The 42826-nt window shown below is 47.6% G+C and carries 33 protein-coding genes; 18 read left to right on the forward strand and 15 right to left on the reverse strand.

Annotated elements, in window-relative coordinates; all coding sequences use genetic code 11:
* Nucleotides 1–783 (forward strand): IS1595-like element ISAxf1 family transposase (locus tag AXFE_RS13020; protein ID WP_052606397.1); only part of this gene is annotated, 783 nt, incomplete at its 5' end.
* A gap of 288 nt (nucleotides 784–1071) precedes the next feature.
* Here the strand turns inward: AXFE_RS13020 and AXFE_RS13025 are convergent.
* Nucleotides 1072–2664 carry an FAD-binding oxidoreductase gene (locus tag AXFE_RS13025; RefSeq protein ID WP_052606398.1) on the reverse strand — a complete coding sequence of 531 codons (1593 nt, stop codon included), beginning with the start codon at nucleotides 2662–2664 and terminating at the stop codon, nucleotides 1072–1074.
* Nucleotides 2665–3509: 845 nt separating this feature from the next.
* On the opposite strand from AXFE_RS13025, the gene AXFE_RS13030 reads away from it, so the two are divergent.
* The 4 genes from AXFE_RS13030 to AXFE_RS13045 all read left to right on the forward strand — a co-directional run bounded on the left by AXFE_RS13030 (nucleotide 3510) and on the right by AXFE_RS13045 (nucleotide 12155).
* Entirely contained in the window at nucleotides 3510–7247 is a 3738-nt protein-coding gene (locus AXFE_RS13030; RefSeq protein ID WP_082058742.1) for a bacteriohemerythrin, read from the forward strand.
* Nucleotides 7248–7569: 322 nt separating this feature from the next.
* Nucleotides 7570–8541: an alpha/beta hydrolase gene (locus AXFE_RS13035; RefSeq protein ID WP_052606400.1), complete on the forward strand. Its 972-nt coding sequence runs from the start codon at nucleotides 7570–7572 to the stop codon at nucleotides 8539–8541.
* 92 nt (nucleotides 8542–8633) lie between these two features.
* Nucleotides 8634–10565 (forward strand): alkyl/aryl-sulfatase, encoded by a 1932-nt coding sequence (locus tag AXFE_RS13040; RefSeq protein ID WP_052606401.1) that lies wholly within the window; start codon nucleotides 8634–8636, stop codon nucleotides 10563–10565.
* 360 nt (nucleotides 10566–10925) lie between these two features.
* Nucleotides 10926–12155 carry an MFS transporter gene (locus AXFE_RS13045; protein ID WP_052606402.1) on the forward strand — a complete coding sequence of 410 codons (1230 nt, stop codon included), beginning with the start codon at nucleotides 10926–10928 and terminating at the stop codon, nucleotides 12153–12155.
* A 151-nt stretch (nucleotides 12156–12306) separates the two neighbouring features.
* Here AXFE_RS13045 and AXFE_RS13050 read toward each other — a convergent pair whose 3' ends face one another.
* The 3 genes from AXFE_RS13050 to AXFE_RS13060 all read right to left on the reverse strand — a co-directional run bounded on the left by AXFE_RS13050 (nucleotide 12307) and on the right by AXFE_RS13060 (nucleotide 15572).
* Entirely contained in the window at nucleotides 12307–13719 is a 1413-nt protein-coding gene (locus AXFE_RS13050; protein WP_052606403.1) for a bifunctional 2-methylcitrate dehydratase/aconitate hydratase, read from the reverse strand.
* Nucleotides 13712–14623 (reverse strand): isocitrate lyase/PEP mutase family protein, encoded by a 912-nt coding sequence (locus AXFE_RS13055; RefSeq protein ID WP_052606404.1) that lies wholly within the window; start codon nucleotides 14621–14623, stop codon nucleotides 13712–13714. Before AXFE_RS13055 ends, AXFE_RS13050 begins: the two co-directional genes overlap by 8 nt.
* A gap of 700 nt (nucleotides 14624–15323) precedes the next feature.
* Nucleotides 15324–15572, reverse strand: coding sequence for a hypothetical protein (locus tag AXFE_RS13060; protein WP_052606405.1), 249 nt, complete (start codon nucleotides 15570–15572; stop codon nucleotides 15324–15326).
* On the opposite strand from AXFE_RS13060, the gene AXFE_RS13065 reads away from it, so the two are divergent.
* Entirely contained in the window at nucleotides 15556–16941 is a 1386-nt protein-coding gene (locus AXFE_RS13065; protein WP_052606406.1) for an MFS transporter, read from the forward strand. The genes AXFE_RS13060 and AXFE_RS13065 overlap by 17 nt on opposite strands.
* Before the next feature lie 1362 nt (nucleotides 16942–18303).
* Here AXFE_RS13065 and AXFE_RS13070 read toward each other — a convergent pair.
* From AXFE_RS13070 to AXFE_RS13080, 3 genes are all read right to left on the reverse strand, one after another.
* Nucleotides 18304–20013, reverse strand: coding sequence for a methyl-accepting chemotaxis protein (locus AXFE_RS13070; protein ID WP_052606407.1), 1710 nt, complete (start codon nucleotides 20011–20013; stop codon nucleotides 18304–18306).
* A 791-nt stretch (nucleotides 20014–20804) separates the two neighbouring features.
* Nucleotides 20805–21992 (reverse strand): M20 metallopeptidase family protein, encoded by a 1188-nt coding sequence (locus AXFE_RS13075; protein ID WP_052606408.1) that lies wholly within the window; start codon nucleotides 21990–21992, stop codon nucleotides 20805–20807.
* Between the two features lie 276 nt (nucleotides 21993–22268).
* A complete protein-coding gene (locus AXFE_RS13080; RefSeq protein ID WP_052606409.1) occupies nucleotides 22269–22967 on the reverse strand; it encodes a GNAT family N-acetyltransferase in 699 nt (232 codons plus the stop codon).
* Between the two features lie 951 nt (nucleotides 22968–23918).
* Between AXFE_RS13080 and ffh the strand changes: the two genes are divergently transcribed.
* From ffh to AXFE_RS13120, 8 genes are all read left to right on the forward strand, one after another.
* A complete protein-coding gene (ffh, locus tag AXFE_RS13085; protein WP_052606410.1) occupies nucleotides 23919–25265 on the forward strand; it encodes a signal recognition particle protein in 1347 nt (448 codons plus the stop codon).
* A gap of 127 nt (nucleotides 25266–25392) precedes the next feature.
* The gene (gene rpsP / locus AXFE_RS13090) at nucleotides 25393–25695 is read left to right on the forward strand and encodes a 30S ribosomal protein S16 (protein ID WP_052606411.1); all 303 of its coding nucleotides are present in this window, start codon (nucleotides 25393–25395) and stop codon (nucleotides 25693–25695) included.
* The gene (locus tag AXFE_RS13095; RefSeq protein WP_052606412.1) at nucleotides 25695–26021 is read left to right on the forward strand and encodes a KH domain-containing protein; all 327 of its coding nucleotides are present in this window, start codon (nucleotides 25695–25697) and stop codon (nucleotides 26019–26021) included. The genes rpsP and AXFE_RS13095 overlap by 1 nt, the downstream gene beginning before the upstream one ends.
* A 252-nt stretch (nucleotides 26022–26273) precedes the next feature.
* Entirely contained in the window at nucleotides 26274–26789 is a 516-nt protein-coding gene (gene rimM, locus AXFE_RS13100) for a ribosome maturation factor RimM (RefSeq protein ID WP_052606413.1), read from the forward strand.
* A gap of 110 nt (nucleotides 26790–26899) precedes the next feature.
* Nucleotides 26900–27574: a tRNA (guanosine(37)-N1)-methyltransferase TrmD gene (trmD, locus tag AXFE_RS13105; protein WP_052606429.1), complete on the forward strand. Its 675-nt coding sequence runs from the start codon at nucleotides 26900–26902 to the stop codon at nucleotides 27572–27574.
* Between the two features lie 110 nt (nucleotides 27575–27684).
* Entirely contained in the window at nucleotides 27685–28029 is a 345-nt protein-coding gene (rplS, locus tag AXFE_RS13110; RefSeq protein WP_052606414.1) for a 50S ribosomal protein L19, read from the forward strand.
* A 175-nt stretch (nucleotides 28030–28204) separates the two neighbouring features.
* Complete coding sequence (locus AXFE_RS13115) at nucleotides 28205–28504, forward strand: DUF2469 family protein (protein WP_052606415.1); 300 nt, start codon at nucleotides 28205–28207, stop codon at nucleotides 28502–28504.
* Between the two features lie 72 nt (nucleotides 28505–28576).
* Nucleotides 28577–29704, forward strand: coding sequence for a trans-sulfuration enzyme family protein (locus tag AXFE_RS13120; protein WP_052606416.1), 1128 nt, complete (start codon nucleotides 28577–28579; stop codon nucleotides 29702–29704).
* A gap of 1115 nt (nucleotides 29705–30819) precedes the next feature.
* On the opposite strand, the gene AXFE_RS13125 is transcribed toward AXFE_RS13120, so the two are convergent.
* A complete protein-coding gene (locus AXFE_RS13125) occupies nucleotides 30820–31518 on the reverse strand; it encodes an AIM24 family protein (RefSeq protein ID WP_052606417.1) in 699 nt (232 codons plus the stop codon).
* 289 nt (nucleotides 31519–31807) lie between these two features.
* Between AXFE_RS13125 and AXFE_RS13135 the strand changes: the two genes are divergently transcribed.
* On the forward strand, nucleotides 31808–32581 hold the full coding sequence (locus AXFE_RS13135; RefSeq protein ID WP_052606419.1) for an enoyl-CoA hydratase/isomerase family protein: 774 nt from the start codon (nucleotides 31808–31810) through the stop codon (nucleotides 32579–32581).
* A 138-nt stretch (nucleotides 32582–32719) separates the two neighbouring features.
* Here AXFE_RS13135 and AXFE_RS13140 read toward each other — a convergent pair whose 3' ends face one another.
* From AXFE_RS13140 to AXFE_RS13160, 5 genes are all read right to left on the reverse strand, one after another.
* Complete coding sequence (locus AXFE_RS13140; protein ID WP_052606420.1) at nucleotides 32720–33889, reverse strand: acyl-CoA dehydrogenase family protein; 1170 nt, start codon at nucleotides 33887–33889, stop codon at nucleotides 32720–32722.
* A 162-nt stretch (nucleotides 33890–34051) separates the two neighbouring features.
* Nucleotides 34052–35362 carry a hypothetical protein gene (locus tag AXFE_RS13145; RefSeq protein ID WP_160291860.1) on the reverse strand — a complete coding sequence of 437 codons (1311 nt, stop codon included), beginning with the start codon at nucleotides 35360–35362 and terminating at the stop codon, nucleotides 34052–34054.
* A 68-nt stretch (nucleotides 35363–35430) separates the two neighbouring features.
* A complete protein-coding gene (locus tag AXFE_RS13150; RefSeq protein ID WP_052606422.1) occupies nucleotides 35431–36246 on the reverse strand; it encodes a hypothetical protein in 816 nt (271 codons plus the stop codon).
* Between the two features lie 513 nt (nucleotides 36247–36759).
* Nucleotides 36760–38451, reverse strand: a complete 1692-nt coding sequence (locus AXFE_RS13155; protein WP_052606423.1) for an FAD-dependent oxidoreductase — start codon at nucleotides 38449–38451, stop codon at nucleotides 36760–36762.
* 126 nt (nucleotides 38452–38577) lie between these two features.
* A complete protein-coding gene (locus AXFE_RS13160; RefSeq protein WP_052606424.1) occupies nucleotides 38578–40167 on the reverse strand; it encodes a 4Fe-4S binding protein in 1590 nt (529 codons plus the stop codon).
* An 85-nt stretch (nucleotides 40168–40252) separates the two neighbouring features.
* On the opposite strand from AXFE_RS13160, the gene AXFE_RS13165 reads away from it, so the two are divergent.
* The 3 genes from AXFE_RS13165 to AXFE_RS13175 all read left to right on the forward strand — a co-directional run bounded on the left by AXFE_RS13165 (nucleotide 40253) and on the right by AXFE_RS13175 (nucleotide 41999).
* Nucleotides 40253–40771 (forward strand): RrF2 family transcriptional regulator, encoded by a 519-nt coding sequence (locus AXFE_RS13165; protein ID WP_052606425.1) that lies wholly within the window; start codon nucleotides 40253–40255, stop codon nucleotides 40769–40771.
* Nucleotides 40772–41098: 327 nt separating this feature from the next.
* Entirely contained in the window at nucleotides 41099–41584 is a 486-nt protein-coding gene (locus tag AXFE_RS13170; RefSeq protein WP_052606426.1) for an inorganic diphosphatase, read from the forward strand.
* Nucleotides 41585–41666: 82 nt separating this feature from the next.
* Entirely contained in the window at nucleotides 41667–41999 is a 333-nt protein-coding gene (locus tag AXFE_RS13175; RefSeq protein ID WP_320408783.1) for a NifU family protein, read from the forward strand.
* Between the two features lie 114 nt (nucleotides 42000–42113).
* Here the strand turns inward: AXFE_RS13175 and AXFE_RS13180 are convergent, their stop codons facing one another.
* Nucleotides 42114–42359, reverse strand: a complete 246-nt coding sequence (locus tag AXFE_RS13180) for a hypothetical protein (RefSeq protein ID WP_152626086.1) — start codon at nucleotides 42357–42359, stop codon at nucleotides 42114–42116.
* A partial coding sequence (locus tag AXFE_RS13185) for a zinc ribbon domain-containing protein (RefSeq protein WP_152626087.1) occupies nucleotides 42360–42826 on the reverse strand: 467 nt, incomplete at its 5' end.

Below are 42826 nucleotides of genomic sequence, written 5' to 3' on the forward strand. Positions count from 1 at the left end.
GCTCCACTTTTTCAATGTAAATCTTGTCACCGTCAAACTAGCGTTACCTCCGGAACCATCTTCCATCGAAGCCATATCTCTTTATCCAAGTGGTTCTCCGCTATCTATCTATTGTCCAACGACAAGCGTGGTCTTTCGGCTACTACCATTGCTAAATTCGTTCAAGTATCTTATTCGACTGGCTGGTTGATGCTAAATAAGCTACGAAAAGCAATGGCTGACCGAAATGGTTTATATAAACTTGGAGGAAACGTCCAGGTAGATGAGTTCTTTTTAGGTGGTGAGAGCCATGGCGAAGGCAGAAGAGGAAAGGGAACAAAACAAACCAATGTCCTAATTGGAGTGTCGATTAGCAATGGTGCTCCTACTCATTGCTTCATGGAAGTAATCAAAGATACCACTGCTAAATCATTCAAAGATGTTTTTATGAGACGTTTAGATTCCGATACCAAGCTGATAAGTGATGGTAACCCAAGTTACGGGGTATGTGCTCGAGACCTTGGACTAGCGCATTCGATCACTCTATCCAAAGACGAACAAGCACATGTAACATTCAAATGGCTCAACATCCTGATAGGGAACTGCAAGAAATTTATCGACGGAACATACCACGGACGTGAGGAACATAAGCAACTTTACCTCGAGGAATTCGCATACCGATTCAACCGAAGGCACTTTGAAATGTCCTTGGTAGAGCGACTTCTCAATACATGTGTGTTTGCGTCTCCACATCCGCTACTCCGCGAATCTGATTCCAAAATGGCTCTTGCTTACGAAACTTGATAAGTATGTTTGAGATCGCCATCACCTGAACATCTGGTTACCTAACACACTGAATATTACTTGAAGGAACTGCTCTAGAAGACAAGGGATTAGGTCACTATACCCAAAATGAGATTTCAGAATCTCAAAAATGACCAAACAGGCTCAACCACAAAGCGAATAGGTCATATTTGGCACTCTGAAACCAGATTTAAGCCATAGACCCTCCGTCAAACCTAAATCAGTTCCAAAAAACCGACTTGGATTCACACCGAGGGGCTCAAGCTGGTCCATTTCTGTGGATTCAGGCTAAATAGCGAGGCTATGATCAGGGATAAGCACTCCTGGGTTCATGATTCCTTTTGGATCGAGCCTATCTTTCATCGCCCGTAAACTCTGTTCGAATAAGGTCGGTATTTGTCTTAGATAGTATGATTGATGGTCGCGACCAACGCTGTGGTGGTGAGTGATAGTACCGCAACTTGCAAGGATTGCTTCACTGGCTACCGACTTTATCTCTTCCCATTGTGCTATTTCGCTATTCGTCTTTGCTGGGGCTATGACGGTGAAGTATGGAGCTGGCCCATCTGGATAGACGTGGGTGATGCGCATGCTAACGTAGCCTCCGCCACAGATTGCATCCAATGCTTTTTTAACTTCGATGGTAACTTTGGAGCGAAGGTTGTCGAAGTTGCTCCATGTGCATGCGGTCTCAAAGGTCTCAACCATAATGCCGAGTGAGATTAGATGATCCCTGAGGTAAGGTGCCTTTAGGAATGATTGCTTCCATAGATTCGCAGAGGTTGATGAGGCAGAGGTTGGCTTTTGGAATTTGCCGGTGTGAGATGCCAGAATCTCTGTCGCTTGGCTCATTAAGCCTTGTGTCGGTAGGTCTTTTGACTCGAATCCAACTAAGACAATTGTATCTCCAGAGGAGTCTCCGATTGAAATTGCAGCTTCGATTGGGTCGAGCAGTCGAAGATTCGACGGATTTAAACCGCTCTGTGAAAGTTGTTTCAGCGCTGATATTGCGTCTTCGAAGCGCGAGAATGATGCTGACTCTACCGATTTAAATTGGGGACGATCTTGAAGGCGCATCCATGCCTGGGTTATTATCCCAAAGGCGCCTTCAGAGCCCAGTATGAGCCTTTCGGGTTGTGGTCCCGCGCCACTAGCAGGGAATCTTAGAGTGGAGAGTCGGCCGGCTGGTGTGATGAGGTCGATGGCCTCTACGAAGTCATCTATGTGGGTGTAAAGAGTTGCATAGTGGCCACCCGCCCGTGTGGCAATCCATCCACCTAAAGTTGAAAACTCAAATGACTGGGGAAAGTGCCGTAATGTTAGCCCGTTTGGACGCAACTCGTCTTCTAACTTTGGACCAAAGATGCCGGCTTGAATCTTTGCCGATCTGGATTCTAAGTCGATCTCAAGTACTTTGTTCATCGATGACATGTCAATAACCAAGGTGCGTTTGAACCTTCCCTCGGTGCTGGGTTCGACGCCTCCTGTGACGGAGCTACCTCCTCCAAAGGGTATTACGGCTACCTCACAGCTTTCAGCCCAATCGAGGAGTTGTACAATCTCGTTTTCGTTTCGTGGGTATGAAACTATATCGGGCGGATTTTCGTACTGGCCGCGGAAGCCTCGTATAAGATCTTTGTAGCTCTTTCCGTATGAATGAGTAATACGACTTAGAGGGTCGTTTCGCGAAGGTATCGTAATTGAACTGGCCAATTCAACCCGGGGCTTGCGAAGATGGATCTCTCCAATCTCGGTTGGATCTTGGCGATTCATCGAGTCCGCGCCAAAGGAAGCAATGAGCATCTGGGTGACTTGGTTTCGGGCTGCCTTGGAGAGACCCTCGTCACTGTTTCCCCATCCCCACCAAGATCTATTGCTCATTTTATGATTCTAATCCACCGTGGATATTGAAAGTGAGTCAAACCTAACACCATATAAAATTGCATTACCAAGCCAGAGTCGGTTGGTCAGAGATATCTTTGAATGGGTGTATCTCTTTCGGAAATACTCATAAAAATTAATTGAATACTAAAAATATAGAATCCCACTCGCGCCACATTAGATTCGATAATAAGAAATCCACTTCATGATTAGTCTTGGGAAATTCCTTGCTTGTATTGAGGAACATTGTGTTGATTTGCCCCGTGCTGTCGCCTTGGTGGTTGTAGGAGATTTATGGTTGAGGCGCTTTGGGGGAATTGATAGGATTTTTCTCGCGCTAAAACCTCCTAGTTGTAGATCTTTGAGCCAAGCACGAGTCAGCCGTTAGGGATTTGGTCCTAAACCTGAGAAATTTTCTTCTTCGTGATAGGGCGGTTTCTCACCGTTTGTCGTGGGATTTGAAACCTTGTTTGGGCAGAATTATGGTTCTTCATCAAGGTCAACTTGGGTGACTTGAAAATTGGTACGCCTTGATCACTGGGGAGCTGGGGAGCTGGGGAGCTGGGGAGCTGGGGAGCTGGGGAGCTGGGCCCATCTTTTTGACATCGTCGGTTTCGCAATACTTAATAGTTTCTTTTGAAGACTTGAGATGATTTATGTGCAAGAATTAGCCTTACTAAGCATGAGATAGGTTTAGGCATGGGTGCTTCGTTGACGATAGTTACTTAGGAGAAGGCAGTGGCATTGTTGGTTAAGTTCTTTGCAGTAGAGTGGTGCGGCGTTGAATTGGATTTAAATGAAGTTAGCGGAGATGCCCATAACCCCAATTAGCAGGGAGGGGTGCGTTGAGTTTGGATAGTAGGAGCCGGTCAAATGATGACTCAAACTCCGATGGAATAAATGTTCGGGATGGATACATATCTGGTCAGCTTCTTTGGAGCAAACAGCTGTTATGCGGGCTAGATATAGTTGATGATCAGCATATGCGGTTGGTGGCTATCTTCAATGAGCTTGCAGCATGCCTTGAGAGATCTTCCTATTACGCGGAGCTAAAAGAGATTTTGGTGCGGCTTGTTGAATACACTCGGTACCACTTTGGCGCTGAGGAAGAACTTATGGTCCGGTTTCGTTTGCCAGATGAAGACTGCAGGTCTCATATGCAGGCCCATCGTAATTTTGTTCAATTTCTTGAGCGGGCCCAAGACTTCGCGCAAATTAATCCCCGTGAGGTGATTCTGAATCTCACCTCGTTTTTAGCGCAATGGCTCCTGCATCATATTATGGAGGTGGATTCCCGTATGACACGCCAGATTCGCGATTGCCAAGAAGGCAATGGCGAGGGAGACCTCTCAACGGATCGGGAAAATTCCGCCAAGGACCTTCTCGTAGACTCTGTAAGTGCGCTAAACGACACTTTGGGGTGGCGTACCTTCGAGGTGATGGAGTTAAACCTCAAACTCGAAGAAGAGATTCAAAAGAGCAAGAGACTGGTTTTGCTAACGCGCCTTTTAGCCGAGGTGAATTCTGCCGTGGTAAGGGCCAACGACGAGGCGGAATTACTAGGTCAGGTGTGTAGTTTGGTGGTTGATATTCTTGGCATGAAGTCAGCTCTTATCGTTGCTGAAGCCAATGAAAATGGTGTCGAGGTCGTCGCTAGGGCCGGATCTTCAGGAACGGGGCAATATCTGAGATTTCTTGACCTCGCTTCGTCCACGTTCATCGAAAGAGGCAGTTCTCTAGATGACCAATTGACCGTTGGGGATGGACAACTCAATAGAACCTCCAATTGGGAGATCGAGGTCGACCCAAAGCATTCAAATGGCCAAAAGCCATTCGAACAAGATGTCTTTAGTGTGCCTATAAGCCGTGATGGGCAACAGTGGGGGTCGCTATTGATTCTGGATTCTCCTAGCACCTTCAGACAGGATCAATTTAGTGAGTTATTGAATGAAGTTGCTAAGAGCCTCTCTAATGGCCTTGAGCGAGTTGATAGGGTGAATAGGGAACATCGGATGCATCGTCAAATTGAGCATCTAGCACTGCATGATCCACTGACCGGGTTGGCTAATCGCCTGCGGTTGGAAGTATTTCTTGAAGATGCACTCGAAAAGGCTGAAATAGTTGAATCAACGGTCGGTGTTGGCATGCTTGACCTCGATGATTTCAAGCTCGTAAATGATTGCTGGGGCCATCATGCCGGAGATGTCGTTTTAAGGGAGTTTGCCCGTCGAATTCAGATGAGGTTGCGCGATGATGATTTGGTTGCACGACTCGGTGGTGACGAGTTTGTAGTCGTTTTTCGAGGTATTGATCGTACGCGACTCAAGGAGAATTTGGACGCTATTATGGCGCGTCTTCATGAGGCCGTAGAAGCTCCATTTGAGGTATCGCCTGGGTGCTTTGTCAATCTTGCCATGAGCCTTGGGGTTGCGCTCTACCCATTTGAGGCTCGAGATGGCGATATGCTTATGCGCAAAGCCGATCTGTCTCTCTATCGTTCCAAAGAGGCAAAAGGTTCGCGGCACTCGTGGTGGCGAATGGCTGGGGGGACAGATGATGAAAACGACGATGACCCCACTTACGGCAGTGAAATCGTTGGACTCTTAGAAAGAGCTCACAGATATATTGAGGTAGCAGCTACTGAATTTGTGGAAGAGTTTTATGGTGGTTTGCTTCAAGAGAGTGATGCGAATTCGATATTTTCTACATTAACCGTCGAGGAGATGCATGCTCTAAAGAAGATCCAAGCTAGCCATCTTCAATTTTTGCTTTCACCTAAGACGACGCGTTTGGATATTGAAGAGTCAGCCAAAAGGATTGGAGGGGTCCATGCATTGATTGGAAGCGATAGCTCTACCTTGATGAGGTCAGTTTCGATGTACCGTAGCCTACTTAATGGACATTTAGGAGTCGCTCCATTTGATTCACGTGATCGGTATCGTCTGTTATTAGCCTCTGAGATGCGACTTCACGAAGATGCACAGGTGCAATTGCGTTCGATGGAAGAGACGATCGGTTCGTACCGCCTATTCCTCAGTAGGGAAATTTCCAATGACTACACTGAATGGAATATTATTCGTGATTCTGAACTCGAAAGGCTAAGCGGTCTTCCGGGAATAGTTGGCGTAGCGCTTTGGAAATTGGACTCCGAAGGGGAGTTTCGCCTTGAGGTGCTAGCCTCTGCCCAAAATCACGATGAATCCAAAGGCGATAGCGGATCCCTTCACGCTAATCTATTTAGGTTTATGGGCGAAAGAGAGTTACTGTCTCGATCGTGGCATACCGAGACGATTGTCACGACTTCGAACGCTCAAGCTCTGGTTCCATTAGGAGAGGGTACGAAAAAGGCTCGGGGTGGGGCGATTAGGTGTGTTACATTTGTTCCGATATTTGATGAAAATAAACGGATAGTCTCTCTTGTGGAGATCTATGGAGCTTTTCCAAATCAGTTTGCTTCCAAGGCACTATCTCCATTCGTCCAGGGCATCCAGGTTCGAATCGGCGAGTTACATCGAAAATGTAATTTAAACGCTTTACGAGTCGTTGGGAATGAGATTGGATTCAAATACCGTCAGACGCTATTTTCCGGTGGCCTGCAGATGTATATGCAGCCAATTGTGAATCTTGCTACTGGCGAAGTCGAGAAGTTCGAGGCTCTCGCCAGGTTGAAGACCGACGACGGGACGATTATCGATCCCGATGGTTTTTTAGGGCTACTAGGTGGAGTGGAACTGGATCGTCTCTTTCGTCAAGGTTTGGACCAGACCCTCGATCGCCTCAAGGAATGGGACAGCTTGGGTATGAAGTTTGACATTTCGGTCAATCTTCCCCCTTCGGTTCTATCGGACGAGGAATGTCCAAACTGGGTTCAAGGTGCTCTAGAGCATAGGGGGGTGGATGCTGGTCGTTTATATCTAGAGCTTCTTGAGACTCAAGAGATCTCTGAGGATTCACAAAATAAATCGATTGCGCGCCTGGTCGAGATGGGCGTGAAGTTGGCAATCGACGACTTGGGGTCTGGTTATGGAAGTTTGCTTCGTCTTTCCACATTGCCATTTGCAACTATCAAGGTGGATCGCGAGGTCCTAAATCAGCTATACAAGTCGCCACTACAGACACTTAGCCTGATGGAGATGTTGATCAATCTGGGGCGAGATTTCGGGCGTGACGTAGTTATGGAAGGGTTGGAAGATCTTGGTATGGTTGAGGCTGCCAAATTCCTTGGTGCTCCTTATGGACAAGGGTATTACTTTGCGCGACCGATGGCCGGTGACATGGTAGGCAATTGGTTTAAAGACTATTCTCGCAGGTCTCCATCAAAGAACGCAATCCAGACTGACTTGGGAGCGTTGGCATATTTTGTAAGTAAGGCTCATAAGGCGAGTCAATTCGACAAAGATGACTTCTCTGAATGCCTGCTAGTGCCTTATCTGGAGAGCCGCTTATATGGAGATGGGGCTTTGGTGGATCTGCATAAAAGGGTCCATGGCGAAGGCCTGAATGGAGATGCCCATCGGGTTCTCCTTGAATCCTTGGTGGTACGAGTTCTCGCCGTTACCCAAGGCGACCTGATTAAATCTTAGGACTCCGACGATTCTTGTTAGCGAATTTGGAAATTCTTTTTTGTCCAAAGACCCTGATGGCCGATCTTGTCGGGCACATTCAAGTCTTCAATTGTCATTGAGGCTTTTCAGGTAAATTCGCTATGTACATATACCTAATTCTTGGGTGTAGGTACATAGCACGCAGTAGCTTTTTGTCAGGATCTCTAGGGATAGTACAAGCGAATCCTCTACTTTTTGGAAAGAATTTTTCGCAAGAGTCAATTATCAAATGACTCAAGGATTTCCGAGGGCTATAGTGGTCGCTGATTTGATTTAACGGGTATTTAGAAAGCAGGCTAATTTGAGTGACCTCTCGCATCCGGCGCCACCTTTTGATCCAGAGCTGGCAGCCGCACTGGCAGCCGCAGGTGATTTGATCCCATCCACAATTACTCCCGAAATGATTCCGATCTTTCGCGCAAACCCAATGTCTGTTCCGATCGAAGACCTTCTAGTCGATCGAAGCGTTGTGTTCACTGAAACTTTGGTGCCCGGATTTAACGGCGATCCAGAGGTTCTTGTGACAATTTTTTCAAGGAGCGATCACATCCCCGGAGGACCTGGCATCTTTTATATTCACGGTGGCGGAATGGTCATAGGAGATCGATTTGTAGGAATAGGCAATGTTTTGGATTTTGTTGAGCACTTCGATGCTATTGCCATAACCGTTGAATACAGACTTGCTCCGGAAAACCCAGATCCAGCGCCTGTTCATGACTGCTATGCCGGGTTAACCTGGATGGCCCATAACGCCTCTGAGCTGGGTTTTGACCCGGATCGACTGTTGGTTGCTGGTGGGAGCGCCGGTGGTGGATTGGCAGCTGGTGTCGCACTTATGGCTCGCGATAGGTCCGGTCCGAAGCTTTGTGGACAGCTACTGCTCTATCCGATGCTAGATGATCGGAACGAGACGATTTCGAGCCACCAAATTGACGGAATTGGGATTTGGGATCGAGGTAGCAACGATACCGGGTGGAATGCCCTTCTTGGCGATCGAAGGGGTAGTGATGAGGTCTCGATCTATGCAGCACCTGGACGCGCAAGCGATTTGGGAAATTTACCAGCAACTTACATCGAGGTAGGCTCTGCTGAGGTTTTCCGAGACGAAGACGTCAATTACGCAATGAGAATCTGGGCCCATGGAGGAGTCGCTGAGTTGCACGTTTGGCCTGGTGGCTTTCATGCATGTGATGGATTTGCTCCAGACTCCCGAATCGCCAAACTCATGATTCAATCAAGGCTTCGATGGTTGGAGAACCTTTTCAAGGGGTGAAACTAGATCTTTCCCTAATTTTTGGTGGTTTTAGGTTTGTGAGGGTAGTCCTAAGCGCTCTACCTTCTACTTAGTAATGAATGTGAGATATTTTGAGTGCAAATGTTCCGTCCGTAAATAGCGAGACGGGTAGAACCTATGCGTCAAACTTTACCCGCAGCGCAAATGAAGAATTTGCCAGCAAGCTCAGTTTGGATGATCAAAGAGATTTTGAGAGGGCAACTAGGGGAAGAATTGACTCGCTTGACTCGTTGATGGTCTTTCACGATCAATCTATCGGACGCATTGTATGGGACATGGATGCATACAGGTTTGTTGAAGGGGAAGCGCCAGATACTGTCAATCCGAGTCTCTGGCGTCAAGCCAAGTTGAATGGGATTTACGGGCTTTTTAAAGTAACGGAACGTATCTATCAGGTCCGGGGCTTTGATATCTCGAATATTAGTTTTATCGAAGGAGATTCGGGATGGATCGTTATCGATCCGTTGACCTCAAGTGAGACTGCCCGAGCGGCAATGGCTTTGGTCGAGAGCGAACTAGGGGCCAAGCCGATAAAGGCAATCATCTACACCCATAGTCATGCGGATCATTTTATGGGCGTTTGCGGGGTAGCATCTCGCCAAGAGATCGCGCAAGAATCTATTCCGATCATTGCTCCGATCGGTTTCATGGAGGCAGCGGTCTTTGAGAATGTCATCGCAGGCAACGCGATGTTGCGACGTGCTTCATATATGTATGGCAACATCCTTGATAAAGGGCCCGATGGACAGATCGACTGTGGGCTGGGCAAGAGCGTTCCCAGCGGAAATATAAGTCTGGTAGCTCCTAGCGTTCTTATCTCGCAGACCGGGCAGGAGCTCTCCATCGATGGTGTGAGGATCGTATTTCAGTACACTCCCGACTCTGAAGCTCCAGCAGAGATGGCTCTCTTTTTCCCAGAACTCGAAGCCCTTTGTATGGCCGAGAACTGTAGTGGCGTTATGCATAACGTCTATACGCCTAGAGGGGCGCAGGTGCGCGACAGCCTAGCTTGGTCGAAGTACATAAACGAAGCCCTTGAACTCTTTGGACGAAGGGTAAACGTGCTCTTCAACAGTCACAATTGGCCCCATTTTGGGCAGGACGATTTGGTTGAATATCTAAAGTGTCAGCGTGATACCTATCGCTTTATTCATGATCAGACCATGCGCCTAGCCAATCATGGATTTACGCCTTTGGAGATTGCTGAGAAGCTTGAGCTTCCCGACAGCCTTGCCAAGGAGTTTTCTAATCGAGGATATTATGGCACGCTAAGTCACAACTCTAAGGCGGTCTATCAGAAATATTTAGGATTTTTTGATGGCAATCCCTCCAATCTCAATCCTCTTCCGCCAAGCGAGGCTGGTGAGGCCTATGTTGAATATATGGGTGGAGCTGCGGCCCTACTAGAACGAGCACAGCGCGACTATGGCCTTGGAAAATATAGGTGGGTCAGCCAAGTCTTGACTCATTTGGTCTTTAGCGAACCAGAGAATATCGCTGCCCGTCAACTTCTTGCTTCGACATATGAGCAGCTTGCTTATCAGGCTGAATCTGGTCCCTGGCGTAACTTCTACCTTTGTGGAGCGCTAGAGCTTCGCTCGGAGGTCTCATTTGTTCCCACGGCCCGACCTGGGGCAAATTTTGAAGTTCTCTCTTCGATGTCTATCGATATGATCTTTGATCTTTTTGGAGTCCGTCTCAATGGTCCAAATGCGCAGGGGCGCAATATGGCTATAAATTGGGACTTTCCTGATACCGGCGAGAAGTGGGTCCTGTGGTTAGAAAATAGTGCGCTTAGTTACCTAGGCCGCCATGATCTCGAGGCTACAGCTACCATTCGATTAGATCGCCATGTGCTGGATCTGGTCCTTAGCCAAAAGCTTGCCATGATCGATGCTATAGGTTCCAAGCAGGTAATCATAGATGGCGACGTTGGCGCATTGATTGACTTTTTTAGCCTTTTGGACAACTTCGAAGTGGACTTTAATATCGCACTGCCTTAGCGGGCGCTTGAGAGAGTCTCTTCGTGCCACTAGGGGCTGCCTCTGTGTGTGAACAGCCTTTTGTTCATAAATGGCGTTTTCCGGGTTTGTTAGGTTTATCAAGGATAGAATCAGAAGAGAGCTCTTTGGCGCAGTTGCCACTTTTGAAGATCACTTTATTATCGTAGTTTTTGTAACTTGAAAATTAAGGTGTTTAGTTGGCAGGCCTTCGAGAAAGCCAACTCATTTGGTTTGCCCTTTGGGGAAGAGTCGAATTTTTAGCCTCTCACCTCGGCGGATTTGTTCAAGGTGGTGCAACTTTGTCGATAAAATCTGCTAGGAGATAGGTCTGCGATTTGACAAATATAGTCCGGAGAACGATTGACTGGAAAGAATAGCGATTCGAAGTTAGCGTCATTGTTAAAGATCGGCCGGCCGGCACAGCGCCTGCTTGCTAGCTCTGGTCTTGTCTTTGGTGGTTTTGCGACATCGACGGTCTTTGTCTCGCTGTTCTTTTATGTGGCCAGTGGAAGCGTAGATGAGATGGCCCTCTATGGGCTGGGGCGATATGTCGGCCTTATTATCATATCGGGGATAATCGTTAAGGTTTTTCCGCAAAGTTCACCCAGGCAGCTCTTTCGGATCGGCTTAATTTTGACGGCAGCCTTCTATCTCCTCATTATCGTACTGAGGACAAGTGCGGTTGGTTTGGTCGTGCCACTCGGGTTATTCAATGGAGCTGCTGCTGGGATCTACTGGTTTGGCAATAACACATTGGCTTTTGACGTCCTTAGTCCAGATGAGCGAAGCCACTACTATGGTTTGAGCTTCGCAATTATGAGCATTCTCAATGTGGCGATGCCCTTGGCTGGGGGATTGATAATCTCGCGTGTTGGCGGTGAACTTGGCTATGTCTGTGTCTTTGGGGTTTCATTAGTGAGCTTTTGTCTAGCATGGTGGACCTCGCGAAAGTTGCAAACTAGCACCGGGGTTGGAGCAGTTTCAATGCGTCATGCTCTAATCGTCCCACCCCGCCAAAGAGGCTGGAGCTTTATTTGGATCGCAATCGCCCTTCACGGATTCAAACAGGGCGGTGCAGATCTGGGGATGATTGTTTTGGTCGAACTTGCAACACACAGCTCAAGTGATCAGGGTATCTATGTCTCAATCGCTTCGCTAGCCGGAGTTGCTAGTTCAGTTATTGCTGGGCGCTTGCCGCCCTTAGTTAGAGGCAGGACAATGTGGATTGGAGCCCTTGGATACGGGATGGCTCTGATCTTATTATTATTTGGGGCTAACTTCGCCATTTTGTTGGTTTATGGACTCGTTTCAGGCTTTGCCTATCCGGGCCTTATGGTCTCTTTGTCGAGTGTTGTCTTGGACGTTATAGCTTCCGATCCGTCCGCAGCGCAACTGAGGGGCGAGTATGTGCTCTCTCGAGAGATAGCGACCAACGTAGGCCGTATCGTCGCCATCTCGCTTCTTATCGGTCTCATGTGGTTTTTGAGTGTGACGGCTTCAATCTTGGTCGTGCTCTGTGTGGCAGCAATCTTTCAGCTTGTGGCGGCATTTTTAGGTAGACATGCTTCACACTCGCTCCGGTTGGCTTAATTTTTGGTACCTTCGGTGAAACTATTTAAGAAGGTTTCGGGATCGAATAGACCATTTGTAATAGTGTTTTTTTGACGGTATTTTTCGTACACTTTGCCTTCAATGATAAATCGAACAGATACTCCTTTGATCTATTTTGATCTATTTTGATCTACGGCTCTAGCATGTCAAAAAGAGTGGCTAGAGACGTTGACAATAGGGCATCTTTATCGTTAAATAGTTCGACAACCTGGTCGATTTTGGTATTCGAAAGTTGACCTTGGGCATTTTGGCGAAACTTTTTTACTATCTCCATCATTGTGTCCTTAGAGCGCTTGGGATGCCCGAGTGGATATTGTATTTCGATTCGATCGGTCGATGTGTGATCTTTGAAGGTGACTGAGATTGCGTTTGCTACAGATCTCTTTGTAGGGTCTAGATAGTCAAGCGAGAAGTTTAGATTTTCACTAACCACCATTTTTTCCCTAATGCCATCGAGATCGAGTATTTTTGCCGATTCGTTCTCATAGTCGCGATAGGTCAGTGACCCCTTTGTAAGACCAACTGCAACGATGTACTCTAATGAGTGGTCTCGGTCCGCTTCATTGTTCAGAGGACCCGTCTTGGAGATGATTTTCAGAGCGGAGTCGTGAGTTTCGATAAAGATCTTATCTATCTCGTCTATTCTGTCTCTTACTTGATCATGAAGGGCGATGGCCGCCTCTAGTGCGCTTTGAGCATGGTATTCGCAGGGGTATGGGATTTTGAATAGGATATTTCTAATCACATATTCCCCAAGTGGCTGTGCCAGAGTTATAGTTTCACCACCGCAGAAGGTATCTTGGAACCCCCATTTAGGCGTACTTAGTGCGCTTGGGTAGCCCTCTTCGCCAGCTAGGGTCAAAAGCGCCAACGTAACTCCTCGGGCGCTGGCATCGGGTGCAGCCCAGGACTTTCTAGATCCTGTGTTGGGTGAATGGCGATAGCATCTCAGCGACATTCCATCGACAAAAGCTTGGGATATGGCAGCTTGGACCTCTTGGATTGTGCCGCCTAGGATGTGGGTTACAACGGCGGTACTGCTAATTCGTACGTATGTTGAGTGATCGTATCCGCTTGCATTTAGTGAATACGAAAGTGACAGTACCCCCTGGATCTCATAGGCCCGAATCATCGAATCGAGGAGGGTAGAAATCGTAACGCCGTCTTTGTCTTTTGCTAGGGGGCCTTTCTTTGATAGCATTAGTGCACTTAGGATCGCGCCCAAGTTATCTGATGGATGTCCCCACTCCAATCCAAGGAAGGTGTCATTAAAGTCGAGCCAGCGCACAAGGACACTGTTGTTGAAGGCGCCTTTTGCGGGATCTACCCTTCTACGACCGCCAATCACTCGAATCTCACCGCAGTTGGCTTCGGAATCATCTCCGATTAACGTCGTGCACTTCATCACCTCGCGGGATAAGAGAGCGCATCCAAGTGCGTCCAATAGAGCCGCAGCGGCATTATCTATCGCATATTGAGATGGGCTAAAGTCGCTCACGACATAGGAGGCAATCTCATGGATCAGTGGGTCGTAGTTATTCATTTATAGCACCTTTTGTTGTTTTGAAGGTGTATTTCTCTTCGAGTGAGTCGTAAAAGTCTTTGTCGACTAAGTGTTGGCGTTCGTCCCAGTGGGCTATTCGCACCTTGTCGGTTTTGAGCTCCCCATATTTCATCAATGATGAAAGTACATCTCTGGTTCCAGCTATTGCTCCTTGTAATGAGGCATTTGCATAAAGGACAATTGCATAATCTCCAAGTTGGTCCAAAGCCAAGATGGGGGTTTTGCCGCCTTCCACAATGTTTATCAAAAGTGGGACTCCCGGGAGTAGCTTTGGCACCTTTCTGATTTGGTCGATGGTTGTGATAGCTTCAATAAATATGACGTCAGCACCAGCTTCATAGAAGTGCTTGGCCCTTTTTATCGCACTGTCTAGGCCAAGGCTTGCTCCTGCATCAGTGCGAGCGATTATCAGGAGGTTTTCATCTTCTCGAGCATCGATAGCCGCCGTTATCTTTATGACGGCCTCTTCTTCGGAGATGACTGATTTGTTAGAGAAGTGGCCACATTTTTTTGGAAATGTCTGATCCTCAATTTGAATTGCACTTACACCGGCGCGCTCAAGTGCCCTCACGCAGCGTTGCAGGTTTATGGAATTGCCAAAACCGCTGTCGCAATCGACGACGACTGGGATCGCCACCGAGTCCACAATAGCCTGTGCGTGGGATAGCAACTGGTCGAAGGTGACAAGTCCTATGTCTGGCACCCCAAGGAAAGTGTTTGCGATCCCGGCGCCACTTACATAAACGGCGTCAAATCCAATTTGCTCGATGAGTTTTGCGGTAAGTGCATTGGCGGCACCAGGAAGGACAAGTGGATTTTTCTCTTCCAGTAGGCGGGTTTTGAGTTGCCTTCTGAGATCGTAGGCTTTAAATCCTGTGTTCATTGTTTCCTCTGATTTTTAGTGGTCGTCTTCTTGGCACTAGCTGGCCTTTTAGTCCTTTTGTCCCAGATTACTTCTATTTATAAGGCGAAGGTGCATCTCGTATGTATATTCAAAGTTTGCAACCAGTAACGATCATGAGGTGCTGCGTGAAGTCTTGTTGTTATCTTTGGGTCGTAGCGTTTTCTTAACTATGACAAAGAGAGATAGAAATTTGGTCTTTGTCATTTTGGAATTGTCTTGAAAGGCAGTCAATCCGGCGTAATCCAGAGCGAAGTTGGACGTCATAGGTCAAGGTGGCGCAAGGAAAATCGTTCATTGTGATTTAGCTTCGACATGTCATCACGATACGGTATCTGACTTTCATGGCGTTAGTCCACAAATGCGCGATTGCATTCCTTTTACAATTGGGTCAATTGGTAGGGGGTGGTTGACTTTAGAGGGATTTTGCTAAATTTTCTCAATTGGCGATACTTCGAGGTTCATCATGGAGGTCAAACGTTTGCGTCAATCGCCTTTAAAGACTTTTGAGTCTCTACTCAAAAGCCCTTTTGGCCAAGTAGAGTTGTAGTCAGACCAGCTTGAAAGCGATCAATAGGGCAGTTCGATAGTTGATAATTGTCAGCATTGTGAAGTTTTTGAGTAAGGCTGATCTCGGTGGTTATAATTTTATTTTTGTAATTGGCAATTCCGGATGTTGGCCTTAGCGTGGTATTTTGTGCGAGAGCCCGAGAGCCCGAGAGCCCGAGAGCCCGAGAGCCCGAGAGCCCGAGAGCCCGAGAGCCCGAGAGCCCGAGAGCCCGAGAGCCCGAGAGCCCGAGAGCCCGAGAGCCCGAGAGGCTTTCAGGCCGTAGTCGATTTGTTGTCCAGACCTAAAGGAGCGATTCTTGGCATCAAATGGTACGTCGCTAAATGATTTAAGTAGATCCCGGCGGATGGCTATTTTGGCCATCTGCTCGATGAGCCTTTTTATTGTAGGCATTGACAATACGATAATAAATGTGGCTCTTCCATCCATTGGCAGGGACTTAGGTGCTAGCGTCTCTGGCCTTCAATGGACCGTAGATGCCTACACGCTCGTTTTGGCGAGCCTTTTGATGCTTTCTGGTTCTACCGGCGATCGACTTGGGAGGCGCAAGACGTTTCAAGTTGGGTTGATAGTTTTTTCCCTCGGGTCTCTTCTTTGTAGCCTCGCCCCAAATTTAGTGTTTTTGGAGGCGTTTAGAATGCTCCAGGCGATTGGCGGCTCGATGTTGAATCCTGTTGCACTCTCGATAATTACTAACACTTTTACCGATCCTAAAGAGCGTGCACAAGCAATTGGTATCTGGGGTGCGGTTATTGGCGTATCCATGGCTCTGGGCCCAATACTTGGTGGAACCTTAGTTGATTCGGTGGGATGGCGTTCCATCTTTTGGATCAATGTTCCAATCGGGATTGCCGCCTTTATATTGGCGGGTAGGTTTATTCCAGAGTCGCGTGCCGACCGCGCACGTAAGTTGGACCCAGTAGGACAGATCTTGATACTGGTGTTTTTAGCTTCTGCGATTTTTGGAATTATTGAGGGACCTACTTCCGGATGGGGCTCTGTGAAGATTGTAAGCACATTTGTCATTGCGGGTGTGAGCCTTATCTCGCTGCTGATCTATGAGCCGCGAAGGAATGAGCCATTGATAGATCTGCGATATTTCAGAAGCATTCCGTTTTCCGGGGCTACTGTTGTTGCGGTTGCAGCCTTTGGCTCGCTAGGTGGTTTTTTATTCATGAATACTCTCTATCTTCAAAATGTGCGGGGGCTATCTCCGCTTTCAGCAGGAATTGATACCCTTCCAATGGCTGTGATGACCATCTTTGCAGCTCCGCTATCGGGGCGTATAGTAGGCAGCGTCGGGCCGAGGATACCATTGCTGATCGGAGGCTTGGGCATTGGCCTGAGTAGTCTTGCTTTGACTACTCTTACTGCGACCACTCCATTTTCTTGGCTTTTTGGTGCTTATTTACTCTTTGGACTTGGTTTTGGTTTAGTTAATGCACCTATCACCAATGCCGCTGTATCTGGAATGCCGCGTCAACAGGCAGGTGTTGCCGCTGCTGTGGCGTCGACGAGCCGCCAGATCGGTCAGTCTCTAGGTGTTGCTATTGTGGGTGCTATGTTATCGGTTGCGATGGGCGGGAAGCTCACCGGTAATTTGGCAAGGGCTAGCCATTCGAGCTGGTGGCTCTTGGTGGCCTTTGGCGTTTGCATCTTTTGCATGGGTTTGATTATGACATCGAGAGTTGCTAAATCAAGCGTGGAGCGTGTCGCTTCTATTTTTCCTTGACAAGTGATTAATCTAATATAGGCGCAGAATTTTTACCGTTTATTTGGGTTAGAAGATCGAAATTTGAGACCTTTCAACTCTTATAGTTGACGAGAATTGTCGGACCTTTCGCCCTTTGATTTAATTATCGTTAAGTTGTGTGTTCCTATTGGAAATAAAGCTCATTACTTGGTTTTTTAGTCCATTGGGTGCCTTGGTTACTGGTGATTTCTTTTCGGCTCTCCTAACCTTCATGTGGTTTGAGAGGCTTCCAATTGATTGATCCGATACTAACGTGAGCTTTATATCCATAATGTGGATTTTGGAAAACTCCTGAAGTCCTAGGAGATAAAAGAATCCCTAAGAGGGATGTTCGGTAGTGGATTATCTAATGACGAGATGGTCGAATTATTGGCCTTGGGCATGTTTCTGAATTGGCTTCAGAAGTAGCTAGCCTTGTGACATTGTCAAAAGCCAATTCCAACCCGAACGGACGCAATTATGGCTGCTAGCGAACCCCTTAACTTGAAAAGAGTGTCTCCAATGGAAGGTTTGAGGGCCTAAATAATAAAATTAGCTCCATCATTGCTAGAAGCTGTAGTTTTCATTCGGCAAATCAACCCTTGGCTTGGTAGTGATTTCATACGGTCTTATTGACCTAAAGTTCCCCTACGATAGGGTTGTTTTATTCAAATCTATTCAAGGGAGCCTTCTTTTTATTATTTGATTGGGGATCCATTCTTGGCCTTGGGCACGCTCGGGCAAATTCGCTATAGCCAGGTAGTGACCCTTATTTTTTATTTCGGTGCGACGGCAGACTGCTTTCGTAATGGCGATATTTAAGTATTTTCTCCAGTCTGTTTACATTTAAGTGCTAGTGAGGAAACTAGTGAGGAAATCTTATGAAAGGTGATTGGTCGATACTTGGTGGGATTGGGGTTTGATGCATATGAATTTGGATTGGACGTTTTTAGTGTGTTCTAGATTTTCAGATACGCTCATACTGTATTGCTTATATGTTGTGGGTATTGCGCAAGATCGTGCCAATGAGATGTTGTGTTTCTAATTCAAATATATTTAGGAGCGTTTCAGTATCATTAGACGGGGCCCCTTTGGGAAGGTGGGAGATCGATAGCCTTGGGGCGTTGATTGGCGCTACGAATCGAAGGCTGTTACAGAAGTTGGATCTCGTTTTGCAGGGCACCAATTGGGAATTTGATCAAACGATATCGATGGCAGTGCTGTTGGAGGATTAGTTCTGAAAACAGGATATGGGTCTTGAAATAGGGGATTTAGCGGTTCAGAGGTGTTTTAGCTGTTCATCCCAAGGGCCCTCGGGACCCTTGGGACTAATTTTTTGGGTCAATATGGTCTGTTTGGAACCTATCGCATTACCCCTGATTTGTTACTTGAGCTTCCCTTATCTTCACCTGGCGAAAATCGTGCTCGCTGAGCTTTTTTCTTTGGTGTTTCGCGAATCACTGGAGCGCTGGAGGAGCTTCCACCTAACTTGAATCTTCCAACTAATTGGATGAGGCTGTCTGAGAATCTCGATAGCTCCTGGGCCGCCTCTTTGGTCGCTGAGGCATTGGATGTGTTGGATCGTGCTATGTCTACGACTTCTTCGAGGCGAATAGCAATTTGTCCGGATCCGTCTGCCGCGATTGAGACCGATCTCCCAATCTCCTGAGTGGTGGCTGATTGTTCCTCGACCGCGGATGCAATAGAGGTCTGCAGGTCGTTTATCTTTGAGATGACTCCAGCGATGGCATCGATTGCTTCAATAGCTTGATCGGTATCGCCCTGCATCTCAGAGATCCGGTTAGCGATCTTGTGCGTTGCTTCGGACGTCTCTTTAGCAAGGTCTTTGACCTCTGAGGCGACAACTGCGAAGCCTTTACCTGCTTCACCGGCACGTGCTGCTTCAATTGCTGCGTTCAATGCTAGGAGGTTGGTCTGTTCGGCAATTGCATTTATGACCTTTACCACCTCGTCGACCTTAGCTGAGCTTTCGCTTAGTTTGGACATGGTTTCGACAGCTATCTCAGCAGTTCCGACGGCAGTTCCAGCCACTCGAGCTGCTTCGGCAGCACCTCTGGCTATTTCATCGATCGAAGTTCGTAGTTCTTCGGTGCTAGCGGCGACTTGGGTCACATTGGTTGAGACGTTTTCAGCAGCTCGGCTGACATTATTGGTTCGTTCCAGCGTCCCATCGACTGAGGTGGCTAGCTCCTCTGATGTTTTGGTTAGCTTTACCGACGAATTTGCTAACGTTGCAGAGGTGGTCGACATCTCAGAGATTGCTCCCTTTACCTTAGCTATAAAGGTATTTAGTGAGGTTGAGAGTCTGCCTATCTCGTCTTTGGATTGGTAGCCAGCGCTAATGGTCAAATCTCCGGTGGCTGCCCTGTCCAGCGACTCGACGAGACTATTGAGTGGAACCGTAATTGATTTAGCGGTTTTGCGTGAGATAAAGATTGCAGCCACCAGGGCGACAAGGAGTAGTGCAACCAGGGTCTCTTCGAGGTTAGTAGCTGACGTTGTGGCATTCTTTGATGTTGTGTTGATTGCCAGTCCGTAGTACTTGCTGATTGTAGCCAGTGGGGTAATGACACTCCCAATAGCTAGATTCGCAACCATGAGGCCTGCTTTTTTGCTATTTGCTACTGTGTGGGAAGCCAAGAGCGCATTGATCTGATTTGACATGGAGACATAGACACCAAGGTTGGCAGTCGCTTGGTTTGTGAGCTTTCGCATATTGGCGTTCATTGGTGTGCTTGAGAAAGCTTTATTTAGTGCAGCATACTCCCCTACGGTAGCCTTGAAAGTGGCTAGATCGCCACTGGGCGAGGCGTTGGAGGCATAATCGTAAGCGACTGAGTTTTCTGCGAGGGCAACTGCGGTCGCAAGCTGCCCAAGAGTTAAACTATCTCCTCCGCTTGTCACCATAGCCGACAGTTTGGTGATCGATGATGAACCAGAGGCGGTGGCACTAATTGCGAATCCTCCGCTCAAAACGAAAAGCAAGGCGAGAACTACTGATCCTATGGCCAGACGTTGACTAACCTTCAATTCTTGAAACTTTATTGACATGGACCAACCCCTATTTTTGTTCATCCCTGAATTGTCCGATCAAAAGGCTCCGAGGGGCCTCCAATAGCCCGCCGGATCCACCCGATCGTGTTTTCCTAATTGCTTTCAAACCATCACCTTTGTCCTCTAGGGATCCTTAGGTTAGATCTGATTGCCACTAGTTCGAAAGTAACCTTCTAACTTGTGTATAAAGCATCTCGACTCCATTTAGTGCCAACTTTAGGATTGAAATGGGATGTTCGCTTCGCACTTTGAATGATTGCAGAAATCCCAATTGATCCATGGAGTTGTCTGGAGATCACGGGAAATGATGGAGTCAATTTGGGTTGATCTTTGGATAAGTGGGTCTTGGGGCCATTGTCGGTGATGAAACCGTCAGGGATGGGGAATTGGTTTACGCTTGGTAATTTGCGTGATCACTCATTGATAATTCAAAGTTGGCAATCTTAGCCTCAATCAAGAAAAGCGGCTTTGGCTGGTCGTTTAGTCGTGTTTTGGTTAGGGTCTATCCCGTTTGGAGACTAATGGAATTGGATATCTATATTATGTATCATAAATTTGAAATTGTATCTATAAAAGCGAAAGATGTACCAGCGGGCAAGGCGATCCATCACAACTTTGATTTGTATGTGCGTACTTTGAGCTTCCGGTAACGCGTATCTTTATGGACTAAGCGACGATGTACTTACGCAAAAAGTGGCCACTCCCATTGAGTTGGAAGAAGCCACTAATAAACAGTATATGACGGTTGGTAATGAAAATCGGCCAAAGGGCCAAAGTGCTTGGTTTGGCTAGAGTGCCATAGCGGCGTAAAGGGCTGCTCCTATGGCCATTGCATCTTCGTCGATGATCATTTTGTTTGAGTGATTCGGAGCCGGCATTGCCACACCAGGAGGGGCTGCTCCTAAAAAGGCCATGGCACCTGGAAGGTTTTGAAGAACAAATGACCAATCTTCTGCTCCCATGACTGGTGTTGGCATTATTACCAGGGAATTTTGACCAAGTAGCTCTCGTGTTATTTCGGCAGTTCTTTGGGTTTCAACCTCGTTGTTTATCGTTACCGGGTAACTCCCGTGATGGAGGTGCAAGAGGGCTTCACATCCGTGTGCTTTGGCGATATTGATCACGACTCTTTCGATCAGTTCGATCGCACTTAGCCTCGTGTTTTCAGAGACCGCTCTCAGCGTCCCAAGAGCGGTTGCCTTCTCGGGTATTACGTTAGAGGTGGTTCCAGCTTCTATCTTGGATACCGTCAGAACTGCGGGATCGAATGCCGGAATGCGGCGAGTAACCATGGACTGAAGAGCTAAGACGATCTCGCACATCACAGGAATTGGGTCAACTGCATCCGAAGGCATTGATGCGTGGCCGCCTTTTCCAATCACCTCTATCGAGAATTCATCCGCAGATGCCATCAGGGTACCTGATTTTATTGCGATAATCCCTTTAGGAATCACTGGCGTTATGTGGATTGCGAAGGCTCGATCGATAGTGCCAAAGTCGTTGATGAGCCCCTCTTCAATCATCACAGCCGCTCCACCGTAGCCTTCCTCTCCTGGTTGGAACATTAGAACCGCTCGTCCTCGTAACTCACTTTTTCGAAGGGCCAATATCTTTGCGGCTCCACAAAGCATTGCGACGTGTGCGTCATGGCCACAGGCGTGCATTCTATTGGGAATTTTAGAGGCATAGCCAAGGCCCGTATCCTCAGGCATGGGTAATGCATCCATATCTGCCCGTAGTAGGGTAGATGGTCCTGGCTGATCACCTTTTAGGATTGCAATAATTGAAGAACTATTTTTGCCAAGGGTAATATCGAAGCCAAGGTTCTCGAGATACTTCAAGATTAATTGCTGAGTTTCTGGCAGATGGAGTCCAAGTTCCGGATTGGAATGAATCGTTCGTCGGAGATCTATCATCTCCGTCGCGATGGACTTAGCGTCCTCTAGAATTCCGGTATTTGTTATTATTGACTCCATAATTTGCCTTTTAGTATCGTAATTATTGTAGTGATCGCTTCGGGGCACCTAATGCGACCTTTAGAATTTGGTTTCGGTATTCACCACTTCCAGGTTGGCCATAGCAGCCAATCAATAATATCTCTAAGCGAGGCGGCATCGGGGGTCAAATTTGATTTTGATTGCAGCCCTTGGAGCCACAATAACTCTCACGAGTCGATGTGGCTAATTTGACGCTTCAAATCAAAGGGCGAATCATGAAGGATAAATTGATTTGCACTTCGCCCTAAACATTAACTAAACGGCCCTCAGGCCGATTATCCTCCACCCTAAATCATTGAATCCAACGGCTCTTGCGACGGCTGATGATGCGAGGTTTAGAGGGGAATGCAGATAGGTGGGAACGTATCCATCGTCGATAATTTTGCGTGCGCATTGGGATACCAATGCCTTGGCTAAACCGCGACCTTGTGCTCTTTCTTCGGTTACTACTGAGATCTCACGGCCATAGTTTCCGTGGTGCTTGACCCCTACGCCAGCGATATAGTCTCCATCCTCGTCAAGGGCTAAAAGGACTTCACTCTTAAAAGGTTTCAGCCAGGTGGGAACTATCGGATCGAGATAGTCGAACCATCTCCCAGACGATGGAAATTCAATTGGAGAGTAGGTGAACCTAAAGATACCGCTAAAGTAAGTAATGTCACCAAGCTCAAGGTATTCGGGCAGGTGCTTTATGGCATCAGGGGCACCGTGTCTTTCAACAGCAATATTGAGCGCATCTTTGAACCTCTCGAGTTGGGAAGGGGGTACTGACAGCACTCCGGCCCCATTACCTTGAACTACTCCAACGTATTTAGCGACGGTCCCATCCCAACCTGGTAATGCTCTCATGGGCGAGCCTATCACCTCTATCCCTTCAGCCGAAGGTGGCCAAGCACCTAGAAATTCTTGAAGATGTGCGGTCAGACGGGCGATGCCTTGTGCCTGGGAGATCAAAATATTAGCCTTTCATACCACTTTGGGGGATATGGGTGTATCACTGTAAGTTAACAATTTCAAGGGCTATTAAAATTTCGAAGAGCCTGAACAATTTTGGATGGTCATGCCAAAGTTCTAAAAGATCTTGTTATGGTTGGTAAAGTTGAAAACGTGGCTCTGCTCCAAGCAAGATAGCTACTGAGTTCGAGATTTGTGCCTTTATCTCTACATATAGGCCCAGGATCCAATGGCACACTCAAGATCTAAAGACAGAATCATATTGAGCGCTGTTTTGATTGGATATTTTTTGGGGCTGAGATGGTTTTAAATCGCTACTTCAGCTGGATGTATCCTCTCTTTAGCCGTGCCCTTTTCTGTCTTTATCTTCCTTTGTCCTCGGTTGGCCTGGCCCGGTGCTAATTTGGTACCATTGGTCGACGAATTGTTTCCCAAAAGGTTTATCTAGACACCTTTGAGATGTTCCTGCGTTGGGGTCGGTAGAACCATTTTGTCATATAGCTGCAAAGGTCAACGGTGCTAATTGTAGATATGGTCTATTTGAGGTATCCGAGCTAGAAATCTAGAAATGAGGTCGTCTATGGCTGTCGAATCGTGCCGAGCCATTGCAAACTTAGTTTGACCTCACTGCTCTATGGCACTTGAAAAAGGTCAAGGAACTTCCTCCGCCAAGGACTTTTACTTAGGAAATGTTGATAGTACCTTTGAGCCTTTTCCACTCAATTTTTTCAACTGGGCCTATGTGGCCCGCGACGATGATGAAATCGACCAAATCGGCATTTTTTGCAGTGCTTCAAATGTGAATTGAGTGCTTTTGGGTTAGCGAGACTGTTTTGGGGGTTATAGAAATCGAGCATTAAAAGGTAGCGTGACTAAATACCATTTATGCTGATTAGGTGATTTGATCGACTGCCATGGCTGTCGAGCTAGGTATCAGGGAGATCTTAGAAGATGTTTGATAATCTTTCCGAGCGTCTCGAGGGCGTAGTAACGAAGATGCGGCGCAAAGGCCGCCTTTCGGTTGTGGACATTGAAGCGGCACTCAAAGAGATTCGTTTAGCGCTTCTAGAGGCGGACGTCAACTTGGAGGTGGTTCGCAAGTTTACAAGTCGTATTCGCGAGGCTGCGGTCTCAGAGGCGACGTCCCGAGCACTTACTCCGGCACAGCAGATTGTGAAGTTGGTGAATGAGGAGCTGAAGGCGACTCTTGGTGGTGATGCCTTTAGACTCACCTTCGCATCGTCGCCTCCAACGGTAATTATGTTGGTCGGACTTCAGGGTTCTGGTAAGACCACTGCTGCTGCTAAGTTGGCACTTCATCTGCGCCGCCAAGGTAGACATCCACTTTTAGTGGGTGCGGACCTTGCTCGCCCTGCCGCTGTTGAGCAATTGCGAATCTTGTCCGAGAGCGCCAAGGTGGACTTTTTTTCTGAGACAACTTCACCCATTGAGGTGGCACGTGCGGGTCTAAACCGAGCTAAGTCCCTGGGCCGAGATATCCTGATAGTTGACACTGCTGGCCGCTTAGCGGTCGATGCAGATTTGATGGCTGAAATGGTGGCAATCGAAGACGCCGTCTCTCCGGATTATGTCTTTTTGGTGATCGATGCTATGACTGGTCAGGATGCGCTAAATACGGCAAACGCCTTTGCCGAGGCGGTAAATCTCTCGGGTACCATTTTGACCAAGTTAGATGGTGACGCTCGAGGTGGAGCTGCACTATCTGTAGTTGAAGTTACTGGTAAGAAGATCGCTTTTTCTTCTATAGGCGAGAAGCTGGAAGATTTCGACAGCTTTTATCCAGATCGGATGGCAAATCGAATCCTAGGTATGGGCGACGTCCTAACCCTTATCGAAAAGGCCGAACGAAATCTGGATAAAGATGTAGCCGAGCGCGGTGCTAAAAAGATTCAGGCGGGCAAGTTCGATCTTGAAGACTTTATGGAACAGATGCAGCAAGTCAAGAAGATGGGCCCTCTGAAGGGAATCATCTCTATGTTGCCGGGTATTCCAAAGGAGATCAAGGATGCTGATATCGACGAGGGCGAACTGACCAAGATTGAGGCGATCATTTCGTCGATGACCCGTCAAGAGCGACGTGACCCCGGCCTAATTGATGCAAGCCGGCGCAATCGAATTGCCAAAGGATCTGGAAGTACCCCTACTGCGGTCTCCAATTTGTTGAAGCAGTTCAGAGATATGCAAAAGATGATGCGACAGATGGGCCTCGGCGGACCGAGTCCAACGAAAAAAAATATTGCCTCAAAGGGTGCCAAAAAGAGGCGCGCAAAGAGATAAAGAGATAAAGTGCACCAAAGTGTGCCGAAGGACTCTAGAATTTAGAGGCTGTAATTAGTCGACACTTCCAATTGCTCGAGGACAAAATTTCTCTCTCGTGTGTGTCGAATATTTTTTAGGAGATTTTGTGTCTGTAAAACTACGTCTAGTCCGTATGGGAAAAAAGAAGCGCCCAACTTACCGTGTAATTGCTGCCGATGCGAGGTCTCCTCGTGATGGTCGTTTCATCGAAGTGTTGGGTACTTACAATCCCGTTACCAAAGTCGTAGTCGAGGCTGATGGCACCGGTCCTAGCTCACCAGCAGATATAAAGATCGACTCTGAGAAGGCTCTCAAGTGGCTCCGACAAGGTGCCCAGCCTACCGAGCGCGTTCGCAAGCTTCTTGAAATTAGTGGAACTTGGGATCAGTTCAAGGGCGGTTCTAACTAGTGGTTGACTATGATTCAAGCTCGGAGTCGAATGAGACTATCCAGGCGGGCGAGGGTGATGGAGCCACTACAGGAGCTCCCACTGCTTTACGCGTTTTAGATTATCTTGGCGCTTCCCTCACTCAAAGGAGCGATCGTGTTTCGGTTAGCGAGACGATCGAAGGGAGCGGAAAAGTTAAATTGACCCTCCACGTGGATAAGTCTGATATGGGACGCGTGATTGGTCGCCATGGTAAGATCGCCGGAGCAATAAGAGCAGTCGTTCGTGCCGCCGCTGCCAAAGACGGCTGTGACGCCTTTATAGAGATTGTTGAAGCGAGTAATTAGCTAGTCTTTGTTGGTCAAACAATGTAGCTAAGAGTTTTAATCAGCTAAGTGATTATATAGTGATTATAAAGTGATTATATATAGCCCGGTCGTTTCCTTACGGCCGGGCTATATATCTCTGGGAGCATGCTTGATTTTCATGGCGCCATGCATGCTCAACGAGAAAATTAATACTAAGGCCTTATTGTCTTATGGGTAGGAACGAGAAGTTGGTTATTCGTTGCTAGCCGTCGAGCTAGGTCTACGTCGAATGTGAAGGAGTTCAAAATTACTGATGACCTTTTAGAAATAGGTAGAATTCATCGCCCTCATGGGATAAAAGGTGAGGTTTCGGTATCGTTTGTCTCCAATCGGAAAGAACGTAGGCAAGTCGGTGCGCGACTCTTCGTTGGCGGACAATGGTTAATCGTGGCGTCGTCAAAGGTTCATCATGACCGTATCTTGATCGGCTTTGAGGGTTATAGCGACCGAAATCGCGCCGAATTGCTTTCGGGGATGATGATTTACGGAGAGCCCATCGAAGACGATGAAGCGCTGTGGATTCACAAGTTGATTGGATCTAGCGTCTTAGACCAAGATGGCATAGATCGGGGTGTGGTGATTGAAGTTATCGAGAACCCCGCCAGCGATCTGCTCTCTCTTGCCAGCGGAGCGCTTGTGCCACTTGTATTTGTAAGTCGATTTGACGCTGCTTCATCAAAGATTTACATAGAGGCGCCAGAGGGGCTATTTGTGGATTACCCGTCTAGTTCTGAGCCCCAAGGTTGAACTAGGTTTTCATTGCTTTTGGAAATGTTGGACTCTAATTATCTGGTTTAGGCCAAAGATGGTTGTGGTCCAACAGATCGATCGTCGAGAGTGAATTAGAAGGAGCACGTTTGAAGGTAGTGGTATTTTCGATCTTTCCCAAAGTCATCGAGGACTATTGTTCAGTTTCGATCCTTGGTAGAGCTCAAGACTCTGGTGCGCTAGAGCTTTCATGTATAGATATTCGTAACTTTACCCATGATCGTCATAGGAGCGTTGACGATCTCCCATATGGCGGGGGAGCGGGAATGGTTATGCGACCGGAGCCGATCTTTGAGGCAATAGAAGAGATTAAACCTCCTAGGCCCCTATTTTTGATGGCTCCATGGGGAAGGCCGTTAGATCAAAGTTTTGCTCGTGAACTCAGCGAATTGGAAGGTTTCTCCTTGCTTTGTGGCCGCTATGAAGGGGTCGATGCTCGGGTTGAAGAGCATTTGGTGGATGGGGCGATCTCTTTGGGAAATTTTGTTTTGGCAGGGGGTGAAGTTGCAGCCATGGCAACCATCGAGGCTGCCGCGCGACTTCTTCCAAACGTCCTTGGAAACCATGAGTCTCTCTACGAAGAGAGCTTTTGTAATAATCAAGTTGAATATCCGCAATACACACGTCCGGAGCATTTTCGAGACCTTTCGGTTCCAGAGGTGCTCTTGGGAGGTAACCACGCCGAGGTTGCTAGGTGGCGCAAGGAGAGCGCTTTAGAGCGCACTCGGTCAAAGAGGCCGGATCTTCTGCCCCATCTCGACTAGGATGTTTACTCTGTGTCGTTCACCGCATCATCGCTTGGTGGTGTTTTGGCGGTATAAAGTTTTTCGAGCGATTATGATTGATTGTCGCTAATTTAGTCAGGAGAGACGTAGTGAAGCCGACCGATTTAATCGATGTTGATAGCCTAAAGGCTGATAGGCCCAAATTTTCCCAAGGGGATACGGTCAAGGTACACGTGCGAGTTGTAGAGGGAAGCCGCGAGCGTGTTCAGGTCTTTCAAGGTGTTGTTATCTCCAAAAGAGGCGGAAGCGTCCATGAGACCTTCACGGTTCGTAAGGTAAGTTTCGGCGTGGGTGTCGAGAGGACTTTTCCTCTTCACTCTCCAATTATTGCTAAGATTGAGTTGGTTTCGAGAGGTGACGTTCGTCGCGCTAAGCTCTTTTACCTTCGTGATCGAATTGGTAAGGCTGCCAAGATCAAAGAGAAGCGCGATTAATATCCCTTGGGAGATATTGATGCTCCTAAAGGAAGACTCCTTTATTTCAAACGTCCAACTCGATGGCGCTATGGCGCTCAGTTGTGTTGGCGAGTCTCGATTGTCTTTTCATGAATTTTTGGAATGACACTAGGATCGCTAGTGAGCCAATCCGATCTGACATTGAGGAAGAGATATGAGTGCTGAGGAACTAGAAAAGTTTGAGTCTGAAGTAGAGCTAGCTCTGTACCAAGAGTACAGAGCTGTTTTGCCTATGTTTAAATATGTTGTAGAGACAGACAGACGGTTTTACCTAGCAAATGAAGTCTCGATTCTTCCGGTCGTATCTGGTTCGGCAATGCATATCGAGGTCAAATTGAAAGACGCTTGGGTGTGGGATATGTATAGGCCGGTTCGTTTCGTCGAGTCCGTTTCGGTAATTAGTTTTAAAGATGTCAATGTGGAAGAGCTTCCCAAGAAAGAGGCGATTCATTGAGGTCCGTTGCTTGACTTGTCGCCATTAAGCTCTTAGTCATAATTGCCATATGACGACTGATTCGGGGCTTTAATGGAACAGGCAAAGAACACCAAGAGCGTTCATTTGGGGCGCCCACAGCAATATCCCGGATCTCCCCTAAATGTCTCTCCCGTATTTTCAAGCACCTATATAGCTGGGGGAGAGCGAATCTACTCACGCTCTTCTCAAGAGGCCGTAGAGGCCCTTGAAGAGGTGGTAGGGGGATTAGAAGAGGGTAAGGCAGTCGCGTTTGCTTCCGGGCTGGCGGCCTGTAGCGGCGTCATCGATTCGCTTAGCTTTTTATTTCATCGCCCAATCAGCGTGCTTGCGTTGCTCGGCTCCTACACGGGAACTATTAATCAGTTCGAGGCCAGATTTCGATCAGGCCAGATTCTCTATAAGGGCGTTGACGCTTCCTCAACCAAGAGCTTCTGCGATGCTATTGAAGCTAGTAGTGGCGTTGATATTGTATGGATGGAGACGCCCACTAATCCTTTGATGTCGATCTATGACATTGAGGCCATCGCCTCTAGTACTCATTTAGTTGGCGGGCGCCTGTGTGTCGATAACACCTTTGCGACACCGATCTCCACAAATCCTCTTGAGTTAGGGGCGGACGTTGTGGTGCATTCCGCGACTAAATATCTCTCTGGCCATTCAGATGTCCTAGGTGGCGTGGTTGTCACCAAAGATCGAGAGTGGCACGGATCCTTGGTCACCCTTCGGACCCTAAATGGGGCAATCCTTGGCCCAATGGAGGCGTTTTTAATTTTAAGGGGAGTCCGGACCCTAGGTCTGCGGATAGAGAGAGCTTCGGGCAATTCTCTATCGTTGGCCAGCTTTTTGGCCGCTCAAAGCCAGGTCATATCGGTGAACCACCCATTTCTGGGCGACGAATCGTCAATTGAGATCGCTAAGAGACAGATGCGATTTGGTGGTGGCATGTTCTCGTTTGACTTGGGTCCCAACCCATATAGGGCTGAGTTGTTTTGTGAGAGTTTAGAGATCGCTCTTAATTCCACGAGCTTGGGAGGGGTGGAGACTCAAGTGGAAAGACGAGCTAGACAAGATGGGAAACGAGTGAGCGAAGGATTGATTAGAGTAAGCGTCGGAATTGAATCTATTGATGATTTGATCGGTGATTTTCGTCGTGGCCTTGGTCGTGCCTTTGCTTTTTAGTCTTTTTGCGCTTCCGCCCCTTTGACCTATTTGAAGTGGCTATCTTTTGCGAAAGCGCCCGTTTGAGACAACTTTCGTGCCAGTGACGACGCTGTGTGGGATCAAAGTCGGGAACGACTACAAAGTGGCCGATGCCATGGCCAATCTCATAGCTACATGCGGGACAAAGGTAGATTTTGGACGCTTGAAAAGGCTGAACTTTGCGACACTGTGAGAGTTGATTTGTTGATGGATCAACTATCCTTCCGATCGGTCCGATGTTGCGTTCGAGCACTGAGGGAGGCCTTTCCTCTTTTGCCTAAGGTTCCTTAAGACAACTTCAACAGTCTAGGTCCAAGGGGGTTGAATTAAACGTTTTCTAGCTTCATCTCAGATTGCAACGTGTGGTTTTGGAGATTGCAACGTGTGGTTTTGGATTTGAGGAGGCGGCCGGTTGTTCTTGTTGTCGATAGTTGCCTTTGCGTGTGGTTTGGAGCTATCTAGGCAGATATCGAGGATTTAGATACCCACTTTAAAAAGTTCGCTTCTTGGATTTCGCTTTGTAATCTCGGATTTGTTTTAAATTACCATTTAGGCAGGGATGGACTACGGACAAGCAATGGTATCCACATCTCAAACAGATAGATAGCGCTTGCATGATTGAATCGCGAGTCCATGATATCTGCTGTTCCTTGATGAGATAAAAGGGGTGGTGACGGTCGATGATTTGGTATTTGAGGCAGAAAGCCAAATAATTTCGCATGTGTTTTGTTTGGAGTCTGCGTTAAGTCGAGGTGGTCACAACTCTTCGGTCCCGGTAGCTTCCTTGTTCTAGCTTCTAAATGAGAAGGTCGTGTTTTGGCCTTGGCGACGCTGGCGATTTAGAAATTCTTTAGCTTTATTGACGACTTGGTGTACCAGTGATCTATTTACTGCAAATATAAAAATACTGGTTGTTCTTTGAAACGTCCCAAGAAAAGCCCCGGCTTTTCTTGGGACGTTGCCCCCAAGGTGGATCGATTCCGCTCGTAGCTAAGCAAGGCCCCTCACGCCCAGCAATGGTGTAATTTCCAAGGTAGTTTTTTAGCGTACGGTTCGACTTCTTTTATTAGGGTTTTATTAGGGGTTATTGTCATTTACGACTGAGGCGGAGCTATATAGGGTTGCAGCGAATGGGCCAAGATTGGAAGTGGCATGGACTGTAACCAGATTTTGCCGGGTCCAGTCAGTGCTACTAGATGGTATCCGTCGCCACCGAAGAAGATGTTGGAGAGTCCTTGGATGGTTGTCATCTGGAAGGCGACTGTATCTTGAAACATCCCCACATGGCCAGGATGGACTAGCAGACTCTGTCCGGGTTGGAGGTCGTATGTGATTGTCTCCCCAGATAGCTCGATCCAAGCGGTACCGCTGCCCTCAAGACGTTGCAACACAAAGCCATCTCGCCCGTAGAGGCCCGCCCTAAAAGATTGTTGAAGGCCGATGGTCGGAGTGATTCCGGGTGTGGCGCAGAGCCAGCCATGTCGATGTACTAAGTATCCTGCCCCTTGGGTAATCTCGACTGGAAAGATATGGCCCGGCATTTTGGCCGCAAAGGCGACGCTTCCTGGGCCATTGGCGGCACTATATTTGGTTACAAAGAGGGATCCACCTCCGGCCACCCTCTTTATACCAGCAAGAAGTCCTTTTCCTCCTCCGCCTAGCCCGGATGTAGTGTTCATTGTCATGTTGGGAGTCATCCAGGAGAGCTCGCCGTGTGTTGAGATTATCGATTCGCCGGAATCAAGCCACATCTCGAGAACGGGCATCGTGGTTCCCTTTATTTCGCTTCGCATATAAGTGCTTTCCCTCCAAAAATTAGCTCACAAGGTCGATCACTAGTTCGGCCAACTTAAATCTAACAAAGTAATTTGTCGTTTTTGAGAATGAATGATATTTTTCTAGCTTCATCTCGGAAACGGCAGTTGATGGATTTATATCGCGTTGGTAATTAACTTTGGCGGTGACTGGGCGAGGTTTGAGGAAGGATTGATTTCCGGGTCTATTTGGGTGCGGGGGATAATTGGGTCTCATTTGATTAATTTTTAAGCCCTCGACGGTTCCTTGTGTTATCCTTTGTGGGTTATGGAAACTATTTTGACAAGCCGAGACAATGAAGGTGTGGTTGAGCTGATTCTCAACCGCCCTGAGAAGAAGAACGCGATCAACAATCAAATGTGGATGGAATTGCGTAAGACTCTTGTCGCCCTAGAATCAGATGTTACAGCCAAAGTCCTGGTGATAACAGGTGCGGGCGGTGCCTTTTGTTCCGGTGCTGATCTCTCTGGCGGCGAGCTCGTCGGTGGTGATGGAATGGCCCGAATGAGGGAGATTAACGATGTCGCCCTCATGCTACATCGTTTTTCTAAGCCCACTATCGCTAAAGTTACTGGAATAGCTGCGGGTGCGGGGTGCAATATGGCCCTCGGCTGCGACTTGATAGTAGCCTCCCCTCAAGCTCGCTTCTCGGAGATCTTTGTGAAGCGGGGGCTCTCGATTGATTTCGGCGGGTCTTTTTTGCTTCCTCGACTTATAGGACTGCATAAGGCGAAGGAGTTGGCCTTTTTCGGTGATATCCTGAGTGCCCAAGAGGCGTTTTCAATGGGGCTGTTGAACCAATTGATCGACGAAGACGAAATCGATTCTTTCGTTCGTGATTGGGCCCTTCGGCTGGCTCAGGGACCTCCTATTGCGCTCTCTTTGATCAAATCACTTTTGAACGATTCATTCGACTCAACCATGGTCGGCGCCCTTGATTCCGAGGCTAAATCCCAGGCCATTAATTTCAAAAGTTTAGATACCAAGGAAGCTATCACGGCTTTCGTTGAAAAGCGTTCGCCGAAATTTCAAGGTAGATAGTTACGCCAAGCTGGTTTTTTAATTAGCCCTTTTTCGATAGTATAAAAAGTTAACAAGGCTAATTGATTGCTCATGCTCTGATGGAAGTCGGATCGTTAATCATAGGCATGTTTGAGATATTTCTCTGGATTGGTAGTACTATCTTCGGTTTTTATTTCGGTAGTCCCGATTGATCGACTTTGCAATTACCGTCTTTAATATCTCGTTTGTTCCTTCTCCTATGGCTAATAAAGGGGCGTCGCGATAGAGTCTCTCTACTTCAAAGTCCGTGGAGTATCCATATCCACCGTGGATACGCATCGATTCGAGTGAGGTCGATAAAGCGAGTTCTGAGGCGAATAGCTTTGCCATTGCTGGTGGTTGGTCGAGTCGAAGGTCCCGATCGACTGCTTCGCTCGCCCAGTAGGTAAGTAATCTTCCGGCCTGAATGTTCATGGCCATTTCGGCGAGCTTAGCCCCAATAAGTTGGAAATCGGAGATGGGTGAGCCAAAGGCGCTTCTGTCGTTTGAGTATTTGAGGGCCTCGTCATAAGCGCGTTGTGAAAGACCAATTCCGCGCGCCGCAACATTTATACGCCCAAGTTGTAACGCCCAAAGCGCTTGGCTCAGACCATGGCCAGTATTTTCACCTAGCAGTTGAGAGTCGCTTACAAAGAGATCTTCAATTGCAATTTCACAGGTTTCAGGGCCAATGTATCCCAGCTTGTCGATGTCTCTGACTATTGAGAATCCCTTGGCTGGTGTCTCTATGAGAAATATAGACATCCCGAGGTGCCTAGGTGTCGCTTTGGGGTCGGTCTTTACGAGGATTGGTAGGGGATTTGCGTGGCGCGCATTCGTTATCCACATCTTGGAGCCATTAATTATGTAGCCTCCGTCGACTTTTACCGCAGTTGTATTGATCGCTTGGAGGTCGGAGCCTGCATTCGCTTCGCTGAGTCCGATTCCTGTCCTTTTTTCACCGCTGGCTAGCTTGGGTAGGTATCTCTCTTTTTGCTTAGGCGTTCCAAATTTGGAGATCATTGCGCTCGATAGGCTATGGGTCCCTAGCACCCCAGCTAGTCCCATCCATCCACGTGAAAGTTCCTCAAAGACGATAGCCATCGACACACAGTCAAGGCCAAGTCCGCCATAGCTTTGGGGGATAGTCATTCCAAAGAGGCCTATCTCGGCCATCTCCAGAACGAGATCTTCAGGATATGTTCTACTCTGCTCAAGTTTTCGAGCGTTCGGAATTACCTTTTTGTCTACGAACGCTTTAACTCGAGAGCGAAAGAGAAGTTGAGATTCATTTAGATCGAAGTCCATCTAATGACTCTAGATTACCGGAGCTCTCGAATTTAATTTGTAGATCGATTTTGTCTAAATGATCTTTTTCAAGCAGTGCAACTCTAACTCTGGGATCAGATTGGGGTCATCTTCGAGTATCGAGATGACCTGCTTTTTAGCTCTTGATAAAGACGTGAGATTTTATGCAGCGACGGTGCGACGCAGCAAAGCTTGAATGACATTGTGCTCTCCATGGAAGTTCGATATGAGTATTTGGCGCAACTGTAGTCGGATCGATTCAGAGTAGTCACACTCTTCGAGAATGCTAATGGTCAACTCTTCAATCTCATCGGTTAGTTTAGGATGTCGACACAGTAATCCAGTTAAAGTAAATTTCACATGTAAGCTCGTTTTGTATTTATTGCGAGCAATTAATTCAGCAAAGAGAGCGATATTGCTCGGATGGCTATGGGAAAATTCATTAATAGCTACGTCGGTTTGGGGCACATTTGTGTTTCTTAATTGATGTCGAATTGATTCTGGAATTTGTTCATTTGAGAGAAAAGATACCCATGCATAGTTCGGTTGGTTCTCTATCGCATCAGCCATTTCTTCAGGTATGTAATAAAAAGGGGAGTGGCTATTTGTAGTCGATATCCTTCGCACTGAGGAATCGCGATCGTCAATGATTTTTGTAAATATTGGTAGAGGTAGAGCCGAGTTTTGGGCTAGACGGTACCGTACCACGTAATCCTCCTCCTCTAGCAATTGGAGCATTGTAGGATGTGGGGTGCGCGGGTTCAAGGCGATCGCGGATCTCACAGAGGCTAATGGATCGGTGGCGAGTTTGACAATGACCTCATTTTTTGCAAAGACCGATCTCCCTAAGGCATACCTAACTCTCCAGTCAGCATCTTCGGCGAGCTTAAATTGAAGTTGAAGTTCCGCGCCGGGGTTGTTTGCGATCGTTATTTTGGTGTCGGCTGTTTCGGTAGCAATAATCGCTTCTAGAATCTCGCCGGGAACAGAGGGGTTTTTTGCCAGTCGCCGTTCGGCTGAACCCTTGTCACGTTTGAAAATTCTCTCTAGATACTTTTTAGGAGTGGCTGGATTTTCAGCTAAAAAGCCACGCAGTTCGGGTGTTGATTCGAGATAAAGTTCCACTAGCGTTTCAGGTGGCGTGTTTGGGTTGCCAGCAACGGCTACTCGTACCGCGCGATGAGGTGATTGTGCCAGGAAATTGAGCGTTTCGACGGTGTTGTAACGACTGGACGCTATTTCGCAAAGGTATTTAGCATTATTGATCCGAGCTAGTGCTTCTAGGTCTATCTCCTTCTTTTTTCTGGTGGATTCCAGCGCAGCCCGTCCTTGAGAGAACGTGGTGAGGAATTCATACACTCGGTTATCGGGAGGTATATCAGCATTGATTGAAAGTACTTCTTTTACTTCGTTTGGGGTAAAGCCAGCATCTAAGCAACGATTGATGACGTCATTAGTTGAATGGGCTTGCATTCGACACCGATAGTGGTGCTCTCGGGAGAGGTTAAGGTCGCAATCGGTGTCCCAGAGTTCGTAGCATTTCATAGTTTGTCGGTATCCACAACATTAGCTTTAAATTTCCGAGAGAGATTCGGCCCTTGGCTGTACCTTAAATGGCTCATCGAGCGTCTCTGTGGTTGATCGGGTTCGTCGTCTTGGCGTTGGGATCTTGCGTATTGTTTCGATTGACGATTGGCGATCGAAGTTTCGATTGATATGTTTGAGTTTGAAAAGCGCATAGTTCGCAGTGATCGAAGCTCGTGAAGCTTGAAGAGTTCGATGTCAGCCGTTTCCGGGATTATGTTTGATCCGACAGCTCCATTTCTTGCTCGATTCAGCGGTGCTATCTGGGAGCGGCTTTGAAAATCTATAATCTCAGTGAGTAGTGGTGGACCCGAGGCCAAGTTGAGATCGTCTTTAGGCGGTGCTTTTTGTGGGAAGGGGAGTATCTTGGCTGTGGTGGGCTCGCTCGCAAAGGCTAAAAGATCGACTGCGCCTTTGATATCTGGAGCATGTCTCTCTAGTGAATTCTTGGCGATTTGGGTCTCTAGGTATACGAGATGCTGTGCCGTTTCCGTGGTCTGCGAATCATAGGCGGCCTTCTCTTTAATTAAGTCACTATTGGTGATGTGCTGATCTTTAGTGGAATGAAGTGCATTCTCTAGGTTCTTGCATTTTACCATTTCATTACCCGTTCCTGTAAAGATGATTTTAACGCCTAGTTGAATATCGTCACTAAGAGTGGTTTTCTTTAGTGTGACTACCACTGGACGGCCATTAATGACCACAGACAATATTTCTTCCGGTAGGGCGCGAATTATTCCATCAGGTATTAGGTCATCTTCTGATTTGGTCATTGCCTCCGATTTAACATCGCACGACCGGGAGTTTATAACGCGTTGGCCTGGATAAATGAACGGTGAATGTCATTGCACCTAGGCTTGGCAAAGCAATTGGTCATTTGTTCGGCAAGGGTTCGGGGACTTCAAATTGGTATTGGGAACGTCGGCCAAATCACCATTAGCTAACCATTTCGGTATTTTCCCTTGTGGGAGAGTTGTATTTCTATACTGACTTGCCGGGGGCATAGGACTAGTGAAAGTCCACTTGGGAATAGTTTTATTTAATGTGCATCCCGTTTTCGGCGATATCTATGTATCATGTAGATAATAAAAGATCTCCCTTCGAAGCATGGCACTGGGGGTGCAGGGTTCATGCAGTCGAAGGGAGAAACTTTATGATCACTTCCTTAGTCGAAGGTGATCTGATCTTTCATAAGGTAATTATTAAGATCTAGCTTTTTGATTGATTTTTCTTTCGTATTGGCATCCTCCCTGTTTTAGTATTGGGATGTAACGCGCGCCTCGTTGCTATTTTTTGCTAGCATGTGCTCTGATTGAAGCGCGTGCAGCTTCTCTTCCGGAAGCCATTGCCTCGACTACACTGGACGGCCCAACTAGGGCGTCTCCTACTACAAATACGTTTGCAGCATAGGGGCTTCGAGCGGCGGCAACGGCGACTTCTCGCTTCCAAGACAGATCGGCTATCGACCGATTGTAGTTATGGTTACCGGAGAAGATACCACTAGTGATCCAGTTGTCGTCAGGCTTTGTGGATTCGCTGGCTCTAAAAGGTGCCTGTGGTGCAAGTTGTCCGAATTCGCTTCCAAGACGATATCCAAGTGCCAGAACGACGATATCCGCATCGACGATCTCTTCGGTTCCCGGAATCAGCTTAGGTAGTACCTTTGGATCGCTCTGTTGGGTTGTCACCAAAGTAGCTTTTCCGTCGGTTATCAATGTAGCGGTAGTGTTGAACCGGACGGATACCCCTTCATGTCGTGCCTCTTCGAGCTCGTCACTTCTAACACGAGCGAACGATTCAGTTACCCATTCAACACAAGTCGGAATAGCTCCGAAGCGGATTGCAATTCGTCCAACATCCATTGCTGTGTTGCCAGCTCCGATGACGAGGATCTTCTTTCCTTCAATGGCATTGGTGTCGTTATGTGCGCCAAGCTTTTCGCCATAAGCTGCAAGAAAGGCCATAGCATCGATTACGTTCGGCCTGTCCAACCCTTGGACTGAGGGCCTTATCGGTGATGATGCTCCATTTGCTAGGACGATTGCATCTAGCTTTTCGGTAAAATCTTGAAGATCGTCTTGGCTAACGCGGTGATTTAGTTCAACCTTCACGCCTGCGTCGCTTAGAGACTTCCAAACTTCACTAACTTTTTCACTTGGAAGAGTAAATTCCGGGATGCCATGGTTCAATAGTCCGCCTGGAATTGGGTCGGCCTCATAGACCGTAACTTCAGCTCCGGCTTCAACGAATTCCCATGCCGCAGACATTCCTGCAGGACCGGAACCAACTACTGCGACCTTCATCGAAGAGGAAGCTTCGATATGTGGAGCATGGATCTCGCTATTGTCGAAGACGAAACGTTCAAGAAGGCCAATTGCCACCGGCTCATTACCAGCTAGTTTCCACGAGCAAGCTCCCTCGCATTGGACAGCTTGATTGCAAACTCGTGAGCAGATCGATCCAAGATGGGTAGTGGCTTCGAATATTGATCTAGCTTGATCTAGGTTGCCCTCTCGGATCGAGGCAATCATTGCTGGAATATCATTGTGCGCTGGGCATCCGCGAACGCATGTTGGATCGGGACAGCTTAGGCATCGTGATGCCTCGGCGAGAACAGCTTCGAGGTTAGAGAAGCCGGATCTGGTCTCTTCCCAAGGGGCGATAGCGGGTATGGCTCGGTTCTGAAGGTAATGGCGCTCGCTTGGTGCAACCTTTGGCGTTCCGTCGATTGTAATTGCTGAAAACGGGCAAGTGCGCTCGCACTGTCCGCATCCTACGCAAAGTGCTGAATCGACAGTGACGATCCAGTTGTCGGTGTCTAGGCCAATGGCTCCCGTTGGGCAGCGAATAAGGCATTCCTGACAGCCCGCACATCGATCAGTTAGGACTTCGATGAGAAGTTCGCTTCCTAGTGTGGGGACCTCTGGGGCTTCGCTGTGGTTTTTTGAAATCTTAGTTGGATTGAAGGTAGTTGTCATCTTGTAGAACTCCTTGATGGCTCCGGCTTTTTATCTTTGTTAGCGTGGAGCAGATGTAAAATCGAATCAATTCTGTAGGGCTGATGTTGTTTGACCAAGAGGCGAACTCGATCAGCCCTGATGCATTTAGTTTGCGGCGTGCATTGGTATATAGAGCAAGGTCATTGGGATGGACATTGCGAGGATTGCTACCGCAAAGTAGGCGTATGCGACCTTTGAACCCTTGTTGGTCAAGACGAGATCCCTCTTGGAGATCTTCGCGGCTGCATAAAGAGACGCTAGAGTTCCAATGATCATGATTGCGACTTGAACCATCACGATGTGGGAGTCCGAAAGAAGTCGGTAGTTGTAGAGCGCCTTTGCGGTGCCACCGAATGGGTGAGCAACTGCTGGGACGATTCTGGTTGCATGCTTGAAGAACTTTGGAAGCTGACGAGCGAAGTAGTCAGCGCCAATGGCTGGGAGCAGGGCGTATGAGCCAGAGATGAACCAATTTCTGAATTCGCTTCTCTTGGTCATGAAGGTGCCGTCAGTAGTGGCGATCGTTCCCTTAGAGAAGAGAATTGCGCCTACCTTGTAGATTGCAACAGGAACCAAGGCGAAGAGAGCAATGAAGCCTACGTAATCGATTGGATTTGGATATTGTGGGAAGTGGGTTTGCTTATTTAGCCAATCGTCCAACGATGTGAACATGCTGAGTGCATTTATTTGCTGGAAGACGACGAGTCCCAGAAGAATAGCGCTTACAACGGCGATGTCCATTCTCTTTTTGTTCGGTTGGATTACTGAGGTGAGAGGAGCTTGTGCATAGAGGCCAATGTTGTCAGTTGGGCAAGACTTGTAGCATTCGGTGCAAAGACCACAAAGTGAGTTGGAGTCCGCGCTGCCGACCCAAGTGTACCATGGGCATCCGTATCCCTCTTCGCCGCCTCGCATGCAGGACTTGGTTGAGCAAGACTGGCAAGCGTTACGATCCTTTGTGCGGAAGCCTGCGATCGATCCCATCGATCCGACGGAACCAATTAGGGCTGATAGTGGGCAAAGATAGCGGCAGAAGGTACGACGTTCGAAGACCAGGAAGGTTATTGTTGCGAATGCTACGATGCCAAGGACCATGTATGCAGTGTCATGGGGTGCTCCTGGACCAGCTATATTGAAGAACTCTTCAATATAGGTTAGTACCAAGAAGCTGACCGCTGAGGAGACCAATCCGTAAGCAGCTAGCTTCTTTGGATACTTGAGGCCAAAGCCTAGTGATTTCTGGGTCTTCTTGAAGAAGGTCTTACGTTGTATCCATTCGCCGAAGCCGCCGAAGGGACACATAACACACCAAGCTCGTCCTACGACGACCATAAGGACGAATACGATGCAGAACCAGATGTACCATGTAATTGCGGTTGCGAAGTTTAATCCTGGTACTACGGTCCCGATCAAGCCGGAAAAGATAACCAACCAGAAGATGAGCTGGTTTGGAACGATCAGTGCGAATTGGAGCCAACGCTTCTTGAGGATAGCTTTGACTGGCTTTGTGCGACTGAGGTCTAGCTTTGGATCGCTAGGAGCGAAGTGAGATGCCATGTCGGTCTCGACCTTTGGTCGCAGCCGAATCGCGACTGCGACTGGGTCGAGCCGTCCCTCACTGGTAACGTTTTTTCGAGGATCATCCTCATCCTTGAAGGGCATAGCCTTCGTTTTTGGATCAGTGACGTAAGTCATCGATCTGCACCCCCTATTGTGCTTTTGTAATGTTATGTACCTTTAGTAAAGTACTAAACGTAAAGTTTGTCACTGTAGAATATAAATGTCAAGTCAGATTGTGAAAAATTGGGAGTTAATTTTGAATGTGACGCTATCGAGAAGGGGCGATTATGTACTGCGAGCTGCTATTTGTCTATCGCGAGCGTATGTCGATGGAACTCCAAAAAAAATTCGAGAAATTTCGGAATTTGCTGTTATTCCAGTGAGTTTTACTCCTCAAGTTCTAGCTGACCTAGTTAGAGCTGGCATTGCTATCTCAAGAGCTGGTCGAAGTGGAGGGTATTGGCTATCTCGGCCACCCACTGAGATCTCGCTTTTAGAGGTGATTGAAGCCGGCGAAGGCGATATTCACTCTGATCGGTGCGCGATGGGTGACGGACCTTGTTATTGGGAAAAAGTTTGTCCACTCCATGACTCTTGGAAGGGCGCATTGAGCTCCTTTAGGGATGGCTTGGCCGCTTCGACTTTGGCAGAGGTTACAGAGCGCGATATAGCGATAGAGTCCGGGGAGTATTTGGCGCCGATCGATAGTCATCGGGGTGGACGTGTCGTCAAGCTTTGAAGTTTTTGATTTTGCTGTGAAACACTGAGAGCTCTGATGCTCTGAGATTTTTCTAAATTATTTGCTTGAATCTCGGCTATGCGGTTTCAAGTCGAGGCTATGCGCTATGAATTTTGTTGCAAATAGTATGAGAAATCTAATCAAAGATTGCGGTATTTGGGAAATAGGAGCCTAGTTTGTATCTTTGCGCGATCGGATTTTTCGACGTATCACTATGGCTACCTGAAAATAGCTGTGGTATTGTAGCTGCGGTTTTATAGCAGTTGAGATCAAGTTGTTTGTGATGTCATAGCCGTGCATCCAGTAACTTTGAGTCAAGGAGTTTCTATGAGTTTCGAAGTTGTGATTGAGGTTCCAAAGGGTTCCAAAAATAAGTATGAGATCGACCATGAAACCAATGCGGTTTGGTTGGATCGGGTTCTGTTCACGCCTATGGCATACCCTCTCAACTACGGATATATCGAGGGGACCTTGGGTGAAGATGGCGATCCCTTGGATGCGTTGTTAGTATTAGATGCGGAGTTGGTGCCAGGGTGTCACCTCAAGGCTAGAGCAGTCGGCACGTTTGTGATGTCCGATGAAAAAGGGCGCGACATCAAACTGATTTGTGTCATTGATGGTGATCCAAGGTTTGATCACATCCACGACATCGAAGATGTCTCTTCTTTTTTGAAGGACGAAATAAGCCACTTCTTTGCACACTATAAGGATTTGGAACCTAAAAAGTTTGCCACCATTGAGGGATTCTCAAACAAAGCGGCTGCTCAAGTTGAGTTAGATGGTGCGATAGAACGCCTGCACTCGGACCATTAGTCCCATCTTTGGATATGGAATCTCTTGGTCAATTACTCCTATAGCGATAGTAACAATTGCTCGGGTGGACTAAGATGTTTTCGTGACTATAGATCAAAGCACCTTTCAGGATAATGATAGAACTCGAGACGTCTTTGAACTCATAGAGATGATCCGCCCGGCTGTTCAAGCAGACGGTGGCGATTTAGCTCTAGTTAGTGTTGACGTTGAGGCGGGAGTCGTTGAGGTACAGCTCCAAGGTAGTTGCTCATCTTGTGCAATCTCATCTGTAACCCTACAGGCGGGAATAGAGCGAATAATCAAGGGTCGACTCGATTGGGTGACCGAGGTCCGTGGCGGCGTCGATGAGAGTTTAGATTTTGAATCTAGCTACTCGCTAGGACGTGGAGGCTACGTCCCTAGGGCAGATTATTAAAGTTTATAAATACGTTTGTAATACAAAAGGCGCCTTATGCTTGGCGCCTTTTGTATGTATTTAGATTCCGTCTTCTGCTGGCGATTTATAAGCGTTTCTTCTGGCCGTTGGTTTCTATATTTGGTTATTGAACCTGGTTGGACCTTGCCGTTGCCGCTCCGAAATACATATACATTCATATGCACCTCTTTTGTTTTCGCTCTCCAGACGCCTTTGCGTGTTCTGCCCCATCCACGGGGCAGAACTAGGGCGAGTCGGTGGTTGCACACCTCCCACGTCCAACTCGCGTTGTCGTGGTATCCTTGGAGTCCTGCCGTGAGCGCTATCCTTGGCATCTTCGAGGATGTTCCGGCTTTCCATTTAGCGTAGGAACCTCGCGTCAAGAATCTTTCTCACTTCCGTGTAGGGAGTGAACCGGTCGATCTGGTGATCTTGGATCCTTGATTTGATGTTCATGGAGGCTACGTGATCTGCATCGCCCTGCCAATTGCAATCCCAATAAGGGTTACGACAGTGAAACACATCCCCGCTTCGGTTGTCGAAAGAGACATACCCACACGTTGGATTAGGAGATGTTTGGCTGGTGTAGGCCGCGTTGACCGTTTTAATGCCGGAGGTTCCGACATGCGCATGTACCATAATGCGTTCTTGGTTCTCGTCCCTTGCCCACGATGAGCAGAGTCGAGATATCTTCTTAGACTTAGCCTTACCCCCTAGGTGAGACAGATCTTCGGTGATGATTTCTTTTGGCCGTTGTGATGGATGTTGGGGAGCTCGTCCATTAGCTCTGGTGCGATTGCCCTCTCCGTAGACCACTTCTTTGATTG

Origin of the sequence: Acidithrix ferrooxidans (assembly GCF_000949295.1) — a bacterium.
Taxonomy (GTDB): domain Bacteria; phylum Actinomycetota; class Acidimicrobiia; order Acidimicrobiales; family Acidimicrobiaceae; genus Acidithrix; species Acidithrix ferrooxidans.

Bases quoted from the DNA above. Each gene is read 5' to 3' on its own strand.
- AXFE_RS13120 (WP_052606416.1), top strand. From the start codon at position 28,577: ATGGAACAGGCAAAGAACACCAAGAGCGTTCATTTGGGGCGCCCACAG.
- AXFE_RS13060 (WP_052606405.1), bottom strand. From the start codon at position 15,572: ATGGCCAAAATAGCCATCCGCCGGGATCTACTTAAATCATTTAGCGAC.
- ffh (WP_052606410.1), top strand. From the start codon at position 23,919: ATGTTTGATAATCTTTCCGAGCGTCTCGAGGGCGTAGTAACGAAGATG.
- AXFE_RS13170 (WP_052606426.1), top strand. From the start codon at position 41,099: ATGAGTTTCGAAGTTGTGATTGAGGTTCCAAAGGGTTCCAAAAATAAG.
- AXFE_RS13025 (WP_052606398.1), bottom strand. From the start codon at position 2,664: ATGAGCAATAGATCTTGGTGGGGATGGGGAAACAGTGACGAGGGTCTC.
- AXFE_RS13115 (WP_052606415.1), top strand. From the start codon at position 28,205: ATGAGTGCTGAGGAACTAGAAAAGTTTGAGTCTGAAGTAGAGCTAGCT.
- AXFE_RS13050 (WP_052606403.1), bottom strand. From the start codon at position 13,719: ATGAATAACTACGACCCACTGATCCATGAGATTGCCTCCTATGTCGTG.
- AXFE_RS13075 (WP_052606408.1), bottom strand. From the start codon at position 21,992: ATGGAGTCAATAATAACAAATACCGGAATTCTAGAGGACGCTAAGTCC.
- AXFE_RS13070 (WP_052606407.1), bottom strand. From the start codon at position 20,013: ATGTCAATAAAGTTTCAAGAATTGAAGGTTAGTCAACGTCTGGCCATA.
- AXFE_RS13145 (WP_160291860.1), bottom strand. From the start codon at position 35,362: ATGCAAGCCCATTCAACTAATGACGTCATCAATCGTTGCTTAGATGCT.
- AXFE_RS13135 (WP_052606419.1), top strand. From the start codon at position 31,808: ATGGAAACTATTTTGACAAGCCGAGACAATGAAGGTGTGGTTGAGCTG.
- AXFE_RS13065 (WP_052606406.1), top strand. From the start codon at position 15,556: ATGGCTATTTTGGCCATCTGCTCGATGAGCCTTTTTATTGTAGGCATT.
- AXFE_RS13150 (WP_052606422.1), bottom strand. From the start codon at position 36,246: ATGACCAAATCAGAAGATGACCTAATACCTGATGGAATAATTCGCGCC.
- AXFE_RS13125 (WP_052606417.1), bottom strand. From the start codon at position 31,518: ATGCGAAGCGAAATAAAGGGAACCACGATGCCCGTTCTCGAGATGTGG.
- AXFE_RS13140 (WP_052606420.1), bottom strand. From the start codon at position 33,889: ATGGACTTCGATCTAAATGAATCTCAACTTCTCTTTCGCTCTCGAGTT.
- AXFE_RS13155 (WP_052606423.1), bottom strand. From the start codon at position 38,451: ATGACAACTACCTTCAATCCAACTAAGATTTCAAAAAACCACAGCGAA.
- AXFE_RS13165 (WP_052606425.1), top strand. From the start codon at position 40,253: ATGTCAAGTCAGATTGTGAAAAATTGGGAGTTAATTTTGAATGTGACG.
- AXFE_RS13180 (WP_152626086.1), bottom strand. From the start codon at position 42,359: ATGGAAAGCCGGAACATCCTCGAAGATGCCAAGGATAGCGCTCACGGC.
- AXFE_RS13055 (WP_052606404.1), bottom strand. From the start codon at position 14,623: ATGAACACAGGATTTAAAGCCTACGATCTCAGAAGGCAACTCAAAACC.
- AXFE_RS13160 (WP_052606424.1), bottom strand. From the start codon at position 40,167: ATGACTTACGTCACTGATCCAAAAACGAAGGCTATGCCCTTCAAGGAT.